The 55,053-nt window shown below is 38.2% G+C and carries 51 protein-coding genes and 1 pseudogene (1 of these 52 only partly in view); 18 read left to right on the forward strand and 34 right to left on the reverse strand.

The annotated features are described in order from the left end of the window. On the forward strand, positions 1-502 hold the 3' portion of the coding sequence (locus MHB64_RS33440) for a helix-turn-helix domain-containing protein (RefSeq protein ID WP_341136480.1). Its footprint begins 380 nt before the window's first position; only the last 502 of its 882 coding nucleotides appear in the window; its start codon lies off the left edge, out of view; the stop codon is at positions 500-502. 113 nt (positions 503-615) lie between these two features. On the opposite strand, the gene MHB64_RS33445 is transcribed toward MHB64_RS33440, so the two are convergent. Next, positions 616-1,596 carry a site-specific integrase gene (locus MHB64_RS33445; RefSeq protein WP_341136481.1) on the reverse strand — a complete coding sequence of 327 codons (981 nt, stop codon included), beginning with the start codon at positions 1,594-1,596 and terminating at the stop codon, positions 616-618. A 41-nt stretch (positions 1,597-1,637) separates the two neighbouring features. Next, positions 1,638-2,966 carry a replication initiation protein gene (locus tag MHB64_RS33450; RefSeq protein WP_094877646.1) on the reverse strand — a complete coding sequence of 443 codons (1,329 nt, stop codon included), beginning with the start codon at positions 2,964-2,966 and terminating at the stop codon, positions 1,638-1,640. Between the two features lie 1,237 nt (positions 2,967-4,203). On the opposite strand from MHB64_RS33450, the gene MHB64_RS33455 reads away from it, so the two are divergent. Further along, positions 4,204-5,079, forward strand: coding sequence for a hypothetical protein (locus MHB64_RS33455; RefSeq protein ID WP_341136482.1), 876 nt, complete (start codon positions 4,204-4,206; stop codon positions 5,077-5,079). Between the two features lie 420 nt (positions 5,080-5,499). Here MHB64_RS33455 and MHB64_RS33460 read toward each other — a convergent pair whose 3' ends face one another. The 3 genes from MHB64_RS33460 to MHB64_RS33470 form a co-directional block, all read right to left on the reverse strand. Beyond that, on the reverse strand, positions 5,500-6,363 hold the full coding sequence (locus tag MHB64_RS33460; RefSeq protein ID WP_341136483.1) for an ATP-dependent DNA ligase: 864 nt from the start codon (positions 6,361-6,363) through the stop codon (positions 5,500-5,502). Between the two features lie 132 nt (positions 6,364-6,495). Continuing rightward, entirely contained in the window at positions 6,496-7,317 is an 822-nt protein-coding gene (locus MHB64_RS33465) for an SDR family oxidoreductase (protein WP_341136484.1), read from the reverse strand. Positions 7,318-7,330: 13 nt separating this feature from the next. Further along, complete coding sequence (locus tag MHB64_RS33470) at positions 7,331-7,744, reverse strand: MarR family winged helix-turn-helix transcriptional regulator (protein ID WP_341136485.1); 414 nt, start codon at positions 7,742-7,744, stop codon at positions 7,331-7,333. Positions 7,745-8,134: 390 nt separating this feature from the next. On the opposite strand from MHB64_RS33470, the gene MHB64_RS33475 reads away from it, so the two are divergent. Both MHB64_RS33475 and MHB64_RS33480 read left to right on the forward strand, forming a co-directional pair. Further along, positions 8,135-8,434 (forward strand): hypothetical protein, encoded by a 300-nt coding sequence (locus MHB64_RS33475; RefSeq protein WP_341136486.1) that lies wholly within the window; start codon positions 8,135-8,137, stop codon positions 8,432-8,434. Positions 8,435-8,445: 11 nt separating this feature from the next. Continuing rightward, positions 8,446-8,919 (forward strand): hypothetical protein, encoded by a 474-nt coding sequence (locus tag MHB64_RS33480; RefSeq protein ID WP_341136487.1) that lies wholly within the window; start codon positions 8,446-8,448, stop codon positions 8,917-8,919. Positions 8,920-9,192: 273 nt separating this feature from the next. Here the strand turns inward: MHB64_RS33480 and MHB64_RS33485 are convergent, their stop codons facing one another. From MHB64_RS33485 to MHB64_RS33495, 3 genes are all read right to left on the reverse strand, one after another. Further along, entirely contained in the window at positions 9,193-9,426 is a 234-nt protein-coding gene (locus MHB64_RS33485) for a hypothetical protein (RefSeq protein ID WP_094877654.1), read from the reverse strand. Between the two features lie 134 nt (positions 9,427-9,560). Beyond that, positions 9,561-10,409, reverse strand: coding sequence for a tyrosine-type recombinase/integrase (locus MHB64_RS33490; protein ID WP_341136488.1), 849 nt, complete (start codon positions 10,407-10,409; stop codon positions 9,561-9,563). Between the two features lie 268 nt (positions 10,410-10,677). Further along, positions 10,678-11,331 carry a hypothetical protein gene (locus MHB64_RS33495; protein WP_341136489.1) on the reverse strand — a complete coding sequence of 218 codons (654 nt, stop codon included), beginning with the start codon at positions 11,329-11,331 and terminating at the stop codon, positions 10,678-10,680. 148 nt (positions 11,332-11,479) lie between these two features. Here MHB64_RS33495 and MHB64_RS33500 point away from each other — a divergent pair, with 148 nt between their 5' ends. After that, on the forward strand, positions 11,480-13,615 hold the full coding sequence (locus tag MHB64_RS33500) for a type IA DNA topoisomerase (protein WP_341136490.1): 2,136 nt from the start codon (positions 11,480-11,482) through the stop codon (positions 13,613-13,615). Between the two features lie 415 nt (positions 13,616-14,030). Here the strand turns inward: MHB64_RS33500 and MHB64_RS33505 are convergent, their stop codons facing one another. Continuing rightward, positions 14,031-14,441 (reverse strand): hypothetical protein, encoded by a 411-nt coding sequence (locus MHB64_RS33505; protein ID WP_341136491.1) that lies wholly within the window; start codon positions 14,439-14,441, stop codon positions 14,031-14,033. A 927-nt stretch (positions 14,442-15,368) separates the two neighbouring features. On the opposite strand from MHB64_RS33505, the gene MHB64_RS33510 reads away from it, so the two are divergent. Then, entirely contained in the window at positions 15,369-16,154 is a 786-nt protein-coding gene (locus tag MHB64_RS33510) for a ParA family protein (protein ID WP_094877659.1), read from the forward strand. Continuing rightward, on the forward strand, positions 16,144-16,845 hold the full coding sequence (locus MHB64_RS33515; RefSeq protein ID WP_341136492.1) for a hypothetical protein: 702 nt from the start codon (positions 16,144-16,146) through the stop codon (positions 16,843-16,845). Before MHB64_RS33510 ends, MHB64_RS33515 begins: the two co-directional genes overlap by 11 nt. An 81-nt stretch (positions 16,846-16,926) precedes the next feature. Here MHB64_RS33515 and lepB read toward each other — a convergent pair whose 3' ends face one another. Together lepB and MHB64_RS33525 are read right to left on the reverse strand one after the other, a co-directional pair. Then, positions 16,927-17,514, reverse strand: coding sequence for a signal peptidase I (lepB, locus tag MHB64_RS33520; RefSeq protein ID WP_341136493.1), 588 nt, complete (start codon positions 17,512-17,514; stop codon positions 16,927-16,929). A 251-nt stretch (positions 17,515-17,765) separates the two neighbouring features. Continuing rightward, the gene (locus MHB64_RS33525) at positions 17,766-17,969 is read right to left on the reverse strand and encodes a hypothetical protein (protein ID WP_094877662.1); all 204 of its coding nucleotides are present in this window, start codon (positions 17,967-17,969) and stop codon (positions 17,766-17,768) included. A gap of 621 nt (positions 17,970-18,590) precedes the next feature. Here MHB64_RS33525 and MHB64_RS33530 point away from each other — a divergent pair. The 4 genes from MHB64_RS33530 to MHB64_RS33545 all read left to right on the forward strand — a co-directional run bounded on the left by MHB64_RS33530 (position 18,591) and on the right by MHB64_RS33545 (position 23,624). Beyond that, positions 18,591-19,814 carry a hypothetical protein gene (locus MHB64_RS33530; RefSeq protein WP_341136494.1) on the forward strand — a complete coding sequence of 408 codons (1,224 nt, stop codon included), beginning with the start codon at positions 18,591-18,593 and terminating at the stop codon, positions 19,812-19,814. A gap of 761 nt (positions 19,815-20,575) precedes the next feature. Next, complete coding sequence (locus MHB64_RS33535) at positions 20,576-21,007, forward strand: hypothetical protein (protein ID WP_341136495.1); 432 nt, start codon at positions 20,576-20,578, stop codon at positions 21,005-21,007. A 12-nt stretch (positions 21,008-21,019) separates the two neighbouring features. Then, positions 21,020-22,363: a cell division GTPase gene (locus tag MHB64_RS33540; RefSeq protein WP_341136496.1), complete on the forward strand. Its 1,344-nt coding sequence runs from the start codon at positions 21,020-21,022 to the stop codon at positions 22,361-22,363. A 421-nt stretch (positions 22,364-22,784) separates the two neighbouring features. Then, positions 22,785-23,624, forward strand: a complete 840-nt coding sequence (locus tag MHB64_RS33545; RefSeq protein WP_341136497.1) for a hypothetical protein — start codon at positions 22,785-22,787, stop codon at positions 23,622-23,624. Positions 23,625-23,941: 317 nt separating this feature from the next. Here the strand turns inward: MHB64_RS33545 and MHB64_RS33550 are convergent, their stop codons facing one another. Then, positions 23,942-24,202: a hypothetical protein gene (locus tag MHB64_RS33550; RefSeq protein WP_341136498.1), complete on the reverse strand. Its 261-nt coding sequence runs from the start codon at positions 24,200-24,202 to the stop codon at positions 23,942-23,944. A gap of 434 nt (positions 24,203-24,636) precedes the next feature. Between MHB64_RS33550 and MHB64_RS33555 the strand changes: the two genes are divergently transcribed. Next, entirely contained in the window at positions 24,637-25,335 is a 699-nt protein-coding gene (locus MHB64_RS33555; RefSeq protein ID WP_094879046.1) for a hypothetical protein, read from the forward strand. A 477-nt stretch (positions 25,336-25,812) separates the two neighbouring features. Here the strand turns inward: MHB64_RS33555 and MHB64_RS33560 are convergent, their stop codons facing one another. Continuing rightward, entirely contained in the window at positions 25,813-26,190 is a 378-nt protein-coding gene (locus MHB64_RS33560; protein WP_341136499.1) for a hypothetical protein, read from the reverse strand. 176 nt (positions 26,191-26,366) lie between these two features. Here MHB64_RS33560 and MHB64_RS33565 point away from each other — a divergent pair. Next, positions 26,367-26,645 (forward strand): annotated as a pseudogene (locus tag MHB64_RS33565) (group II intron reverse transcriptase/maturase); the annotation flags it as partial. A gap of 820 nt (positions 26,646-27,465) precedes the next feature. On the opposite strand, the gene MHB64_RS33570 reads toward MHB64_RS33565, so the two are convergent. Together MHB64_RS33570 and MHB64_RS33575 are read right to left on the reverse strand one after the other, a co-directional pair. Next, a complete protein-coding gene (locus MHB64_RS33570) occupies positions 27,466-29,187 on the reverse strand; it encodes a hypothetical protein (RefSeq protein ID WP_341136500.1) in 1,722 nt (573 codons plus the stop codon). Between the two features lie 808 nt (positions 29,188-29,995). Then, positions 29,996-30,595: a hypothetical protein gene (locus MHB64_RS33575; RefSeq protein ID WP_341136501.1), complete on the reverse strand. Its 600-nt coding sequence runs from the start codon at positions 30,593-30,595 to the stop codon at positions 29,996-29,998. A 1,072-nt stretch (positions 30,596-31,667) separates the two neighbouring features. Between MHB64_RS33575 and MHB64_RS33580 the strand changes: the two genes are divergently transcribed. Beyond that, entirely contained in the window at positions 31,668-32,165 is a 498-nt protein-coding gene (locus MHB64_RS33580; protein ID WP_341136502.1) for a hypothetical protein, read from the forward strand. 420 nt (positions 32,166-32,585) lie between these two features. Here MHB64_RS33580 and MHB64_RS33585 read toward each other — a convergent pair whose 3' ends face one another. The 19 genes from MHB64_RS33585 to MHB64_RS33675 all read right to left on the reverse strand — a co-directional run bounded on the left by MHB64_RS33585 (position 32,586) and on the right by MHB64_RS33675 (position 51,421). Further along, positions 32,586-33,179, reverse strand: coding sequence for a hypothetical protein (locus MHB64_RS33585; RefSeq protein WP_341136503.1), 594 nt, complete (start codon positions 33,177-33,179; stop codon positions 32,586-32,588). A gap of 61 nt (positions 33,180-33,240) precedes the next feature. Then, on the reverse strand, positions 33,241-35,523 hold the full coding sequence (locus MHB64_RS33590) for a hypothetical protein (protein WP_341136504.1): 2,283 nt from the start codon (positions 35,521-35,523) through the stop codon (positions 33,241-33,243). Positions 35,524-35,603: 80 nt separating this feature from the next. Continuing rightward, positions 35,604-36,467, reverse strand: a complete 864-nt coding sequence (locus MHB64_RS33595) for a DNA adenine methylase (RefSeq protein ID WP_341136505.1) — start codon at positions 36,465-36,467, stop codon at positions 35,604-35,606. Between the two features lie 298 nt (positions 36,468-36,765). After that, complete coding sequence (locus MHB64_RS33600; RefSeq protein WP_341136506.1) at positions 36,766-37,653, reverse strand: hypothetical protein; 888 nt, start codon at positions 37,651-37,653, stop codon at positions 36,766-36,768. Further along, positions 37,650-38,303 carry a hypothetical protein gene (locus MHB64_RS33605; RefSeq protein WP_341136507.1) on the reverse strand — a complete coding sequence of 218 codons (654 nt, stop codon included), beginning with the start codon at positions 38,301-38,303 and terminating at the stop codon, positions 37,650-37,652. The genes MHB64_RS33600 and MHB64_RS33605 overlap by 4 nt, the downstream gene beginning before the upstream one ends. An 899-nt stretch (positions 38,304-39,202) precedes the next feature. Next, the gene (locus tag MHB64_RS33610) at positions 39,203-39,535 is read right to left on the reverse strand and encodes a hypothetical protein (protein ID WP_341136508.1); all 333 of its coding nucleotides are present in this window, start codon (positions 39,533-39,535) and stop codon (positions 39,203-39,205) included. A gap of 62 nt (positions 39,536-39,597) precedes the next feature. After that, positions 39,598-39,978 carry a hypothetical protein gene (locus MHB64_RS33615; protein WP_341109620.1) on the reverse strand — a complete coding sequence of 127 codons (381 nt, stop codon included), beginning with the start codon at positions 39,976-39,978 and terminating at the stop codon, positions 39,598-39,600. Between the two features lie 174 nt (positions 39,979-40,152). Beyond that, the gene (locus MHB64_RS33620) at positions 40,153-40,776 is read right to left on the reverse strand and encodes a zinc metallopeptidase (RefSeq protein WP_341109619.1); all 624 of its coding nucleotides are present in this window, start codon (positions 40,774-40,776) and stop codon (positions 40,153-40,155) included. A gap of 58 nt (positions 40,777-40,834) precedes the next feature. Further along, positions 40,835-41,614 (reverse strand): hypothetical protein, encoded by a 780-nt coding sequence (locus MHB64_RS33625; protein WP_341136509.1) that lies wholly within the window; start codon positions 41,612-41,614, stop codon positions 40,835-40,837. 67 nt (positions 41,615-41,681) lie between these two features. Beyond that, on the reverse strand, positions 41,682-42,173 hold the full coding sequence (locus MHB64_RS33630; protein ID WP_094875983.1) for a hypothetical protein: 492 nt from the start codon (positions 42,171-42,173) through the stop codon (positions 41,682-41,684). Between the two features lie 60 nt (positions 42,174-42,233). After that, positions 42,234-42,767: a hypothetical protein gene (locus tag MHB64_RS33635; protein WP_341136510.1), complete on the reverse strand. Its 534-nt coding sequence runs from the start codon at positions 42,765-42,767 to the stop codon at positions 42,234-42,236. 232 nt (positions 42,768-42,999) lie between these two features. Next, complete coding sequence (locus MHB64_RS33640; RefSeq protein ID WP_280788154.1) at positions 43,000-43,365, reverse strand: hypothetical protein; 366 nt, start codon at positions 43,363-43,365, stop codon at positions 43,000-43,002. 621 nt (positions 43,366-43,986) lie between these two features. Next, positions 43,987-44,463 (reverse strand): DUF1292 domain-containing protein, encoded by a 477-nt coding sequence (locus MHB64_RS33645; RefSeq protein ID WP_341109615.1) that lies wholly within the window; start codon positions 44,461-44,463, stop codon positions 43,987-43,989. Positions 44,464-44,637: 174 nt separating this feature from the next. Further along, on the reverse strand, positions 44,638-44,946 hold the full coding sequence (locus tag MHB64_RS33650; protein ID WP_341136511.1) for a hypothetical protein: 309 nt from the start codon (positions 44,944-44,946) through the stop codon (positions 44,638-44,640). 62 nt (positions 44,947-45,008) lie between these two features. Continuing rightward, positions 45,009-46,448 carry a DNA cytosine methyltransferase gene (locus tag MHB64_RS33655; protein ID WP_341136512.1) on the reverse strand — a complete coding sequence of 480 codons (1,440 nt, stop codon included), beginning with the start codon at positions 46,446-46,448 and terminating at the stop codon, positions 45,009-45,011. Positions 46,449-46,902: 454 nt separating this feature from the next. After that, complete coding sequence (locus MHB64_RS33660) at positions 46,903-47,274, reverse strand: hypothetical protein (protein ID WP_341136513.1); 372 nt, start codon at positions 47,272-47,274, stop codon at positions 46,903-46,905. A 79-nt stretch (positions 47,275-47,353) separates the two neighbouring features. Next, positions 47,354-47,725 (reverse strand): DNA adenine methylase, encoded by a 372-nt coding sequence (locus MHB64_RS33665; protein WP_341136522.1) that lies wholly within the window; start codon positions 47,723-47,725, stop codon positions 47,354-47,356. Positions 47,726-47,745: 20 nt separating this feature from the next. Further along, positions 47,746-48,453: a tyrosine-type recombinase/integrase gene (locus MHB64_RS33670; protein WP_341136514.1), complete on the reverse strand. Its 708-nt coding sequence runs from the start codon at positions 48,451-48,453 to the stop codon at positions 47,746-47,748. Next, a complete protein-coding gene (locus MHB64_RS33675) occupies positions 48,446-51,421 on the reverse strand; it encodes a Tn3 family transposase (protein ID WP_341136515.1) in 2,976 nt (991 codons plus the stop codon). Before MHB64_RS33675 ends, MHB64_RS33670 begins: the two co-directional genes overlap by 8 nt. A 336-nt stretch (positions 51,422-51,757) precedes the next feature. Here MHB64_RS33675 and MHB64_RS33680 point away from each other — a divergent pair, with 336 nt between their 5' ends. The 4 genes from MHB64_RS33680 to MHB64_RS33695 all read left to right on the forward strand — a co-directional run. Then, entirely contained in the window at positions 51,758-52,414 is a 657-nt protein-coding gene (locus tag MHB64_RS33680; protein ID WP_341136516.1) for a class I SAM-dependent methyltransferase, read from the forward strand. A gap of 144 nt (positions 52,415-52,558) precedes the next feature. Further along, positions 52,559-53,197, forward strand: a complete 639-nt coding sequence (locus MHB64_RS33685) for a CadD family cadmium resistance transporter (RefSeq protein WP_341136517.1) — start codon at positions 52,559-52,561, stop codon at positions 53,195-53,197. Positions 53,198-53,237: 40 nt separating this feature from the next. Next, positions 53,238-54,647, forward strand: a complete 1,410-nt coding sequence (gene lpdA / locus MHB64_RS33690; protein ID WP_341136523.1) for a dihydrolipoyl dehydrogenase — start codon at positions 53,238-53,240, stop codon at positions 54,645-54,647. Positions 54,648-54,724: 77 nt separating this feature from the next. Further along, positions 54,725-55,053: ArsR/SmtB family transcription factor (locus MHB64_RS33695; RefSeq protein ID WP_341136518.1), on the forward strand; the 329-nt coding region annotated here is incomplete at its 3' end.

A 55,053-nucleotide genomic window follows, 5' to 3' on the forward strand; every position in this document is an offset into this window, starting at 1 on the left:
AAGAAAACTTGCTCATGCATACCAAGTTCCTGAAGAAGAAATGTTCATTATGGCTGGTTATACTGTCGGCGACAGCGTCGTGAAATCTGAGGAGCCTCAAATTTTCAATGAACGTATTAAAAAATTCGGAGAACGATTAACTGAATTGGTTAATCAATCAGTCTTACCTTTAGAGTTTATTTCCCTTAAGACCAACATTACCGACATAAAACTCAATGAGTTAATGAACGGGAAAGCAAGACCGCGGCTGGAGGATGTTTATAGCTTAGCTCCAATATTCGAAGTCACCCCCGATTATTTATATGGATATGTCGATGAAACAAATGGTTATCATACTGAAATGCCAAAATTGCCTGATCTTATTGATTTCATTACTTCAAACAGCTTTCAAGCATTTGGTAAGCCAATGTCTGCAAGCGATAAAGAAAAAATCGTTTCATTATTAATGAATGTCTTAGAAGATTCACATCAAAGAGCAACTGATGAAGAATCAGATGAATAGGTGATTTTCAAAAAAAGCGTCTACACAGATTGCTAAAACCAACCTGTGTAGACGCTTTTTTCAATTTAAATCAACAACTCCAGTCAAACTCCTTGATTTCCTCGAAAAAAATACTATAAACCGATATCTTTAGCAGCATTCTCATGGAAAAGTGTACCCATCCTAATGTACTTACGCACCATTTTTTCTGACGTATGTCTGGTTTGCCCCATGATTTCTCTTTCATTTTTTCCAGCCATCGCAGCTGATGTCGCTAGACCAGAACGGAGGCTGTGACCTGAAAAATCATCAGCGTCAAACCCGCATTTTCTTATATATAATTTTATTACATCAGCAACTGCTCTATCAGATAAACGATTCATTCCTATCTGACCGTGACGGTTTACCTTTCGGAATATTGGTCCATTCTGAATCCCTGAGATCTTCAACCAGTTCAAATAGGCCTGAACCGGACAAGTTAAAGGTTGGCTACCATACGGTATACCAATCAGTTCTCCCTCACCCTCCTGGTCAGTCTTCGATTTCTTAATTTGAACAATCAAACCTCCAGAGGATTCTTGAATATCTTCAACGTCCAAAGCTGTGAGTTCACTTCTCCGAAAAGCACCGGCAAAACCAAGTAGCAGAAGTGACTTATCCCTTATCCCTTTATTATTTTCTGGGACCTGATTAATCATTTGCTTTATCATTTCCACTAAAATTGGCTTTTTACCTGTCTCCTTACTACCATGTTCTCTACGAATACCAGCCACTGTATCTCGAACAGTAATATCGACCGGATTTTCGTACTTTGCGTATTCATGAGCTTTTACCAACGCACTTACACGCCTTTGAATTGTAGCTACTTTTATCCCACTTAACGCTAACGATGATAAATAGAGATTAATCGTATGTGCTGTTGCAGGCAAAGATATAAGATTGAATTTCAAACACCAATTCTGAAAGTCACGCCAGTCACTTTCATAAGCTTTCTTCGTGTTTTCTGCTTTTGAGTTACCTAAGTATCCAAAAGCGCTCAAATTTAATGCCTCAAGATCCTCCGCGGTATTGCTCAGATCAGTTTCATTATCTAAAAGAATTAATTCTTTACTCACCGCGGACCACCTCCGATTTCAATAACTCATATATCAATGTATTACTCCGCACTGCTCTGCCATAGTTGGAATGCCTTTCTTAGCTGTGAGTCGTTGCTTACATCATCAAATATAAGAGGTGGCATTTTACTTTTGGCTCGTTCTATTTGAATATTGGTTATAGCATTGATTAGAAGCTCGTCCCGCTCCCTACCAAGAGAAATAATCTTATCTCCTGATTTTTCTGCAGCAGCGCGCATTACTATATCCTGATAAGTCATTACAATTTCCTTTAATGAATCAATGTTCTTTGCCGTAACCATCTCTAATGCCCCTGCTGCATTAGACAATCCAACACCAAAGAAAGGATCAGCTACTTTCTCTTTTACATAAGGTGAATCGGCATAATTCTCCTCAAGAGACTTAACAATATAGCCGGCAAGGTTACTAATATTTTGACCTGCATTTATTCTTTGTACGTGACGAACGTTCTCCTCTATGTAATATGGGTGATAATTCTGCAGGAGCACGGTTGCCTTTTTACGATGGATACCATTTTTCACAAGTAAATGAAGGATACGTTCTACGTCATAAGTAGTTTGATCCAGGCTTTGCCTTGTTTCCACGTTATGATTATTCTTCCGAATATGAAAGATAAATGACTCAATTGTTCTTCCTATTTTTTTATAGACATCATAACTAAAAGAAATGTCTGTTTTTTCCTCAATTTCTTTTTGAGCTGACTCGATGACCGTTCTCAGATGTTTTATCATTGTGTACTTATCATCCGCTATAGCTAACTTATGTCGAAGCTCTTTGACTTTAATAATCCGACTACTTTGCAATTCTCTTTCTTTTAGTAATTCATATATTCTCCAAGAATAAGTTGATTTTAATTGAATAGTATTAATTAAACGGTACTTTGTGAATGCTTTTAATTCACGCAGGTATGGTGCCAAATCTTCAGAGAGTTTAATAATAATTCGACCCTCACCCTTGTAATAAGTAGCACTCTGAACCCATGTTATACGTTTAATTTCTTTATCATTCTCAAAAGTAATTTGTTTAGATTGTAGCTGCGTTATTGTTTGCTCGACACGTTCATATAATGATGCCCCTGTCTGTCCAAATAATTTAGCTAAATCTCTGACATACAATGTATAAGTTTTAAATTCTCTATCTGAAGGTTGAACAAGGCTTATGATCGAAGTTATTACTTTCATTTCTGTAATGTTTAGATCATGTCGAGCATTTATCATTTCCCTAGATTGATTGACCCAATAGTGAGGTTTTATTTCAGCCACTTCTGTAGTAAATTTCATAGCTAATTGGCCTTCCCCATCGTACTCTAGTGTATCTTCATCGTTATCATGTATTTCTATAAACCCCATCACCGTTCCACCTCCTCTTATTAATATTAAAAGAAGTATATTGATTGAGCGAATCCCCTATATTTCATAATCCTCCTTCTCTGTCATAAAACTTCCACTTAGCTATTCCGTTATGCAAAAAGCTAAGTTTTTTATGTATATGTCCAGAGATAGGGAGTCTAGCGATCTTATGCAAATGTAAATGTCCAGAAATAAGGAGCGACTTTAGAGGTTTTACTATTATATGTCCTGATTTACGGAGCGTACGAGTAATATGTCCAGAAATAAGGAGCTATTGCAACTCTTTATTCCATATATATCCTGTGTTTTAAATAAATTATCTCTCATACGTTTGAATGGCTCCGTTTATATGGACATATCAATACATTTTTTTAATCAATTATCTTTGAGACTCCCTTTTTCAGGACATATCACTCCTTTTATATGGACATATCACTCCGTTTGATTGGTCTTATGACTCCCTTTTTCAGGACATATCACTCCTTTTATATGGACATTTCATTCCTTATTTATGGACATATAGCCTCTCAAACCCATATGGCTCTAGCACTCTACTAACTCCTAACAATACAAAACATAATAAAACAAATATAAACAAAATTAATAATAGAAACATACAGAGTTTTTAAAATATATGTCGCCTAATAGAAAATCAATATCAGAATGAGACCTAATGCAGTTATATGTCTATAAAAAAGGAGCCAAATCTATAATATTCTTAATTATTTCAAAAACTAGACTGTTCGAGTTTTAAATATTTAGTCCAAAATACTATTTTTCAAAGATAAACTCTTAAAAAAAATTATGATTTTTTAACTTCCTATTCAAATTAATAGAAAAGAAGAAAACTACATACTTGTTATACTCCGTTTTTATGGACATATTTAAACCTTAAATACGGTTGTTTAATAAAACCTAGGTTAAACAATTCTCTCAATCACATTGCAGTGCTAATAACTTTTCTTCTCCAAAAGCAACACTACACTATCTCACATCTCCTCCCTCTTTTAACTCCATATAAAGACAGCGTTCTAACTTCCGATACACTTCCATTATCGGAAGTTAGAACGCTGTCTCATTATAGCACCGTACATCAGTCCGAATCTACTATTTTATGGGTGAAATTTATGCTATACTAGACAAAATGTTAACCTATTTTGCGCGGTTAACCAGTTAACTCCCTTATAAAATAAGGATTTTTTGGTTAACCAATTTCTTAAATAAGGGGATAATAAAGATGGCGACAAAAGGGATTAAAATGAGCGAAGAAGCACTAGAAGTAGTAAATAGTAGGATTGAAGCATCCGGAATGGATGCTGGTGAGTGGCTAGAGTCCCTCATGGCGCTAGAAGTGATAAAAGAGATCCAGAAACACGATCCAGCTGTTGAATACGACCTGAAGGATCTTGAGAAGCACATGAACCGTGTCTATCATATCTTGATTCGGATCTATCAACGTGGAGCGGATTCGGTTGAGGAGATAAAATTAAACTCTCTAGAAGAAGCATCTAATTTATCCCAAGAGTTGGAGTCTCTTCGTGTTGAGTTTTCTCATATCCAGAAGCGCCTTTCACAAAAAGAGGAGGAGCTAATCGAGGCTTCAGCTACGCAAATAGATCTTCGAACAAAAATGGATCTTTTAGAGAAAACAGCAACTACGCTTGAGGAGTTAAATCGTTTGAATAACGATAAATTAAAAGAATTGAAAGCGAAGATTGATGAACAGCTACATATCGAACAAGAAGCAATTAAGGTTAAAAATGAATTAGTAGAACAAAGAAAATCATATGAACAAGAATTACAAATGCAAAAAGAGGAAGTAATCAGAATACGTAAGGAAAACGAAGAATTAGAAAAAGACAATGATATGAAAAAAATAGAGTATGATTCAAAAATCGACCAATTAATGAAGGCTAATGAACGTGAGCTAGAAATCCTAAAAAAAGAAATGGAGATGACCGCAAAAGAAATCTTATTAAAAGAAAAGTCTTTGTGGCAAGAAAATAGCAACCTAAAAATAGACCAATTAACTAAAGAACACATGCATTCTATGACTGAGTTAATTAAGAAGTTTCAATCTAATTCTAAAGACATTAAAATTGAAGGAAATTAATCAATAAAACAGCAACCTTAGACCCAAGAATCTAAGGTTGCTGTTTTATTGTATTTGAATCTTAATTGTTATTGTTAGCCAACAAGATATGATTCTATTTGGGTGATTTGTGTAGTAGACATGACAGTGGCCAGTCCCCCAACCTTCCCAGTTTGTTTCACAGCCTCAGGCTTACACGCTGATTCAGATACGTTGCTCTTCCCGGATAGTACACTTCATCAACCTTAATGAATGGGGTATAATACTTTCCCACGAGGCTGACTGTTCATATCCCTATCGACACATGTTATAACTAGTATGAACAGTGGATTACTTTGTTCCCTTTATTTTTACATACTGCATCATTAAGCGACATTAACACAATTAAAAAGCACTTATGATACATAAATATTTAGTAAATCAATCCTGGGTGACTCTTTTTTATATTATAAACTCTGTAAATACTGGACTTCGTAGCATTCCAGATTTGGTCCAGTTCCTCATACGCACCTTTGCCTGTAATCTTGGCTCAAGATATACAAACTCCTTATCTTCGCCTTTTACAAGCTGCTGAGCAACGCCTCTGAATGCCTGCTTATGAATCGTTGACGCGCCGAGTTCAATGATCCCAGCTGGACGTAATTTTCCAGATGAACCGGACGGTACAGCAGCTAACCAACCAAATTCCTGTTTGCGATAACCAGTTATGAAAACATCCGCATAGGTCCAATTGATGACCTTTTGCCATGCGTGAGAACGGCGGCCAGTCTCGTATACACTGTTCTTACGCTTACCTACTACACCTTCCATACCCACTTTTTCAATCTGTTTGAACAATGCCTCTCCATCACCTTCCACGTACGGTACTACTCCAAAGCTATTAGACGGTAAAGTTAATTCCGCCAGTATCTCCTTACGGCTCATCAGCGGCAACCCACGCAAGTCCTGGCCTTTGTACATCAAGATGTCGAAGATGGCATAATAGGCTGGCAGGGTGGCAGTGAGCTGTTTTATCTTGTCTTCCCGGCGCGCCTGAAACCGACTCATAACAGATTCAAAATCAGATACGCCCGTTGCTGGATCAACGCAGGCGACCTCTCCGTCCAGAATAATATCATCATCAAATGGCAACTGTAGTTCGGGGTATTGTCGGGTGCAATCATTATTGTGACGAGTGTACAGACGGACCTTGCCAGCCTGTTGGGAATAGGGTAACCTATGCCCGTCTATCTTTGGTTCAAATATATAATCGTTGTGCGAAAATGGCCCGGAGGCTGTTTGCAACAACATTGGGGATATAAACATAGTTTCACCTCTACCTAATTATATATGCCGAAGGAAGAGGAAAGGGCAGGGAAGTATTGGGCATAAAAATTCCCCGTCAACCTTAATTGGTTGGCGGGATCTTCTTTAAGAACACTATCGGTTAATTGATGATCAAGTTAATTCGCACTTATAGTCATGTGCAAATTCTTTTAATGTAATAGGTTTTTTTCCAAGCAATGATTGCAAGTCAGGTGTGATTCTTTTAGCTAATCCAATCTTTGCTGTGAAGTAAATTCCAATCATAACAGTAACAAATTCTTTTTGAATTCCTTTTGTTATCATTTTATCTCTAAACTGACGAACTGATGGATTAACATAAATGACTGTCTCTCCTAGTTCTTTGGATATAATTACAGCTACTTCATAGTAATCTAACGCTTCACTCCCCGTTAATGAGTAACCTTTATTTTCATGACCATCCTCAGTTAGAATTTTAGCTGCCACAGTACCGATATCACGAACATCGATAAAGCTAGTTTTGCCTTTTCCTGCGGGTACATAGATCTTCTTTTCTTTACGCAGCTCTTCCCCATGTTGAGAAATTAAGTTTTGCATGAAGAAACTTGGACGTAAAAAAGTATATGGAATTCCTGATTTCTTAATGATTTTTTCTATTTTGTGGTGTGGAACAATTGGGTTTTTCTCTACGCCCAATAGGGATAGAAACACAATATGTTTGACTCCGACTTCCTTTGCGATATCTATGAAAGGTTGGAAATATTTTTTTGCGTCTGCTATATGCGGAGGACGTAGTAAAAATAATTTTTTCACTCCTGTTAACGCTGGACGAAAAGAATCAGCATTTTCAAAATCAAAATAAACATACTCGCTGTCTTTTCGATGGGAGGCAATTTTAAAAGGTGTTTCACTTTTCTTTAGTTCGTTAACCACTTCACGACCTACATTACCGGTTGCCCCTGTGATTAAAATCATAAGTCTCACTTCCCTAACTAATATTTAAATAGATCGTTTTAAGCACGTTCATAAACGTGGACATTTCTTGTTCAGAAATATTTTTAAGCGTGTTATCCATGATTTCGTCACTAAGATCTTCTATTTGACTCTTAATTATCATTCCCGAATCTGTAATGAATACAAGATTTGATCGTTTATCATTTGGATTATCTTTAATGACCAGAAGTCCTTTTGCTTTAAGTCGCTCGAGTATACCCGTTATTGTAGGACGATCCGAGTAAGTTCGCTCTGCAATCATAGCTGGAGTTGTTCCTTCTAAATGAATAGATATATCTTTTAGTACTGCCCATTGAGGAGCTGTTACATTATAAAATAAAAGTTTTTTTGTTAAGCTTTTTTTCATTTCAAGACTTACTCTCATTAATAACTGTCCTGGATTGTCCATAGGTTAGTTCCCTCTTTATATAGTTTGTGTACTAACTACATGATTAGTATACGAACTAAATTTGTTTTTATCAATATTAATTATTTTATTCGTTGGAATTGTGGGATTTTATAGGTGGATGTCTGTAATATTAACATTGATTTACGAACTCATGTTTGGTTATAATACAAACAAACGTTCTCATAAATGGAGGCGATCACATGAAAATGAGTGCCGGCGAAATAGTTGAAATTATATATCAAGACAAGTCGGAGAAGATAACGCAACGTAAAATCGAGATCCTCGGCATTCGTGCCGGCCGTATTAGGGCTACTTGCCTGACCACTGGGGCGCCGCGAGTGTTCTTGGTAGCGAGTATCCTCTCGTGGCAGCCTGTAGCGGAGAAGCATCATGCTTGATGATACTCCGCGCAAGCTGCTGCGAATTATATCGCAGTTTAGATATCAATTCAGACGGATGCCAAACATCAAAGAGTTGGGACGATTGAGCGGACGCCAACCGGCGGAGATAATCAAGGGTTTTAAGGTGCTATCTGCGGAGCATTATATAGATTGGGATGTGTCTAAGCCTATAGAGACAACAATTATTATCGAGGGCTGGGAACGGAACGTGCCGTACGAAAAAACGCCACAACAAGGCGCAGAGAGCGGCAGTGGTGGTACTAATATTGATTACTGGCTTTATCATTAGGAGGGGTCACTATGACCAAATTAGACGGTAATGAACGCTGGAAAACGAAAATGATCATGACTGAGCATGTTGAGAAGTACGAGGAACAGCAGCGTGAGAACCCAGATAAAATGATAACTACCGAGGAACGCACGATGGTTCGAGACCTCATTTTGCTTCCCTACATAGATACGATGGTCGGCAAGAGCCTGAAGGAACTCGAACACTCCAGCAGCATTCTTAAACGTACCTTCTTGATGGCTGGCGAATCCATACAGCGCCGGATCATGCAGGATACATATCGACTGCAGAAAGAACTGAAGCTGCGGAATATCAAAATGCTGGCGGATGAGCAAGATGAATTTATCACGTATTACAAAATCTTTTGTCGAGGATATCAGGAACGCTTTGGATTAACTCGAGATGTTATGCGTACAGAGATAAGTTTAAGGCTGACTAAATATACAGCTGAACTCGGAGTAATATTAAAAGACCACCTGAAATAACGAAATCCCGTCAACCATAATTGGTCGGCGGGATTTTTTGCATATTGTTACTAGGGTCTTGAAGAAGTTGTAATATTGATAGCATGATCTTCACTTGAAAATCCAGCGTTGTCAATGACGCGTACGATACAAAAAACGATTAGTACTTGTTCATAGACTACGCAAAACATATTTTGCGATCATCAAGAAACCAGGAGCGGCCACCGACAAATAAGCGTACAAAATGAGTTATTCTGTGTGTATCTTGTGGTAATTAAGTTGATCAAATTATTTCTACTCACGCATTCTCGGCATAAGATAAAAATAAGCTTCATAAACTTTCTCAATCTCCAAGAGCAGAATAACCTCAGGTACATGAATTACTTTTGCTTGGCTTATAAGCATCCATACCTCAACCGATACTCTTGCTGACAAGTCAATTGTATTTTTAGGTTTACCATACTCCGGACCTTCTTTAACCAGCAATACATCTTTCCACTCTTCAACAGTCCTTATACTCAGTTCCATATACCTACGCTCCCTTCACCATAGCGATAGTCTTTGTTTAGCTGTTTGCTAATTTCAACAATTGAAACCCCACTATCAAAAAGTGGTCGGATCTCAAATGAGTCGTAACCATTCTGGTGCTCCCCTACTTCACTTTATTGACTTATATTTAAAGCTAATATTTCTTGTGGCAGCTGTAACTGATTAACCCCCATATTTGCCGCTATTCTCTCGATAGATACCCCACTCTTATATTGCATTACAGCGTAGGTATTTCTTAATTTGCGGGGCAGGATAGAGATCCCTCCCATTTTGTTGGATAAATCCTGAAATATTAAATGTATAGACTTTGGTTGAAGATGCCCTCCACCACGACCAGGGAAGACGTACTTTTCGTTTTGATTCAACAATGTCAAATACTCATCTAACGGTTCAGCATAAACACCTGTGATTTCAACTATTCGCTGAGATCCAGCCCTGATGATGATTTGAAATCCATTTTCAATGGGAAGAATATCTGTTCTTAGTAAACATCCCCCTTCTTTCATCTGTAATCCTGTATACATGTATAAATAGGTAAGTGCTCGCATTCTTTTCGTAATGATGTCATCATCCCGTGTAGCTATCATCTCTAACAATGAAATCAACTGATTTATTTCAGGTTCAGTTAAGTATTCTCGATCACTTCTCTTTCCCTTTCTTTTTATCTTAACGCTAGGATCATAACCAGCCAAATAATTGTTCATCCATAAAAAATCAAAATATTTTTTTATGATAGAGATTTTTTTATCTATTGTTGTTACTGCTTTTTGGTCAATTTCTTGATTTTTTAAATACCCTTTAATAATTTCTTGATTTATATTAAAATACTCAGTTTTAGGATAAACTTGCTGAAACCAACTCATAAATTTCCTGATTTCAACAAGGTACGTATACACTGTTGCCTCTGTCAAATCGGATTTAATAAGATATTTCTCAAACTCTTCCTGCTTGTATATACTCATAGTTCAGCCTCCCCTCACATGCTTATTGTACCTCACAAAAGTTTAAGAATATATTCCATATAAAATATTCCACTTGCTATATTTGCAGCATAACCAACGGTTCGAAAGGTTTAATTTCCAGTTTCAATTGAACTGAGTTATGTAAAATAAAGGGCAAAGATAATTCGGAGAAATTGTCCTTAACAGTAAAATACACAAAAAGCAGAAAGGCTATATTCATAACTTGGCCTCATCTGCTTGAGTTTTTCCCTATTTCTTCTAGATAATATCAAACTAATATGTTTTTGAAAATACTAGCAGCATTCCATTTCACTTTATCTCTTGTAATGTTATTTTCCATGGCACTCTTAAAAAAAACATGAATTACAAAATCCTGAATTGCTTTTGTTCCCACATTTCCCGTAAGCACATGGATTATATCATTTTCCTCGACTTGGTTCAGCTTGCATTTAGCTGCATACTGTTGCCACTCAATATCACTCAGTGAGAATACAGCTTGTATCTCTGATGCTCCCAAGCGCAAATGGTTATTCTGGAGCAATAGAGCCACTCTAATCATGGCTTCTCCAGCATAATATCCGTTTTCATTCATGTGATCCAGCTGTCTGCCTAAGGATTCATACTCTTTTGTGAGATATGTTGGAGCATCTAGTATTAATCGTTCACGCTCTATCCATCTTAAACACAATGTTAATTCATCAATCAATTCTGCAAGGGTAGAACAATACATTTTTATAATTATCAAAGCTTGTATCCACATTTTCTTTTGCCTTCTTCTATTCTCTAACTCATTTTGTTGACAAGTATCTTTTTGTGATGTTTGTCTAACACAAAATGAAAGCATTATTTTTCGAAGATTTTCTATTTTTACCAGTCGGCTATCAGTTGTACTCAGAACTATATTAGTATTCTTCGTGATCATTTTTATCGACACCCTATTCATTAGTATTGTTGCCTGTATGTAAATCATACTATAAACATTTTATTGTAAACGTTTATGTACAGTAAATTATATGTTTGTTACTATATTCGTAGGAAATGACTCCCTAAAGAATATAGGAGGCTTTAAAATGACTATCCTAATAATTGCCGAGAAACCAGATATGGGAAGAAAGATTGCTGAAGCATTAGGTGGCTTAACAAAAAAATCGGGTTATTTCGAAAGCAACCAATATATCGTAACTTATGCTGTTGGGCACCTTTTAGGCTTAGCTGAGCCTGACCATTATGATGATCGTTATAAACGATGGAACCTTGAAGATCTGCCGATTGTGCCTGATAAATTTCAGTTAATTCCTTCCACAAAAACAAAAGATCAACTTAAACTTATACATACATTGTCCAAGCAATGCTCTTCTATTGTTAATGCTTGTGATGCTGGTCGCGAAGGCGAATTGATTGCTGGATATATCCTCCAGTACCTTAATATTAAGAAACCGGTTCAAAGATTATGGATTTCTTCGCTTACTCCAGAAGCTATTCGTGAGGGTTTTAAAAATTTGAAGAATGGAGAAGAATACTATCCTTTGTTGACTGCCGCACGCTGCCGAAGCGAGGCAGACTGGTTAATTGGAATGAACGCAACACGTGCCTTTACAACTAAATTTGGCGGTCCAGGAAATGTATTATCTGTTGGTCGGGTTCAAACGCCAGTTCTGGCAATGATCTGTGATAGACAAGATGAATTGGAACGCTTTAAACCTCAAACATCATACACAGTTGAGGCCAACTTTCAACAAGAAAATACTTCTTATACTGGATTATGGCATACAGAGGAAGACGTAGTCGATCGTACAATAGCAGATAGAGTTTCTAATAAGGTTAAGGGTATAGTTGGCAGAATAGAGTCTTACGAAGTAAAAGACGGAGCAGAGAAACCTCCTCTACTATATGATTTAGGAGATCTCCAATCAGACGCAAACAGGGTGTTTGGTTTTTCGGCTAAAAAGACTCTACAAATCGCTCAATCCCTATATGAGGTTCACGAAATAATTCATTATCCTAGAACATCATCAAACTTTGTTGCAGCTGACAACATACCAGTTATGCACAAGGTTTTTAATCTACTTAGATCTTTAGATAAATACCAGACTCTTATATTTGCTGGAGATACAAATTTAGTTTCTTCCAGTAATAAAAACATTTGTAGACCAGAGAAAGTTGAAGACCACCATGCTATTTTTCCGACACAAAAATTACCAGGCAATTTAAACATAGATGAAGAAAAACTTTATGACTTGATCGTACGTCGTTTTATAGTACATTTTTATCCTAGCGCGAACTACAGGCATCATCGAATCAACACTGTAATTGAGAACGAACAATTTAAGACTTCCATTCGAGAAACCATGGATGAAGGTTGGAAAGTGGTCTATAAGACATTAAAAAATGAAAATATAAATAAAGATACTGAGAATACAGAAAACAGTGAGGAAATGAATGAAATATCGAACTTCAATTTCGACCCTGAACAAATGTCTTTCTGCATTAGTTCTAATACTAAAGAACGTGTAACCAAGGCTCCACCAGCGTACACTGAAGGCACACTCATCAAAGCAATGAAGCATGTTGGACGTAAAATATCAGACACTCAGTTAAAAGAGGGAATGACTGATCTACAGCTAGGTACTCCAGCTACTAGAGATTCTGTAATTGAAAAATTAAAGGATCAGAGTTATATCGAGCTGAAGGGAAGAAAAATATCTCCCACCTCAAAAGGTAGAGAATTAGTATCAAAATTACGAGAATTAGAATTAGCAGTTTTAACAAGTGCTGAAATGACAGCAATGTGGGAAAAGAGGCTGAACGAGATTGCAAAAGGTCAAGCAGCCCATGATAAGTTCATGCATAATGTTATACAGTTCACTAATAAGATTGTACAGAAAATTAAGGATCAACAAACAGATGTTGCGAATCGAATTCAGAATGATTTTGGTGATTGCCCCATTTGTAAAGCTGGTAAAATTATAGAGGGTACAAAAGGGTTTGGTTGCTCTCGTTACAATGAAGGTTGTAAATTTACGATATGGAAAGTTCAGTATGGAAAAACCATTTCACATAAACATGTTAATGATTTGATTAGTAAAGGAAAAACGGAAACTATAAAATTCAAAAATAAATCTAAGGTTGAATATAAAGCAAAACTTATACTAATGAATGCTGAAATTAAACTCGAATTTGTAAACAGCAGGAAATTAAAGAAGTAAATCTATCTCTGAAAGTAGAAAATAAAGTAGTAGACTGATGCTGGAACTGCGCTTAAAGCCGTAACTCATCCTAAAGCACCGGCACAAGATCTACCCAGCTCCAGCTAAGCACGTATACTGACGATCCTACCTACTACTTTATTTTCAGACTAAAAATTCTGACGCCAATCCATTTTATAAATCCTCGCCAGACTTTCACATTTCAAACAAAAGGTATGCCAAGATCGTGCGATCTTTCGATCTATCAAACTTTCGTAACCTTATTATCCAAACGATCCTCTTCCATGAATTCGCTCCTGCAGTTGTGTTTTAAACTTCATTCTTCAATATTAGAGTTTACCATTCCAAAGTATTTATCAATTCCAGATATCATCCAATAAAAAATACCTAGAGCTCAAGAAAACTTAACTGCCATTTAAGATTCAGTTTTCTTTCTAGTGAATGATTTTAAGAATTTCTGAAAATTGTTATCAGGCCTACTTACTTTTGAAATTTGTCCATTTTGAAGTTCCTTTTCGTAATGTTCACAACGCTCCTTAAAGAAACTATCCATGGATTTAAGTTCATCCAAGGAAATAGAACGAATTATTCTCATTTCACTTTCAAAAATATAAGTCGGTTCATAAGGGACTTTGTAGAAATCATGTTGCCCTTCTGGTTCAACTTCAAGAAAAATTAATTCTAGTGGATTTTCAAATTTCGGAAAACCGCAAATGGTATTTGGAGAATCCATTACGCAGTGTCCATTGACAGTTCCTCCGATACTTACAGAAGTATTAGTGTTGTTAATTATTCTCATATCCTTACCTACTGCTTTTATAAACAAAATAATCACTCTCCATATAGATTTTCATAATTAATTATGATTCTATATGGATGATAAAGTGAATGATAATATGGTTCTATTAAGTCTGACGGTTCAGGAGCATCAGATGCATATTTAAGACCAACTGGACTTTTCAACATCGTGAACCGATCGCAACGAATTGACCGCTTCCATAGTTACAACCAGGAGACGAGCTGCCCTCATGCGGGTTGGCATCACGTCTACATTTTCATTCCACAGTTTAATAAAGTATTTCTTTTGACAATCTAAGTCGGTCATAAAATGAGACTGGTACTTTTAGTTAACTATTATTCAGGTTTACATGTTTTAAGTTATGTTAACCATCAAAATAAAGAAATATAGATACCTCATAAATATCACCTTCTTTAATAAAGCAAACAAAATTCAGATATAGATTAAATATTATTTTATAATCACAATATAAAACTTCTTACATTAATAAATACAATTTCAGATCCTAACTTAAATATAATATTGTATATAACTACGTTTTTTAATCTATATATACTTTTACTAATAGATTGTAATGCAATCTCTAATTAAATTCATAATTCATTTACATTTATAAAATTATATTTATATATAAATATAATTTTACTTTTTATATAACTATCCGTTACAGATTATAATTATATATGTGTTGATCTTTTTATTTTAGTTGTAGTTGTGAATTTACTTTTATAAATACATTTATGTATAGATTTATTTATGCATGCATGTTTAAATGCATACATAAATGTATGATTAGTATCAATCGTATATCTTAATTTAATTGTTTAATTAGTGTTAGAACGAAAGGTATAATTAAAACGTAAGTTGTCTTCAGATTGACATACTATTTTAAAATCAATTAAACTTATAAATGAGGCATCATAACCACTATTTAATATAGGAGGTATTACGAATATGGCGGACTCTTCCGCGAAGACTATTTCTGTCGGCATCACAAAAGGTGGTTCCGGAAAATCAACTGTTTCTAGCATCCTTTGCCATCTGTTAAGTAAAAAATACAAGGTTCTTGCAGTGGATGCAGATGGCCAAGGAAATCTCACACAATTATTAACAGGTGTAGAGGATATATTCGAATTTACTGACAATTCGGTCTATAATGCCATCCTAGATGAAGATGCTAGTAATTACATATATCAAATTAACAAGAAGCTTCACATCCTACCAGGTGATGAAAACATCAATACACTAGGACCCTACTTTCACATAGAACTTCGTGATAGAAAGGTGCTCTATCAGCACACATTACAAAAGGCACTTGAAAAAGTTAAACATCTCTATGATTTTATAATTATAGACTGTCCTCCTGCGCGGGGAGAAATTTGTATCGTATCACTTACAGCTTCAGATTATGTACTCATACCTTTTGAGACAAGCGCGTTCTGCTTTTCTTCCTTAAAAAGCTACTTGGAAACTGTTGAAAAAGTTCAGGACCATCTTAATTCAGATTTAAAAGTCATAGGGATTTTACGCTCTATGATAGATAGCAGACGAAAAGACAATGAATTTTATTCAAATCTTGTGGCTGAGACTTACCCGGATTACACATTTGATACTATTATTAAACGCACAGCAGCTGTCGGAAGACTTCCTTCATTTGGCTTTGATGATAATCCAGATTTGAAAGCAATTATAAAACAATATCAACCATTCTATAAGGAGTTGTTAGATAATGTCCGCTAAAGTAAAATCTATCGAGGAAAGGATGAAAAGTAGAGTTCTTACCGGAGATAGTGCCTTGTTTCCAAAAAAAGTGAGTGAATTAGGTCAAAGCCTAGATAAAGACAATCCTAAGCCTCTTGTAGTCGATTCTGAACCCCTAAAAGGGCAAGGAGAATCACAAGGACAAAGCCTAGATAAAGACGGCCCAAACCCTCTTGTAGTCGATCCTGATTCCCTAAAAGGGCAAGAAGAAGGACAGGGAAAAGATAAAGACGGTCCTAAGCCTCCTGAAGTCCATTCTGACCCCCTAAAAGGGCAAGAAGAGGCAAAGGGTCGACAAGCAAGTGGTGAACATTTAAAACACTCTACAGATACCCATCCAGAATTAACAATACAAGATGAAATAGAAGCGTTAAACAACAAAATGGGCGGGGGAAACGCCCTTCAAGGAGCTGTAGATACACAAAATATGAATACTTCTAACGCAGAAATGACACAATCTGTACCTTATAAAGTTAAACACTTTAAAAAGGAAAGACTTATAGATACCCATACACAAAGGTCCTATTACATCGAAAACGAAATTGCGCTCATAATTGAAGAACTAGCTGGTGACGATACAGGGTTCAAATATAGATTTGTGAATGAAGCCATTAGATTGTTAATCCATCAAGAATATCCACATTTAGTTAATCGACTAAGACCTCAATAATAAATATCCATATATTCAAAAAGCTACTGCAGAAAATCTGCAGTAGCTTTTTTTCGAAGTAATCAAAGGAAAACTCCAAGTTCAAAGAAATCTTATTTTATCAAGTGGCCAAAAAGAAATAACCGCCTTTCCGATGATCTTACTTTTTTTGATAGCTCCAAAATCACGCGAATCGAAACTATTTGGTCTGTTATCTCCCATTACAAAGTAACTATCTGAAGGAACAGAATAAGGACCAAAATCTTTCATTATGACACTTGTTCCATTCTGAGCATAGTACTCTCTAATTGGAAGTAGATATTTTTCTGGCAAAGGGGATCCGTCTATATAAACAACATTGCTCTTTATCTCCACCACCTGTCCAGGGAGAGCGATCACCCTTTTAACATAATCGTTAACTTTACTAGCATGAAAGGTGATAATATCACCTTGTTGTGGATCTGAAAAATAATAAATCGCTTTTAGGGATAAAAATCTTTCATTGTTTATCATTGTCGATTTCATTGAATCACCGGATACAATAGTAGGTAATACAACAAAATGTTGAATTAAAACAACAATAACTATTGCATAAATAACACTTTTTATTAGCTCCCAGCTGGAAGTGAATAATGTCATAGTGAATGAATTTTCTTTAGATGTAGAGTCTACGATAGTATTATTTTTCATGTAACCATCCCTTATTTAATCAGATAATTGAACGAAGAAAGTAAAGCCTATAATGTATTTGTTGGCGAGTCATTATTTTTGAGATGAAATATCCCCAGTTTTCTAATAGATATAAGTTTTTCACAGCTGCGCTACCCACCGCAGCCGGAGCTGACGTACAGTCTAAATCATTATTTTTCGTAAACATTAACTGCTTTTTATCCAACTTAATTGCAGAGGTTAAGGTTATGGAATCTACTGTATTTTCGTTATTATTTCGAATATTTAGACTCTAACCACAGGTATAATTTTTCTCTAACTTCTGTATCAAACCATCCCCATTGTTGAGCTAATCCTTTAATGAAAGATGGGATTTCTTCGGCAACAATTATGATTTGTTCTTCGCTCGGTTTAACACCTCTTATATCTAAAAAACAATCGTGCAATTGATCTCTCATTCCTTGAGTTTCATTCATTTTCAGTACCTCCAGAGTAGGTATAATTAATTATAAATGTATCAGTGTACACTCAACTATGATTGATCCATGCACCAAAGGTCTAACACATAATCGACTTAGCATTAGACTTCCACAAAACGCGCCTGGCAGGGTGACCGGTCGTTGTTACTCCGCGTTTGAAATCAGCAAAGCATCCGGGAGTCCACGAACGACTCAGAGGGGCCGTTCGCCATTTCTACTTCCATACTACCTCCGGTTGATTACTGGTTCTCGCCATCGACATCAGACTAATAATTTATTTTGCTAGTCTAGCGCTTTATTTGTCACAGACGAAAATACAATCCACTTTATTGTAATTAGTTGTGTACACAAACGCAAGCCATAGTACATAAATAAATTGATTATAGTAACTTCTAAAAGTGCTTCCATTTAAACCAATTCGAATAGAGCACAAATCAAAATTTACAGTGATGTGTTAAAAACGATCCAATCTCATTACCATCATTAGCTCAAAAACAGGTATAAAAAAATTACTAAAGTTCTATAATAATTCTGAATCTAGCTTTCTTGCCATTACGTAAGTATTGCTGTATTAAAAAGTGTGTTTGTAAGTTAATGAGATAATTAGGAGGTTTCATAATGACATTGATTGCAGCAATAAAAAATGAAAATCAAGGTTGCATTATTAGTGACTTTCGGATGACTAATGAAGTAACTTACGTTCAACAAGATGTAGGGCTCAAATATATTGGATTTGATAACCGATTGATGATTTACATGGCAGGGAAGCCATCGTTCCTCTTGCCGAAGCTTGAAGAGATTCTCCCTTCTATAAAGGATCAATTAAATTTTGAGAATGTGGACCAAGCTGACAGCCCACTCAAATTTGTTTTAGAAACTATCATGGCTGACCTGGAAAGTGATTGTGAGTCTTCTATTATTGGAGTGTTTTTAAACAAATCCACTAATGAATTTAAAATGTTTCGTATGGATTTGCAATATAGAGGGAATGGTTGGGAAATCGGAATTCTCCCAGATCAAGACTTCACTTGGGAAGTCATTGGCACAGGAGGAATACTCATGGATCGTGATTTCTTCCCATCATGGCGTCCATTTTCTCTGCATGAAGTATTTTGCAAGGGGATTAGACCTAAAGTTAATGCGAATGAAACTTACAGTATAAGTATAGAAACGGTGGCTGACTCTATTGAACAGTCGATTAGAATGAGACTTTTGAGTTTAGGCCCCAGTGTTTTTAAGAAGCTAGGTATCAGCCCAGTAATGAATATTAGCATTATTGAAGGAAGTCATCTAAGAGTAAGAGGAGCAGAGTATGAAGTTACAACCTTCTCTCCTGATAGGGAAGTGGAAGTAACGAAGTATGCTATACAAAAAGCTCCGGGTGATAGTGTAAAATTAGTCGATCAAAACAACAAAGAAATAAGAGCTTACCAAACAAATAGCGATTTCCCAGGTACTACAACGGTACCTATTAATTTTGATCCGCTTGGTGTAGAAGGTGAGGATAAAACTCACCCAGATTATACAGTGAGGCAGGAAATAAATCCTCTACAGGGAGGAGCCATGGAGGTTGTAAGGTATATAAGAAAGAAAATACTCCGAGAGTGGTCAGGTGAGTCTTTCGAGATAAGACATGATATAAAAAGTCAAACGGAATTGATTGATAATTTGGTGAACTCTATCCCTGAAAAGTTTCTATTTGTTAATCCGTTCGATTTTAATGAGGACGAAGATTTATACTGGGAGCGGGTAGATTTATTTGATCAGCAGTGGATTGAGCAAAGATATGGAAAACAAAGTCCTTTTAAACTTCAAAGCGAGGAACAGGACCTTGTAGAATAAATGTACTGGATATATAGGAAAGAGGATAAAGATAAAGATAGACTGCTCAGAAATGCTCACGCAGCCGCCGCAGTTTGGTACATTAAGGAATCTAATCAGTCTAGCCACTTGCAGATAGTTGCAAATTGAGGAAACGCTGAAAGTGGAAATTCAACAAACTAAGGACAAACTCACTGAAACTCTTGTCCTCCAATTGGGTGTCTCTCACAAAACAAAGCAACTTCATCTGACTAATATCTTTATTCCCATCTCCCAGGCATAATAAGGGTTATGGTTTTGGATTACTTCATGAAATCCGAACTGTAGCTAACGCTAATGGATACAAGCTATTTATTTTTGATATGGTTCCTTCTTTCTACAAGCGTATGCTTTCTAAAGGAGCAAAAGCAGCCATAGAAGCCAATGATGTCGTATTAATCGATGATGAGACTGAGCTGCTTTCGCATCGATCTTAAAATTTTAGAGTCGTCCATTCTTGGGACGGCTCTTTTTGTTTTTTCACTATTAGCACTGGTAGAAGTAAGCAAAGTCAAACTACATGTAAAATTTGATCTATATAATGCATTTCTAAAAAAACATTAGTGCATCATTAATTCAACTATGATCAACATAATACATCGAAACAATAAAAACCCTTTATGTATAAGGGTTTTTATTGTGCATCATTTATTCAATTTAGTATTATTTAATTGAATTAAATCGCCTTTTATTGTATAATAAAGATAGCGGATTTTTGAATCCTAAGAAGCGAGGGGATAAGTTTGTTAAGTATTTCAGACCTGGAAAATAAATATGCAGGAGAAAATATCCCTATTTTCGAACTTGTAAAAAATCATCTTCATGGTACGGTTTTAGATATTTTCACTCTCATAATGAATGCCGACCAAGGAATTTCGAAGACACAAATACAGGAAGAGTTCAAAAGATATACTAGTTCAATTGAACAGACGACTAAATTCCGTTATCCGGTAAGTATGGGAGTGGCAAAACTGGAGGGAGCGATGATGGTTGAAATACGTAAGGAGGGAACAGCAGATTTGCTGTACTTAACTCCATTTGGGGAGACTGCAAAGGAAATATTGGGAGACTTGTTTGAAGTTGATCAAAGAATATTACGAGGAAGTAAAATTGCAACTGCAATCTACCAAGAAGGAATATTAAAGAGAAACAATATATCAGGCACTAGAGAATAGGGAGGAAAAACATTGGAAAACCTAATTACTCGGATTTCTTTATCTCTTGACGGAAAATGGCCCCTTGAGCAATTCGTGACTACTAAGAATGCTGTTGCTGGAATAAAGTATGGTTTTATTGGTTTAGGACAAGGCGGCTCCAAAATTGTAGATGCCTTTGCTGCAATTAAACATCCAGTAACACAAAAATCCATATACCCCTGCATGATAGTAAACTCGAACTTAGGTGATATGGGCCAATTGAAAAACATTCCTCAATCAATGCAGCTTTCGCTTGAAGGCTACGAACGTGGGGTCGGAAAAGATCCTGAAATAGGCAAGCAAGCGTTTATAGAAAATGGAGCCAGAATATTCGAAGTTATTGCTAAAGTAATGAAGGATTGTGACATGATTTATGTTGGAGGTTCCATGGGTGGAGGAACCGCAACTGGTTCAATTAATGTTCTTGTAGATGCTATCTCTGATGGTTTACGAATAAAAACTGGTGCTATCATTTCTTTACCTCGGCCGGATGCTGTTGAGAGCCTTAATGCGTACAACGCAACTTCGGAACTAGTGAGTAAATTGACTGATTTTAGAGAAGATCTATCTGGGGAGATTTATCGTGGACTCGAAAATATAGTAATCCTTGATAATGAAAAAATATTTACAGACCACATGAATGACCCAGAAGCACCTAAATTAACATGGGATTTTTATAGTAACTACAAAGTTGCGTCAATTATGCATGAGTGGAATGTCCTGACTAGCATGGAAGGCGATATCACACTGGATGCTACAGACTTGATGAACCAGATTCTCTGCAAAGGGGGTATTCTAACATTTGCAAAGAAAAAAATTAACATGCTTGAAATAAACACACGAGAAGACCTAATAAATGAGATAGTAGATACGTACAAGGGACGTAACGTATTGGCTAATGATTTTAGTTACAGTAAAGATCTTCAAAGTTTAGGTTTAGTTATCGTGATACCGAAAGATCGGAAAGATTTACTTAATCAAGATGCCCTCGGCATAATTAGAAACAGATTTAATGAAGAAATACCAGATGTAAGTGTTTATACTGGATTAGTTACCTCGAGCACAACTCGACAAATCCTTGTTTATACGATCGCAAATATGAGCGGCCTGCCTGCCAGAGCAAAAAACCTTAGAGTTGAAGCAGAGGAACTACTCCGTAAAAAAGTGGAGAGAGAGCAGCAAGCGAGTGGATTTACTATGGGAGAGCCGCTACTTCAGGGCACATCAGCAGTAAGCGCTCGAAAAATCACTGGTGCAAATCCATTCGATAAGAAAGATACAAAGGTAGCTAAGAAAAGTGTTGCCTATAATCCATTTAAAGATTCAACTAAATAGTAATAAGCACTTATTAATAAAAAAGTGGGAAACGTCATCACAGTGATACGTTTCCCACTTTTTTAACTAACACAACAAGAGATTTTGCAACTTCTAAAGGAAAGCCATAAAAAGAATCGGATTATATGTGTAACATAATTCGTATAACGGGCTTATTTCATTCAAGAAGGAGATATTTATGGATAGAGCTATAGAATTCTTACTTATACTACTAAAGGGGCTTGGAGTGTCAGTTTTAGTTTCCTTAATGCTTTTATATTTCTTCGTTAAAACCATAAACCGATTCCCTATAATTCGTACAGCGTTCCGTATACTTCACCGATTATCTATAATAAGTTTGTACATTTGCATATATGTTTTTATTCCTTTGTTAGTTATTACTTTAACAAACCTGTTTTTATCTGCGTTTGGAGTAGTATCGATGCCTTTTGATTTTGCAGAAGAGATTTTACTTCAATCGTGTAAAATTATGGTTATTACTTTAATTTTTATCTTGAGTGTTAATCTCATTATATGTGCAAAAACAATTCAATTATTAAAGCTTACTCACCGGATTGAATATGAAAAATATGGTCCGCTTGCTGGATGGGGAAACCAGACTCGTAGGTTCAAAAAGGAAATTAACTGGATGCCAGTTGTCATAGAACAACTGGAGCCTTTATTGAAAATTTGGCCCGTTCAATCCCCAATACTGAGAATAGTAGCTCCTGCTGCAAATAATGGCCAAGAAGAATTGGTGCTAGCTGAAGAATTGGCTGCACGCTTGAACTGTAAAATCAGAATGTGGACCAGTGATGGATCTCCAATGGATCATCAGGCACCAGTAACAACATCGCAGGTAGAGTTTACATATGAGCAATTAGATGCCTATGCGCTGCCACAAGTAATCACTGACCCTCAAGATATAATTTACGATCCTAAAGGTATCCTCTGGTTTTCCTTTGGTAAACTTGAGAATCTTATGCCAGCTCTTAGACTCTTTTACGATTTGCTTTCTCCAAGCGGGTTTATATTGATTGATGCTCATGACTACCCTAAAGGTGGTTTTCACTTAAATCGGCTTCGTCTATTATTTGGTCGAAAGATAAGAAACTATTGCGAACCTTCGACTTACCATTACATACACCAATGTTTTACGGATGGATCGGCGGCGAGTGAGCTATTCAAACTTGAAATGATAGATGGACTTGAAGGGCCCTACAAAATGGCTATTCTTCGGAAGCGACCAGAAGATCAGTCGCAAATGGAGCAAGTAGGATAAATCAAAAATAAAGACAGCTACTAAAAAGAGGTACCTGATAAGGTATCTCTTCAGGCTGTCGAGAAACCCCCTGTTTTTTTGCAGGGGGTTTAAAATTGTCTTATTAGTCTAAAAACTAGGGTCTCCAGATCGTTTTAAATCGATTTTTGTTTTAAAAGATGAGTCTCCCCATATAAGAATTGAAGTGTCGAAAAGTCCTCTGGACTTTCTCGACATTCTGAAGAGGTACCTGATAAGGTATCTCTTTTTTTATGTGCGCCCAGCATGGGCGCTATCTATGGGGTCGAAGTCCCGAATGGCGAAGGCAGTAGTAGCCATTAGCTTAAGGCAAGGGTGTCCACCGCGAGGTGGAATCTGAAGGAAGCCAGCGGCAAATCTCTGGTCTGAGGAACACGAACTTCATACAAGGCTAACGTAGGCTGGATGAGGTTGCATAACAAACCAAAGTCCATACTGTCAAAGGCATACGAGAGTAAATGAAGCAGATAGATGGAGAGGAAGGCTCGCCGCCCCCTCCTACTCGATTTAAGAAGAAAACGAACAAGGCTATTCATCATATCGTATTCAGTGATTTTCAATTACAAGTATATATCGCCCTAAGACTTTCGCCCCTATATATTTAATATCTAACAATATTTATGAAACTTCGACACTATGTATGCAAAAACACGAACCATAATTAACATATTAACCCAATACTTTTATACCAATGGAAATTTTTACGTTTGTTGTAAGATAGATATATACCATAAGAAGGGAGAGTTGTAAAAAATATAAAACCGCATGCAAGTTGGCTAGTAAAATTGTGTACCCACCCACTGTTAGGATCTATCGCTGAAGAAATCCTAGACAACGAACAAAGGTACGTCAAAGAAAGTACAATTCTTCCATCCAAATGAAAAGAGTACTTAATCTCATACATTGAGTGCTCTGAGATTCAGTCTTCTGATTATTTTAATTAAAGAATAAAGGTTATGAAAACATTCCAAATAAAAGAAAGAGAGTGATAAAAATGAGTTTTAAGAAACTATTACTAACTTCTTTATCTGTGTGTCTCTTGGCGGTAGGATCACCTGCATTTGCATCGAGTAGTGTTGAAGAAAGTCCGGCTACGTCAATTGCACAAACTATCGATTTAGAAAATGATTTGGATCAATTGTCCAAAGATGTAATCGTAAGTGATGTTTTAACTTACGATGAATTGGTTTCACTCATGTCTGAAGAACAAGGAATCACTGAGGAAGAAGCCTCTGCAATCATTTTAAATAATTCTGGTGCCAATAATAGAATTTCGTTAGAAAGTAGAGAATCGGCAGCACGCTTAAACACATATAGAACGGTAACCAAATACCTCGAAGGTATTAATAACTCCTACTATCGACCATCAATGGAGTTCTACTGTCAAACAAGTGAGGGTGACGGTTTTCGTGGTATTATAAAAATTATGACTTCAAGTATGAATACATTGTATAATAATGGTTCTACGACGGTTGCAAAGACTTATGTTGGTACTCTTTACGTGAATCTTCAAGATGCAAATACCATTTACTACATTGCAGACGGGAAGTTTTATAATAACGGTGGTATTCAATCAGTTACTGGTAATATACAAATAGGCGTTGGTGGTTCAACAACTCTTGGAATTTCTGCTACCGCTGCTACTAATTTGTATATGACGATTTTCCAATCCGATCCTTTTACTTGGTACTAAAATAAAAAAGATCAAACCATGAAGGATCTAATTACTTTAGCGATCCTTCATGGTTTTATTTTTTAAAAGAGTACATATATCGAGTAGAAAAGATTAGTATGAATTGATATGTTTCCCTTTAATTAAAAATAATGGTATTATTGTCTTGCAAATACCCAATGATTAGGGGGTGTATAATTGAGTGGATAAAAACAGCAAATTGCTCTTATCAAGTATCATCATTGGTTTATTAATTATGTTCTCACCAATAATCCTTACAGGGTATACCTATTCTTCAGACAACATTTTGGGCCCTCTATTGTATGTTGAATTCATTATTAGATCATTAGCAATAATTATTGGATTACTTGTTATTTATGATGGTGTAAAGAATTTTCTAAAAAAATAATACAAAAAATTTATATCTTCTTATGATGGACAATACAGATATTTTCTTTGACCTAAGGAGACCTCTTAATTTCGAAGAGGTCTCCTTTTCTATGTGCGCCCAGCATGGGCGCTATCTATAGGGTTGAAGTCCCGAATGGCGAAGGCAGTTAAGGCAAGGGTGTCCACCGTGAGGTGGAATCTGAAGGAAGCCGGCGGCAAATCTCCGGTCTGAGGAACACGAACTTCATACAAGGCTAACGTAGGCTGGATGAGGTTGCATAACAAACCAAAGTCCATACTGTCAAAGGCATACGAGAGTAAATGAAGCAGATAGATGGAGAGGAAGATAGCGTCCTTACCTGGGGAGATCTGTGCGGTAGGCGAAGCCACTTCGTAACCCTGCTTGTGAGAGCAGGCTGAACGCACAGAAGTCAGCAGACGCCATAGTACGCAAGCTGTTGCAACAGCTGCGGAAGGGCTGAACATGAAGTAGGTATTTGTACATCCAGGCGTTCAAGATGAGTAATGAAAGCAGAAAAAAAAATCCGAAAGGACCTGACTGAAGAAGGAAGCGGTGAATCCCGTGAGGAGCTTCGGCAGGGCAGAATTCATCTCTGGCACAAGAGGAAGATACAAATCACGTAAAGAGAGGTAAAAAAAAAATGTTGGAGCAACTGTTGTCACGGGAAAATCTTCTGCAAGCCTTAAAGCGTGTTGAAGCGAATAAAGGAAGTCATGGCGTAGATGGGATGTCCGTAAAATCCTTACGAGAACACATCGTACAAAACTGGCAAACCTTGCGGCAAGCGATAGAAGAAGGAACCTATGAACCGAGCCCCGTGCGCCGAGTCGAAATCCCGAAACCCGGTGGCGGAGGCGTTAGGTTATTAGGAATACCTACCGTGACAGACAGAATGATTCAACAAGCAATCGCTCAGGTACGGATTGACACCAAACTTACCTCCTTAGAGGAAAATGACGCAATGTTACTCCTTCAGGGGTAACTGACAAAAAGATTAGCTCTATATAGGAAGGCTCTCATATAAAATAGAACCGCCAAAAAAAAGATGGCAGTTCAAATTACCTGTTTTATTATTATTAACGGGAAACTTTGTGTCACTGTACAGGTTCGAGGATCAATTAATAATTAGTATTATTCTAAGTCTAATTTTAGACTATTGGTTAAAATACGAATTTTGTGCACATGTCTAAGACAAACATATTAGTATGACCCTCTCATACAAATTTTATACTTGTACGTTGAAGCAAATCCGGTTGCATTAGTGAAGCATATCCAGTTGCATTAGTGAAGCATATCCAGTTGCATATCCCCCAATTGGAGAAAGATTCGTATATATTTAATTCTTTTCAGCATCATAGAGTGTCTTTGTGAAGCAAATCGATTGCATTGTTACAGCTGTGTGATGCAAATGTGGTTGCATTAAAAAAAAGCCCTTATATATCAAGGACTCTAAGCAATCACGCTCCTGGTACTCCCGGTTAAATCAGGCTTTGCTTCGGACACGCTGGCGCCGGCAGTCGGATCGAGCAGCTGTAGATCACACTTCCGGGCTCCAAATAAAGCCAGGCTTTGCCCGACGCGTAAGTGCCGCCGCTCAAATCGAGCAGTTTTAGATCAAGTTTGTGCTTCCAGATGACGCCAGGCTTTGCTGCCGACGCGCCTGTGACGGTGGGTGTATACCCAGGATCGATGAGCCAGGCGGCGGACAGTTACAGCGCCAGCATCAGTCTAGATAAACATCAATTCGTTCCAAAAAAACCTGACCAGGAATCAATATAACGCCCAGTTTTATTATTCTTTATCTCCATTAAAATACTTTGCAGGTTGTGTTTCCTCGTGTCTACACATTTGCTTGCTGCTTTTAAGAGTCTCTCCTCAACAGTACCAGTAGTTGTCGAAATATAGTAATCACATACACGATTAATCACCCGAGCTGTTAATAACGGATAAATTAGATTTTGCTCCTCCAACGGAATTTCAGTATCTTTAACTCTAACCCCATCGCTTTGGAAGGTAACAGCTGCATTTTTAAATATAATCCCCCCTTCTGCCCGGCCAAGCCCTTCCCATCTTCGTTTTGGATCGTTATCAATCGCATGTTCATCAAGCGTAACGAGAGTTGCGACAATGGATGCAAACAAGAGGCGTTCTTTCTTAATTTCCTCTCGCACCGACATTGTGACCTGGAATTCAGATTGGCGGTTATAGTTAGAATCCAGCCGTATTTTTTGGGGGCAAGATAAATCAATCTCCCTTAAGGTTGGTGATGAAATCCACTCTTTATCCGCTGGAGACATGTTTTCGTAATCATGAATGAAATTAACCTCAAACCATCTTTTATAGCTGGTTGGATCTTGCGTTAGAATTTCTATTCCATCTGTATTGTCTAAATAATCGAGCGTTAAATGTGGTTGTAATGCTTCCAAACACCCTAATGCGTGTCCGACATCCCCCTTCAAATAATACAAATAGCTCAAAAAACTAAGAGAGTACTGATAATAGTCTTGGTTTCCATCGAATATTTTACCTGTGAAGTTTTTCGGAATAACCGGTCTGCAGTACTCAACCACTTTTTTGAACGCATCAAAAGCTTCACTATATTTGCCTTCTTTAAATAACTGATGAGCGTATGAAGAGTATACCTCAGGCAAGATTGCTATTTTCTTAGAAATGTGAATAATTATTTTGCTGTATTCTTCACTAGAAAAATCACAGAATCTTATATCCTTAAAAATTTCAATTGCATTGTTAGTGAAGTCATAAACACGTTCGTGAGGTTCAAGGCTATCATCATCATCTGTTTCTAATGTGAAGATTTGTTCTCTTCTGTCGATAGGGATAAGCAACTTCCATTTGCGTGTATGTGTATATTCCAAATTCTTTTTATACCGCTCCGCTTGTCCGATTGTCCATAGCATTGTTCCATCATTTAGTACTTTTATAGGTAAAGGTATGGTATTTTCTTGAGTAAATCGGTCGTACAAATTTGAAGTGTTCAACTCAAGAATCTCTGCGAATTTGTCCGCTTCTATCAAGTTATAAATCCGTTCAAATTCAATGTTGTAGAGAAAGTTTAGATCCTGTTGAACATTTCGTTTTATGTATTGTGGAGGTAATTGTGAAAGGCCATCAAGAAGTCTTACTATATAAGCTGTCCACAGTCTCATAAGTTTCGATCTAATGTTGTAAGAATAGGTTTCAAAGATGCTTATTTGCCTCCTAAGATTAGAATCATTAGCATTTAATTCATATATTGTTATTGCTTGATCCAAATCGGTGACAAATCCTAATAGACCATAGGTGCTGGTATATAATGAGCTGCCGATCTGGATAGAATGCAAATCCCTTCCCGACGTTTCCCACGAATGACGGATTGTTTGAATATCATGTTTGAGCCATGCAAAATAACGGGCCAACTCGTTACCTTCCCGTATATCAAGTCGTTCATCAGTAAATTCCATGATAATCCTCCTCCAAAAAGTTTATCTTGATGATCCTTTTCGACATCCACTTGAGATACTACCTTTTCTCGCTCTGCTCCACGAGATGAGGTTCTAGAAGTATCTCTTCGGTCCGTTCAATTATTTTTTCGTCAACTTCCCATTTAGCACTGTCTACGCTGTCTTGATCTTCAATTTGTGGGTGACCCCAGTAAAATGAATAACCTGAGTTCACCAAAATCATTACTTTTAATTTTTCGCGGCTGGAGCTTATACGAAAAAGAAATGATGGGGTCTTTCTATTTCTCTCTTTTCTCTCTTTGTTTAAGACCTCTTTGTTAAAGCGAAGACGAAAACGTTATTCTCGTTAGAGGATACATAATCACCATCAACAATCGTACATTCCATAAACTCATTTCAACAATTTGGATTACAATACTATAACTGAAATGGCTCCGAAAAAATATCACCATAATTGTACATTATTATCTGCACATAAACACTATTAAGGAACTAAGGAAACATCTTTTTTCTTCAGGCTGTTGTCCGTTGATTCTAATTCAGTCGAATTATAGAAACCATTGTATTTTTTGCAATTGGTTTTGCTTCAATCGTGCGGTTTGCAACTAGATTTGCTTCAGGTTTTATTGAAGCAGATCTGGTTGCATTAAAAAAAAGCCCTTATATATCAAGGACTTTAATGCAATGCCTAATCCTTCTTCGCACAATACTCCCTCAGAGCTGATTCGTACGGATCTCCCCTTAATGTGACCTACAAACATATATAAAAAGTCCTCACTTATGTGAGAACTTTTAGCTAAAAATATATTTATTCAGGTAACGGAACTCTAGTGATAAGCTCTTCTAATATATCCCTATAGTAGAAAATGGCTTCGTGAAATTCTTTAAAGGCAGCTAGATTTCGATTATTGAACGCATGGATTCCATTACGGCGTTGCTGTATTGTCTGGATGGCATTATTCCGTTCTTTTTTGTTATTGTCATCCCATATCTTCTTATAATAGAAAATCCGAAGAGCTTCGAAACTTGCGTCTCCCGGCTTTAAAATCTTTTGACGCAGCTTAATAGCATCTTGATCTGTCATATAATCATCAAAATAAACGCTCAAGAAAAATTTCAGTGTGTTTTCCGTTAGTGCTCCAAGGTTTGCCCAGGCTAAGATGAGGGCACCATCGTATTCAGGATCATCCGCATCAGGCACCTCTAGCCATCTTTTTAATGTGTATGATAAGGATACCTGCCAGTCTAAACGAGCTTCATTTAACACGTCTGCTGCAGCCGTAGAAGCCCATTCATGTGAACTTGACCAGAAGGCTTGTATACCTTTATTCCGATGAATAATTATATCAATTACTTCTGGTAAAGTCAGCTCACGTTTCGCACTACCTATGAGAGGTTCAAATATCATATTTAATTCCACCTTCCATTTTATTCGTAATTCAAGCTATGAGAAGTTCTGTAGTGCTTACTAATACTGTCTGTAAGAAAATAAGACGTTTTTCTTAACTACAATAGTTCTATTGTGCCGCCGAACCATCCTCAATGTAAAGCAGAATAGTATATATAAAGATACAAAAGTCATTTATCATGTTTTTAGACAAAAAGAAGCCGAGATTTCTCTCGGCTTTTTTGAAGCAGCAGCTTTTATCTAAAACTATAATAGTAGTATAAGCATGTATTTTTAATAATATTCCTATTTTATCCAACAAGTTAGAGCACAGCACTATATTTTAGGAGCTCGACTATATTAACTGGCTACCCAATCACAAGTCTGCTAAATGTGTAAACACCAATAACGGTGGTGCGCTTGCTCTACGACTTCGTCACTCTACTATCACGCACCTTTTGATTTCGGCGCTCTAATACACCTGCAATCACTAAGCATCAGGATTAACCGTTATTGCATAAAAAAACCTTATATATCACCGGATTTCTTTCTTATCCCTCATTAGTGAAGAGAAAGAAATGAAATGATATAATATAATTCGTATATAGATTTTTATGATTTACACGTTATCGTATATAAATTCATTTGAAATGTTTCTTACACTACAGCTTTCTTAACTAAGCGGAGACAAGTCGCCTCTATTTACTACAAAATACAGTATTCCACTCAATATTTCGAGTGGATTTTCCTTTTCATCGCCTAAAAGTATCTTTTTGATTGTGTATTAAGTAGAAATTCATCGGTTATTTTGAAGAAATTTATTACCATGAATAATTTACAACATAATGTTATCTTACTGGAGAAAATTGTGCTTAATTCTTCAAAACCCCTTATATATCAAGCTATTTCTTTCTTCCTCTCAATGAGTAATGAAAGAGAAACGAATAAAGATATTTTAATTCGTGTATGATTATTTCTAATTTACACGAATTGGAGTATAATTATTCTAGTGAAAAATACGGTTTACGCATATTTGTGTTTTCATGGATAATAGAAACACGATTTCGAGTTTCGAAAGGAGATAATCATCATAATGGATCTCATTGGTGACTATAAAACTAAAATCGAAGAATATAAAAGGCTAAGAGAAATTGCAGAAACAATTCCAACAGAAATGCCCTACCGGTTAGAAATCATTATTGACTTGAATTCAAAAATTAAAGATACTGAAGCTCGCCTTTACAAGATGCAATCCTTTCGAACAACTATACGGTGTAATCAATGTAAAAAATATCTAGACGGAAATCAAACTTACCGTCAGGTCGGTCCATCTTATATCATATGTGAAGCCTGCATTCAAACCATTTATCAGAATCAGTTATCCAGTGAATGGGAACGTATCTACCAGTTACCTAAAGGGTGTATCAAACAGGATATTTTGGACCATAAGTTGGATGAGTACAAAGCTGCCGGCCTCATATATAGATCTGGACGTTATCATATGGTTTCCCAATATGTCGTAATAGATTATTACGGGAAAAAACGTAAGTTGCCTGATGTTCCTTACCCTTTTATCGAGACTATATCATAAAAAAAGCTCCATTAGGAACGGCCTTTCAAATTAAGCAGGTCAACGCTTGAAGCAGCTACTCAATCTTAACAAGCTTGATGTGCCTATCCGGCTTTAAATGTTGTGTCATCCGATGTAGATTGGGAGTAAAAAAATATACATGATCTGCAGGATAACCTTGAATACCCAAGATAATATGGCCAAGCTGGTCGAATATGATGCTTTTTAAGTTTAGCCCCATACTTGCTCCAGGAGGTCTACCTCTTCCCCTCGTCCTTTTGTGTCTCTATTCCTATCGACAAGTCAGCTAAGAAAGATAGCTTTTCACAGGTCATTATTCGTCCTCCAATACGAAAAAAGAGAAGAACCCATTGGAATAGGTTCTTCTCTTCATTACAGATGTGTATTTCATTCTATCGAATTTTTAAAAACTCTGAATGCCTATAAACTAAAGGTCATTTGATTATCTTCGCAATAAACTTCATCCGGATTATCACTTGTAGTCAAACATTTCTTCAGTTCCAGGGAACTACAGCAGTTAGGCAATATCAAGCCGGTAAAACGTTCAAATAATAGCTTGAAATATGGAAATTCTTCTGCTTGCTTCATCCAAGCAAAACGATTATCGTTCAATAAGCGTTCAACTTGACCATTAAGAAAAAAGTACAAAGGATTGAAGTGATAATCAGACCAGTTGTTAAACCACTCTATTTGGCTTTTTGCTTCCGGGAATGGGTATAGCATTAAATAGATTCCTAGGTCTTTATGTGAGACTTCTTTTGGCTCCGGAATATCTGCTGATACGAGTTCTAAATCTGTAGATTTATGATCTGTTATAGAGAGGTCATCCTCGTTTCGAACGAATACATTATCAAGATAAATATTAATAACTCTGGCATGCATTATGACGTTACTCAATTTACAAAGATAGCTTACGCGTTTTCCAATAGTTATTAATCGTTTTACCTCACTCGAACCAAGAAGATCAGGATAAGTTTCGGTCAATTCTACTTTATAGGTCATTTGCTCATTCATTATTATCATCCTTTCAAATTTAAAGTCATCCTAGGCTTATAGCTACATTGAGGACTTGATTTTAGAATTCAAATGTCAGTTGATTTATTTCGTTACTGATTAATTGATATTGATATTGTTGCCGTTCGATCGTTCTTTCAGTGATAATGAGTAACTCGTGAATATAAGCCAGCGGTATTTCATGGCTGTCTTCATTAACTTTCCACTCACTGAGGTTGATATCTTTCCGATAGGCAAACCTCCGGATCGATAAGCAATGGAGACGTTGATGAACATCTCTCAATAAGCCATCAAACTCTCCCTCAATTGTATATCCATTTAAATGAATAAATACCAATTGACCTTTTACTAGTGATCTTACCTCATCGCATACTCGGTTATGCCTGGCAATCCAGTCCCGATCTTCTTGTGTACAACGGTCGATACCTACTGTATCCTGAAAGACCTTGCCCCCCTTTGCATCAAGCAAAGATGCAGGTTCCCAGAGAGGATCAAACATCGCACCGGAAAACGGACCAGGGTGAACCGGAAGGAGCGCGTAGAGAGCTTTCCAGAAGCGTTCTGATATGGGATTACCTTCAGAGACTTCTCTCTCTTTAACCATTCTGGAGATTGCCAAAATTTCGTCTTCCAGCATAGGCAGATCAAGCCTTTTCCAATGTTCTAATAGGAGTGCACGGTGATCCACCGTAAGATCTCCAAATCCAGGTTCAAAAGTTGCAAAACGTCGCTTGCGTTGGTAACCTGTAAATCCGCCATAGCGAAGATCTTGAGTCGCTTTTAAGTATCCTCTCATTTGATAAAATCCTCCCAACTCATCCGGGTAGACATTTACCAAGTTTTTAAGAGAAGTATCCTCTTTTACCACAGAGCAAAATACACAACCGAACCTTGCAGAGCTACCTCCACAGCCTTTGATAGCATCATTTTCGTTCGTTATCATTGCGCCGATAGGACATTCCATAGCACCTGAAGCGAAACCATAAATATCAATTAATCGGCGGTTAGAATATTCCTCACTCCAGGGAGATGAATAACGCACCAGATAGGTAGCAATATCAGTAGCTGACCATGCTCTGATCGGAGCGGCAGTCCGTATATTATGAACTACATGCTCACCGTAAAAATCTACTCCAAAATGAGATTGTACTGATCGCGATCGAGCAGAGGATTCCATACTCCGTACACCAAGTAACTGGCATATAATTTTTTCTTTCGAAAAACGAAGTAAGTCCTTCCTAGCCGGCATGATCTTTAACCGGGAAATGCACCATTTATAAAAAACGGAAGGGGGTTGATATGATTTCCCAAAGATGCAGACTAGAAAACGCTCATCAATATCTGGTTCCACTATCACAAAGCGATCTTCTGAAAATCCATTTACAAAACGCTTATTAAGAGTCTTGATTATTGCATTGCGAACGCTACGCAAATGGGTCTCAATGATGGGATTTTCAATACCTGTCGATGCACTTACAATAAACAGTTTATCCTGGTATTCCGGATTTTTAAGTACGAATTCAACACTCAACTGTAGCAGCACTGATGAGTCTTTCCCACCGCTAAATGCAATGACAACGATAGGATTGTCTTCAAATGCTTGTTTAATTGAGGATATAGTATCCTGCAGAAGATTTTCGGGTACATCTTCTTCTATCCCCATGAATTCACCTTTACTGTCGCTTTTAAGTGCACTCTCATTGATAAATGGTTCGATCTCAAACAAGTTAAGCTTCTCGTATTTAGTAACCGGGTTAAGATTAGGCCACTCCATCGGTTTATAGATGCCATAAGGCGGATATGGTTGCTTTCCAAAATAGATTTCAACAAGAAGGCTGAAATCATCATTTTGAAACCACAGTTTTAATTTGTGCTTCGGAGATATTAGTCGTTCACTGATCCTGCCAATGCATGCTTCCTGCTTATATGCATCAGTGAATGATTGGACTGGAATCATACAATTCATCCCAAAGACTTCTTCAAGTCCGTATGCTAAAGCTGCCACTGGTAGTTGTTCCTCATAGAGAAGTAAATCTTGCCACCTAAGTGATAACTCTGGACTCCCCATTAGGTCATTAATCGGCTTATCTGTTATAAAATGATGAATTACAAGGTAATGGGTTTGGCAACCAAATACTGCTGTCCAATCACGTACACTACCAAAATAATCCCAGCCCTTATTTTTTAAATAGCTCCATATTTTTCTGGTCTGATTGTTATGCCTAGAGATGTTACCTTCTGGGGTGATTTTGTTTTTTGCTATACGAAAGGCGTATTTTTGAGCATGTGAGCCTTTAATTACGTGAGCTGTTTCTTCTTGAACCATCGACTCTCCATTGGGCATTTGAACTTCTCCTTTCGATGGAACAAATAAAAGAGAACCGCACATGAGCGATTCTCTTTATTTGTTGATGTCGTAATCTATTAAAATAGGGCGATTTGTTCTTTTTGGGGAGGGGAATAATTCATAAATACGTACTCTACATCGTCCCTTCGCGTCTGACCATATTCTGCTTTGGCCACTCTCCCAACTTTGGATTCAAAGGTTATGCAATTCCAATCTTTGTATAATTCTAAAATTGTCGGGTCTCCATAATATGAAACCATGCATTTTCCCTGGATATTATTCAACATTTCAGCTAGTACAACATGCTGACTTTTCTGAGTTTCTTTATTTTCGAGGTCTTGCTCCATTTTTCCTTTATAAAAGTGTTCCTTTCCGAAATATGGAGGATCGATATAATAAAAAGTTTCTTTTCCATCATAGCGTCTGATTATATCTTTATAGTCTAGGCATTCAATCATAACAGTACGAAACCGCTCTTCGAAAGATTCTAACTTAGATACTGCACTTTGATAATCCAGTGCTGTGTTTTTAACCTTACCTGAGCGCCAACCACTTTTAATCCCACTTGCTGGAATAATTGAATTTCTCAAGATGTAAAACCACCTGATTGCTCTTTCAATGGGATCCTGTGGGAGCTCATCGTGCTGCCATTGCTCAAAAATGAAACGGCTCGTTGGTAGAGATCGCAGTGCTTCTATCATTGCGCCTCTGTTCTCTCGCAGCGTTAATAAAAAATGAATCAAGTCCTGATCAATGTCATTAAAGACTTCTACACGGCTCCGTTTTTTAGAGAGTGTCATATGTCCTCCACCACCGAAAACTTCTACCCAGCAATGATGCTCTGGAACAAGCGGTTGAAGGTGTGGAGCTAGTATACTCTTGCCGCCAAACCAACGTAGGCAATTCTTTGGATGATTCACTTCATAATAGTTAATAGCCATATCAATCTCTCCCGTTTTCCATATGAATTAATATCCGATATGGAAAAGGCAGGACTCTGTTTGTCCTCTTATACAGCCTCGACTTCGCTGTAATAAGTGCTACTTATCCCCAGTAGGGGGCTTCGCCTGAAGGGGGCTACAATGAACCTCTAAACAGACGCCTCATAAAGACGAGCTGTTCCTTCTTGCACCTTATGTTAGAGAGTGTGATGATAGGCTTTTAGGGAACCTTCTTTCATACAATTCCTCCAGATTTTCTCTATCAGCTACGACAGTTTTTATGAAAATTGCTTCCTTCTCATTTCAATAAGGCTATCTGGGTTCTTAACATGGACGCGCTGATTTTACTTTCCGCGGTCATCACATAGGATTTTTTGAGTAAGAATACAGTGAATTTTGCAATTGTTCGACCAAATGCATTTTTGAAATGTTCAAGTTTCTCATCTCTATAAAGGTCGGCAAGAGATTGCTTTGATTGCAGAAACGCACGCAATGTTCCTTCGAGATCTTCTTGCTGCAGCGTGCTTTCGAAGTCCATCTCAGCCTTTTTCTCATCTTTCTGTTTTTGACGATAAGCACTCAACAACAGTTTTAATTCCTCTATGTTACTTTCAATCCCGAGCTGCTGTGCCTGCTTTCCATATGCAGAAACCAGGAAGCTGGCTTCCTGGGGATTCAAGTAATCAATACAAGAGATTAAGTTCCGTTTATCACGCTGAATGTCCTTTTGTTTCTGCATTCTTCTTTCCTGTTCAATTAAATCAAGATAAGCGTTAGGCTTACTTCCTAAAGGTACTCCATCTGCATAAATGCGATAGGAAATACCGTTTTCTTCAAATAGTTTTTTTAGCGGATCAGCCAATGTCCTGCCTGTATGAATTTCTACCAAAGGTAGGTCACTCATTGAGAGAACAAGATCTAGGACTTTTCTGGCTAGACATTCTGCTTCGCTTTTCCTTGCATGATAACGCTGCAACGGATAAGGATCTACAATTTCTTCAAAACCAATGATCCGTTGCCCATAAAAGCTCACAAAGAAAATATTTTCTCTTGGAAAACTACGTTCGAACATATACTGAATAACCGTGTTGACCCATCGACTTTGTTTTCCTTGGAAAAATTGAAAGGCCTGCATTGGTTCTTCTGGGCGAGCAGTGGACTCGGTTATAATTGCAATTCTATTCACAACTCCACCACATTAGATTGAAGTACAGGAATTTTGCTCACCGTGTCCCCATTACGAACCCACCGTACAGCGGTCTTATTATATACGATTTTTCCAGCCTCTTTTCGAAGCCATTCCTCAGCAGCATCGATTGCCTGATCTTTCAAAAAAAGCTTATTGTTGAATAGTCCTTTTTCAGTTGAGAAATCATTTATCATATAGAGCCGATATAAAGGACCTTCGTCGTAACCAAGAGCGTAAATATCTGTTCCTTCAGGATATAACTCTGGCTCCTCTGCAAATTCAGCGAAAATTGATAGTTTATATAGATCTAAACCACGCCAGCTGATTTTCATATCGATGGAAGCCATAGGTCCAAAATAAAGCTGAGCTACGATACCATCTCCACCCTCTAAAAGCCTCTTACTGATTTCGTATGGTGAATTTGTCCAAGAATTCATAGTAAGACGGGTAGAATGTTCTTCGGTAGTTATCTTGTAATTTCTTTTCCAATGACCCATACAACGGTTACAGTACTGGCCTAAACCATTCAATACTATATCAGCTGGCTCGCGGCAAAAATCACAAATCATCTGAACGGAATCTTGAACCCCTATTCCAAGTATTTCTGAACTACTTTCCGTTTTAATGCAGTTTGACATTGTGGTCACTAGTCTTCCTCCTTGTTTGATCGCTGAACGCAAAAAAGCCCTATCCAATTGGATAAGGGTGTTGTAATCGTTAGCGATATTTTTGTTTTTAAATTAGTGATAAGACCTTACTTCCGGCGAATCTTATCAAATTGAGGTCAATTATTACGAATGACTACAATTCGGCGTCGCCTGTGTCATCATCATGAAATCTAATAGGTTTAGCTCATGTCCATGACTGTACTTCATTCTCCTTCCGATTTGAAACAAGGAAGTCCTTTGTTTGGCTTGTTATTCTATCGTCGCAAAGGCGTACATAGATTAACCAGACTAAAAGAAGTACAAAAGTGTGTATCTGTCTATATTGTATCTTTTTTCTTAGCAAAAGGAAATAGTCTTATTGTGCGCTTCGACAAACATCATCGATTTGTCACCTTGTTCTTCAAGGAGATCTAGTACGCTAAGTGAATCTGGTAAGGCTCCGTGATCTGTGAGGGTGCCTGCAGCTTCTGAGAGCTTTAGGCACCGATCCCGGCCAACTATCAGACTATACTTACCTACCTTCTCACCACATTTACTGCAACTGTGCTGCTGTAAAAAAAGCCACTTACAGACATTGTGTGTCTGCAAGTGGCTTTAATGTGGATTTTAGATAATTCTTCATCTGCCGTTGCTCTAAAATCCATTTATAAATTGCAACTGAAGATTAATTCTGGTTTACTAGGGCTATTAATTTTCTAAAGCAATTCTAATCGTCTCTAGTCTAATGGCTTTTCGTAAACTAATTTGTTCCTCAACCCTTTCAGCTGCTTTTACTACTTCGCTGTAAAAGGCAGGCCGTTGCTTAACTTGCTCGTGATTAACGGGGATTGTCAGCAATAGTTCGATTATTTCTATATTCTCGATATCTTCTTGCTGGTTTAAGATAAACTCCTGAACCCATCATAATCCAATGTATCAAGCATATTTTGTAAGTACTCGGTTATCGATAAGTTCACTGTAGATGCTCCCTTCACTACGTCCTTAAGTATACTCCATAGTTTTTCACGCGGGTGAGTTTCAAGACCGTAAAACCAGTTGACTGCTCCCCTAACAACTACTGAGCGTATTTCATGAAAGTCATCCATATTTAGTATATTCTGATTGACAAGAATGCCAACTTTTTCAGCAATTATTAGTTTACCGTTCGGAGTTAAACTTTTCAGTAGAGATTGCACTTCATGCCGCTGATGCTTACACACCATCTCATTCATATTAGATCGCTCCTTTAATCTTAATTAAAGACTGTGGCTACAGCTGTAGACAAAAAAGAAGTTTACGCAACATAAACTGTTTCAGCTGTATTTTCTATCCAGTTGATGACTTTTGACAATAGGGTTTCATCAAATGTTTTTACCTCTATTACCTGACCAGAGTCCATGATTAGCGTAAGGTAATATCCTTCGATGCTTCCTTCAATAAATTTAATTTCTCCAAGGGTACCCTGAATTTCAGTCGATAACTGTAAAATATCCTTTTTAGAATAACTAAGATTTCCATACTGAATGAGTTCGACTGTAGTTGATTTGAATTGCTGCATCATACACGAGAAATTAATGTTTTCTTTTAAAAAGGGCATATTTACCCATTCGATATTATTTTGTTGTAAAAAGGAGCAAGCATCTTGATAAACAATGGTTTGTGAAAAAAGCGTCATTATAAAACCATCCTTCTAATTATTTTTTTGTATTAAGTACACATTTTTAGGAATTTAAATGTATTTGAACATAGCAGAGAACACTTCCTTATTATTAGGAATGTTCTCTTTTCTTACGTTTTAAATGTGGTTTCTTTTATTTTCTCCCTCATTTGTCATAAAACATATGTCTAATTACCACCTAAAAATGGCAGCAGCATAAGTTAGTGCCATTGCTTGAAGCGTTTGTTTTACGCCCATATGTTCTTCGGGACTAATACAATTGTGTTTAGTCAATAAAGTGAAAGCACGCCTACTAGCATCCAACTCAACCATAAGGGTTAAGATTCGAAATCCAACGACAAACAGCGAGAGTGCCATTGAAAGGGTTAGTAGTTCATGGCTGAATAAAAGACCGAAGAACAGACTTATTGGAATTATCGTGATTGAGAAAGCTACGCATGGTAATAGCTTAGTCTGGATTCGCATTAGCATGTTCCTATCCCGATGACACTCGGCATGTCCGATTTCATGGGCAGCAACGGCTATACTTCCAATGGAATTTCCATAATAAACTCTCTCAGATAAAAAAACGGACCTTTGAATGGAGTTATAATGATCGTTTATTTTTCTTTCGCCACTTAGCAACTGAAGCTCAACATGCTTTAGCCCATTATTGTTAATGAGCTGTCTAGCAACTTCGAATCCTGTTTTTCCGGATCGATTGGTGATATGAAGCCATTTCCCTATACATGTTTTCATATTGTAGTCCGTCCAGATGATAAAAAGCAGCACACCGATGAAAAGCCACATTAGCATTATTCATTTCTCCTTAAGTAAGAGCCCTTTACAGCATCTCAGTATATTAAGATTGTGCTCAGCCAAGGACAATTATTTCAATTACATCAAAATCATCAAGAATTTCTTGTGAAGAGTTATTGAAGTGAATATCTTCTTCAGGAGAAAAAATCCTGCGGTGATTTTCCAATCGATGTAATGCTCTTTCCCGCGTAGCGCCATACCCAGAATAATAATTCTGGGAGTTTTGAATATCATCAGCTTTAAACAAACCGTTTGCTAATTGAATAAGTCGGACACCCTTTTTCGCTAAAATATCCTTGCGAGTTGAGTAGGGCAGACTATTTTTGAGTTTCATCAAACGGTCAATGATGTTTTTCTTCTTTCTCTGTTTATCTTTCTTTTTTTGTCTCCATTCTTTGTTCATAACTTTATAATGTTTTGTAAGCGTTTGTTTTAACCGATAATCTTCGAAGGTTGGTTTCGAATTGTAACGATCAATAGTATCGAACAATATATCTTGAGTAACTTGGTATGGAAATTCCGGCTCCTCAAGATAAGCTGTTTTTATCTGTTCTATGGCATTTGCCAAGTGATCGGTAAACTGCTGGGACGGAGTTTCGCTAAAAAGGTGACTACCCTCTCCATTAACGCCACTGATCATGATACTGCACGAGTAAAATGGCCACCGTGTGCTTAACGGAAAAGCCCCTGCGCAATGAACACGATCAAGAGATATATCCCGGCTTAATATCAGTTTGACATTTGAATATGAAATGAAGCCCTCCGATTCAATTTCCTCGAAAGGAGTACCCATTTCAATCATCAATCCAATGAGCTTTTCAATGATTGCTTTCATAATAATTCTCTCCTTTTTAGAGAAGCAAAACGGACAGCCTATGGCTGCCCGTTGCAACTTTATTTAGTTACACGCTTTTTGCATGTTCATCCAATGTTGTGCCGTATACATGTTGAATGCATACCGGATTACGAGTAGCTAAAAAAGGTCTCATTAGATTTTTTCTGACCCGCTTTCTCTCCTCTTCCAGGCGTTTCTCTCTAGCTTCATTCTCCAATTTTTCTTTTGTTCTTTTATCTGCTCGCTCAGCACTTCGTCTCAAAATTTCTTTTAAAAAGATTCGAGTTATACCGCTTGCCTGCTGCTTCTCATTTCTTTTGAATTGATCAATGGGATGAATGGAGGAACGATCAATTTCTCCCACTACTTGAACCCATGCACGATCTATATCCTCTAAAGTCCAGTTCAATTTACTGTACCAAATTGAATCACTTTCATATTTAAAGACATATATATTCTCGTTACTGTCCGGGTGAACTGGATAGCCAAGATTATGCAGACCATGGAGTTCAATAACAGATTGGTCACAGAAATACAAATCGAATTGTAGGTTAGACATACTAAGCCTCGCTTTCTATCAGATGGTTGAACCATATGACCGTGTATTTGATTACAGCAGCTACACAATTAAATTGGAATGAGCTGCCTGATTAGTAGAAGAAATAAAATCACCAAACTCTTTCTCCTTCAACCATTGAAATTTCCGAAAAAATGCATGGTTCGTCACTTTGTATACTTCTACTCTTTGAATATACTCAGAATTCAGCACTAGATCCTTTACCAATTCCATAACTCGGTTACCTAGCCCAATCCCTTTTTCTTTCACCTTAATTTGAGAAATGTATAAACACTTATTTTCAACTTCAGCGTCCATGTACACACGATTCCCATCTGGAAGGAGCAAGTCAAAACCGCGTCCTCCAAATAAAGAGTTGTCCTCATTAAACCAAGTTGATTCAGTAAATTTATTGATACGGCGATAGCCTATAGATCCAATTCGAATAGCTAGATCAGATTCAAATTCGCGCATTCCAATTGCATGATTATCTTGTATAGAGTGGTAGTAAGCAAATGGACCTAATTCCTTGTATTGAGAGCAAGCTTCATTCCAAAGAGCCAGATTCCTATTAGTGGAACCCAATTTCGATAACATTCTGCTCTCTTTGAACTGCTGCTTATTCCGTCTCAACTCTTCGAGGTTACCCTCAACTGATTTGCAAAATCATGAGCTGTAGCATTCAAGATAAGACGTTCCTTTGTGCTCATACAGCATTCACCAGGATTCATACTGTAGTTGCTGTTTCTCTAATTCTAATTTTGCTATCAATTTTTTTTTAGCATCTGTCCAATTCATTTTAAATCTCCATGTACTGATGAAATGAGTGTTAGCTTTTTACGTACTGTAATACATCTTTTTTAAATTCATCAGCTAAACCTTTATGGAAAAAGTCTACACCGTCAATAAAATAATTGATCTGATTTTTAAATTCTCTTTCTTTATCTAAATCCTTTTTTTCAATTGACCACTTCAAAAACTTTAAATATTGCTCATATTCTTTTCTTATTTTATCATCAGTTAATATAAGTTCTCTGTCATAGTCTATAACAGGCTTGTTTGTTTCATCATTTTTAACGCCAAAGGCTTTACGTATAATAGCAATCTGCACCATAACCCGCGCGCTTTGTTCTCTACTAAATAAAGTTTGTGTATCTAGTTTTATCACTTTCTCCATAATTTCCTTATTTCTCAATGTGATTTCCCCCTATAATGAGTATTTCGAGTCAAAGCTTTATTCAGCTTCTAAACCATTTGATTGGTTTGTTGAAATCTCGGCCAATTTATCACAAAGGCAATTAGCGTTAATACAGGTACAGTTTTTCGTCATTTTTATCCCATCTTTCTCGACTTTTTTGTATATAAAAAAAGAAACGCTCATTTGCTGGAGTCAGCAAAATAAGCGTTTCTTGTATTCTAAAGTAGAATCTTTTTATTTTTCTTGAATAATCCCAGTAGTAACAGTTTGAACAGAACATAGTAAAGTGAAGTAATAAAAAATACTGGCACCTGACTGCATTCATTTTCCGTGTCTTCTTGAAACCTAATCAAGGTCAAGTTCACACGTGCTCTTTCCCTTCCATCAATCGTCCGCCAAATAAGTCCTTATGGTCCACATCATGAGTTCATGTACTAGACACTGACTTATTCCAAGGAAAGAAGCAAATAAAGAATATACTTATATTTTAGCCTATATTATTGAAACGCTCAACATATAAAAAAAGCCCGGAAGGTCCGGGCTCTTATCTGAGGATTTTCTAGGATGATGATGTATATGAACAGAAGCATAGCAGCCTTTTTATCATGCTAATGCCAATTACTCTCCGCTTTCAGTATCTATACCGTATTCTAATTCTGTTTCCTTATGCTGCTCTCGTTGTAGCTGGTAGCTCTTTTCAACCTTAATCCACTCATCTTCCTTTAGTGCGAATAATTGCAGATCACCAGGAACCCAGCGATAAAAATACACATCATATTCACTGTTTTTTTCCTGATCAGTACGTACTAAAGAAACATACGAATTCTCCTCGACTTGAAAACGATCAAGCAGGCGATAAGGATTTTGGTTCCCATCTTCGTCTTGCAGAATGATTATGTCTTCCAATTCCAACTTTTCTTTGAGTTCTTCACCACTGATCCCAGCTGGCTGAGGAAGGGTGATTGCTTCCAATGTCAGATACTCATTAATAGCCAGGATGAGTTCCATTGGTTTCTTCTCTAAAATATCTACATTATACTTTTCAGCATATATCAGTGCCTCTTCATAGCTATCCACTAAACCTACCATTTTCATTATTTATTCCTCCAATTGGTTATTTTATTTTATTCAACATTTATCGTTGTAATTATTAAAGAATCGTCGTTACTCCACAGATCGTCTTCAATGTTATAGCATCAGAATACTGCTGATAGTAGATCGGGAACGTCAATTATTTTCTTGGCTCCGAAATCCTCTATATTGTGTATTTCATTCGTTTAATCTCTCTCCTATTTGGGTCTCGTTGATTTCTGGTAAGGGAAGGGTCGACTCTACAAACTCCGCTACTGTTAATTCCCCATCGAATGAATACGACCAGAATTTTTCTATACGATTATCTTTTATAATCCAAGCTACTACATAGCCGTCTTCAGTAAACCGTTCTTTAACTCCGTCATTCCAGAGGCCATTTTCGGCAAGATAACTATCGATGATTGAAGCAACCGAGTTACGGAAGAATTGATAGTTCTCGAAGTACGAAGCTTCATCGCAAAGCATACCGTCATTTACGAATTGCAAAAGAAATTATTCATTGTCATGTTCTTTGGTAGTCATAGTTTTACTCCCCTTTATGGATTTAGTTAGAAGACAAGTTCGAGTTGTCCATGCTGATTTAAAGAAATGGGAATAGAGTATCTCATCTTTTGATTATCTTTTTCTTTATAAGATGAATTTTCAATCTTATTTCTTCGCACCTTGTAGAACATTGCGGCTAATCGGTTAGCTATCGAAGCTATGACTCTACAATCAACGGATTGGCCTAACATCTCATACTGGCGTATCTTCCCGATATAGTCAGGAATCTCAAACCATGCTGGTACGGATAGGATGCGTAGAATCTCATTTATAGAGAAAAATCGAAAGTAATTTCTATCTTCTGATAGCAGGTAGCTAGAGGAAGCAGATTGAGCTGTATACCGTTTTGGAATACACTGAATTTCCGTTGCCATTTCATCTACAAACGTCTTAGCTAAACCTCTATCACTCCAACTGTTTCCTTTTTCTGCTTTGCTGGTGAAGCTCTGCATCCACTTTTCAAGAGGCTTCCATTCATGTGGGGTTCCTTTACGATCGAGGTATTCACGTACTTTTTTTCTAATAGTACGTTTTGGGGGACTAGGGAATTGAAAATGAAGAAAATCTTCTTCACTCTTTACAGCTAAAGCATAAACTCGTTTACGCCGAGCAAGGGAACCAAAATCAGCTGCTTCAATTCGCTGCTCCTGCCAGAATGGATAATCGTTCATAAGAAGATTTTTAATATCTTGATATTCCTCCGATTCATAAAACTGAGGAACATTTTCGAAGAAAACTGCCCTACATTCTGTTGCTCTTATAAGCTCCGATGTCGCAAAGGCCAAATTTCTAAAAACTGCACCTTCACCATCACCTATAAGACTATGCTTGTCACATGGCAGTGTTACAATTGCTACATCTGCCTTTGCGACTGTCGAACAGTCCCTTAAGTCACCGTTAAAAACAAAACTGGACTTAAAGTTATGCCTATATACAGATGAGCTGTCTTCTTCAAGCTCAATTGCCCCAACGGATGTGAAATAGCCCGTCTCCTGAAAGGCAGCTGTTACAACTCCCATTCCGCTACAGATCGTAAAAGTGGTAATCCGTTCATCATCCGGTTTTACTAATACTTCTTTATCAAAAGAGTTATATCTTAGAGGTCGAATAATGACTTTGCTTATCTCACCTTCACGGTAAACACAAATTTCTGCTTTTTGGCTTACGTCAATAATCGAACGATAACTATCTTTAGCAGTGTCTACGATCGGACGTAACTTACCTGACGTTTCGTTCTTTTTTCCGGTCACATGAACTACATGATCGTCGTCAGAAATAGGAGCATTCTGAACAATGATTTGTTGTTGTTCGACGTCCAAACTGATGTAAAGTGGTTGGCCAATCTGAAAGCCGGCTGCCTCCGATACGGTTTCATATAGCCATATTCGCGGCCGGTTCCTTCCCTTTTTTGAAACAGTGTATACTTTTTTGAATGTTAGTGACATATTGTCCCAACTCCTTTCGACAAATAAAAAGCCCATAAGCACTCCGTAGAGTTACTTATGGGCTCTATATAAAAAAAGGCAAACCATTGATTTGCGTTTTTTCTATAACGTATTTAAATTTGATGTTCTCTCTTGAAAATAGACTGTAGTTCAGATCAATAGTCTGGGGCCAGATAGATTACTTCCTTGCCATTGACTTACTGAAATACACTAGCAATTTCGACTACTGTAAATAATATCTTTACGGTCGTATAAGCTCTTCCTTAACCATACCCGTTTTCACGGTCCGCTGTCTGATTAATTGCCTGCCATCATCATATTTAAATGTACATGGCTTTTTATCTGACTAGGTTAGGATAAATAATGGATATAGTATTATTGTACTCGATTATATACAAAACTTCAAAAGTTTTTCAGAATATTGAAGTACCTTACCAAGCTTAAAGTCGTCTTGTTATTCTGACTGAGAGTGTTTATTTATAGCTTTTAAACGGAGTGAATTTTCTCTCGCTCTATTCGTTTTACTGCTCTGTCCTACACCGATATAACTTACTTCATTTTCAGAAAGTGTAAATTGGTCTGCATCACCTAACCGGATCTCTTTTTCGGTTTCGACAATCAAATTCTTTTTTTCTGCATCCAATTCAACATCAGCTATTAAATTTGTAGTACTCATAATCCTTCTCAGATTAGAAAATGTGATTTCTTTCTTCTCCACAATAATGATCTTGTTTTCGTGAGGATGAAGATAAACATCAACTAGGGCATTATTTGACCCCACCTCCTTCAAAAGATCTGCAGCTGGGATAGTTACTTTTTTTCTCACTATTTAACCTCCAATTTGTTTGCCAATAAAAACCTACTTTATGTATCGACATAGCCTGTTCTAATCTTTAGATAGATGTTTATATAGAATATCGCCGGGCGAGCTTAAAGATTTCCGGATACTGGTAAATTTCCGTGATGAGAGGATCATCATCATATGTCAGTACAATATCAGCTCCAGGCATTCCGTGATAAAGAGATTCCAATAACACATTTAACCGGATATGGTCTCTTTTATCATAGTAATGCAAATACAGATCTTTACCTGCCTTTACATAGGGCGGATCAATATAAAGTGTCGTGCGATTTTCCCAATAGGCTTCTTCAATGACTTCACAGGCATCGTCATTAGTAATCGTGATGTTTTTGCTCATTTGGTGAATAAACTTAATTCTTTCGATTAAGTTAAGTGGATTCCAGCGAGATAGGGGTAGTACCAGCGAAGCTGACACAACCCGCAAAGTAGATGTTATTAAATGGGAAATCTATTGATAACCTCGTTGTATTCCTCCTGTGCATCAGTGATTGCAAGCTTGGAATAGACTTCTAATGACTTACGGCTTTCATGACCCGAATACGGTTGTATGAGCGCATCATCAATGCCTTGTTTTTTCAGCCACGTTAAGAGAAAATGCCGTAGCTTGTGTGGAGACAGATTTTGAGTCATGCCGGCAGCTTCCGAATATTTGGCCAGGATTTTGCGGATTCCCCGATCCGTATATTTCTTTTTCCATGATGATTCGAAAAGGTAAACTGCTTGCTTCTTCTTCATGGAATCAGCATGCATGGCCAACATTTCCTTAAACGAATGAGGAAATGGTACAATACGGTCTTTCTTCCCCTTGCCACTATTAATGCGGATCTGGCAGTATCGGAAATCGACATCGACCAACTTGATATTAATCAGTTCACTGACTCGAACGGCCGTATACAGAAGTGTCTTAACGATCATCATGTCTTGAAAATTCTTCGCCTGCCAGATAACATCATAATATCGCTTTAGCTCCTCTTCTGTGGGTACATAGGGGAGCTTCTTCGCTGCTTTGGGCACCTCGACTTCCAACTCTGCCCGAAGGTGCTGGAAAAGGCTCTTAAGGTAAGCATAGTCTGGCCGTTCCGCACGGATATACTTAGCCAGCTCTTTCGCTTTGCGTTTTGGAGATGTACGCCTTTCACTCACGCAAGTACACTCCTTCCAGGGGAAGACGTTCACTCATATTCAGTTTGAACGTTCCGTACGGGTTCACATGCGTATACACCAGGGGCGTAAGTGCCCGTAAGTCTTCCGGCGTCATCATATCGTACCATCTTCGGTCAGATAAGATGTTTTGTAACATGATGGTATTGATGTAGACCAAGCAGTTCTGTAGGAGGTGAAGTGACAGTACGGCCATCTCCTGATCCTCTAACCGGTTGGTAGCTATTTCTCCGCCTTTTCCGTAAAAAATGAAACTGTTTGCCGAGTTCCAGTTCTCCACGACATTCAAGCCTGAATTGATCTCTCTGCGCAGCTCCTCCGAGTGAAGATAATCGCATAGGAATATCGTCTTGACTGCTTTACCAAGTTCGCCCAATGCTTGATAGGTGGGATGTTTTAAATTATTGCGTGTAAAACGCTTCAGAATCGCTTCCGTTTCGGCGGTACCCAGGCGTAAAGCTGTCGCGTACTTCATCATTTGATCATACTGCTGTCGAATCAGCTCCCAATTGATCGGCCGAGTCAGTACCGGCTGTAAATTCGGATAAGCATCGGTCATGCCTGGTTCCGGCCGATACAGCTTTTGTGAATGTATAGCTTTAAGGCGCGGCATGAGCTGGTATCCTAGCAGGTGGCAAAATGCAAATGCAACCTCGCTCTGGCCATGTGAGTCCACGTAATTCTTCTCGACTTCCATCTCTGTGCAATGCCGGAGCAATCCTTCCATCATAGCAGCGACTTCGGAAGAGGAACATGACTTGAGCTGCGAGTAGATGCAGGTCGAATGCTTCTCCACATGCCAATAAATCATCACGCCGCGGCCACGGTACCGAATATGCCATTCTGTCATCAAGTTCTGATCCCACGCACCGAATTTTTTGGAATCCGATGCACAGGATGTTGTGGCGTCACCCCAAATTTCTTGCATCCGCACGCGAAATATCGCATTAACAACTTCAGAAATGGCGTTGCGAAGGTTATCTTTATGGATGAATTTTCTCCGGACGTAGAGCAAGTCTTTGTAGCTTTCTCCATGCTCACCGGCACTCACACGTTTTAATCCTGTATTAGTCCCAAACCCGTATAGTGCCAGGATAAGTCTCTTTTGAAGTGTATCTCGATCTAACGTTTCGCGCACAGCGACCGTCTTGAAATGTTCGGTTAACCCGATGCGGAGATCCGCCTCCTTCAGGATATCCAGAAGACTCGTCATGGGCCAACGCCGTAGTAACTCCGACTTGACTCGAGATAAATTAACGGGTTCTGTTTGTGGTTCTAAAGGTGACAAGCTGATCCAACCATTCCCTTTCTCAGTAATCCGGACTTTTTCGTTTTTTGAAAGCCCACGATCCAGCTTCTCCAATCCATCCTTCATCGCTTGCTTCAGCGACTCAATAAAGTCATGGGCGTCCAACGGTTGCTTTAAGGCTTTGTAGTTTTCCTCACGTCGTTCTTCTAAATCGGTGGGGAGGTCATCATCCGGGTTCCGGTATCGGTTCGCACCGACCGCCCATATTTCCTTACAGCGGAGTTTGTCTCTCAACGCTTGCAGAACACTGATTTCATAATTCATACGATTTATACGCTCTTGTCCTTTCTCGTCTTTCTCTACAATGATTTCTCTGTTAACGGTACGTATGACTCCATCAACCGGGACATCTTCCAATAGGGGTAAATAGTGTTGGCCTGTATTTGAATACTTTTTGACCAGCTCCAGCGCAAGAATCACTGGCCGATGAACCTCATTATTGGAACGAAAGTCCAGGATACCTAAAATCTCAGGAACCATGCGGCGATAATGGCTCCCATAGGAAGCGCGGATAATCGTGTGAACTTTCTCGCGATAAGCCGGGCCTGTATGCTTGAACTCTTTTACCAGATCCCTCAATGTCTGCTCGTTGACGATCGGAAAGATCACATCCCTCACAATACCATTCGGATTATTAACAGCGGACTGAGCCAGGTTAAATAAGATGCCGAATTTATTTCCTACTTTCCGCAAATCGTTCAGAATTTCCTTCTCTACCTTGCGTTCAGCCCGAACGCCAATACGATGAACAATCTGTATGAGCAGTTCAATTAAATTATCCGTAATCTCCATGCACCGGAGCCAAAAGAAGGCCGATAATAACGTGTAGCGAATCGGATCGGGATGGCGACGTAATTCCCGAAGATCCTCTGTTGCGGTCCGCTGCCGGTACTTGATTAAGGCTTTAAGCGGGATATCCCGAAATAGTTCATCCGGAAGCTCCAAATTACGAATCGTTCGTAGCTTGCTAACCTCTCTTAATACACTTTCCACGCCGGGCTTTCCCGGATCGGCTTTCAATTCCTGGAACGAAAGGATTCCATCGGAGCCCTCTACTCCGTCATAATCTTCATCATCAAGAAATGCAATGCGGTCCACGAGTGCATCCAGCTTGGCCAAGGAAGCAACGGGGAGTTTTTCAAGGGTGGCCTGGAAAAACTGCCCTTCGTAAGTGTGAATGGCCGTTTTTATCAGTCGCTCGATGCGATCTGGCGTAGGCGGGACAATCTTCATCTCTCGGAACCGTCTGTACACCATATCCACCAGGTATTCAAAATCATGACCATGGAACAGCTCATGAGTACAGAGCCAATCGATTACATCTTCAGCATCTTGTACCGTATCCTCACGAAAACCGAAGAAGTCCCTGATCTGGGTTCGGTGGTACGTGATAGATCTCCCGGACCAATCATACTCTGTGTATCGTTCCGGCCGCATCTCAATCTGCTTAGCAATATATTGGATAACCGCTTTGGGAACTTCAAATTTATGAAAGGGAAAACGCGCTTCGTATTGAAAAAATTTGAAGAGGACCGCAAATCCCAATCGTGTTTCGCCCGATTTGTTCCCGATTTGCTGCATCTCGTTCGGCAGAAAGGTAAAGTGTTCAATCAGCTCATCCAGCTCCCAGTTACGCTTCATGTAATCCCCTCCAAACAAAGTTCCTAAAATGGTCAGTATCGGAACAATGTTCCTTAATGTTAGTCTATCTCTCCTTTTGAAAGGAGGCAATTATTATTAGATTGTGTCGAAGTTCCGAAGCCAAAAACATTTTCGGAACTTGAATATTTCTCTCAAGTCAAGTGATAATCAAATGAATATTTGATTATACGAAGGGTTTGGTGTATGATAACAATCAAATTAACATTTGATTGTTAGGGTGAAAAAAGGACTCATGTGATTTTTATGACCATCCTAAAGTCCGAAAGGTACAAAATGCACTTACTACTGGCAAGATGGCCGGATTGAGGGTGAAAGATGCGTAAAGGAGACAATAGAGATTTTATACCAGCCCTGCGATTTCACTGGCTCACCTCATTTTATGACCCGATATTACGCTGGACAATGAGGGAGTCTACCTTCAAGAACAAATTAATTAGACAACTTCAAGTTGATCCGGGGAAGCGAGTGCTTGATCTAGGATGCGGGACTGGTACATTAACTCTTCTTTTAAAACAAGCTTACCCGAGAGCAAAAGTAACCGGACTCGATATTGATCCGAATGTTCTCCGAATTGCAGAGAAAAAAGCTGTGGATAAGGAAATGGACATCGTATTTAATCAAGGAATTTCGTTTGAACTCCCCTACCCTGATCATTCATTTGATCGTGTTGTCACAAGTCTAATGTTTCATCATTTGACTTTAGAAAATAAACTCCGAACACTAAAAGAAATTTTCCGTGTACTTAAACCACGAGGTGAACTTCACATAGCGGATTGGGGAAAGGCGCAAAATCGGCTCATGCGCATTGCGTTCCTTTCAATCCAAATCCTCGATGGTTTTAAAACGACAGCAGATAATGTAAATGGCCTGATACCGCAAATTATCGATAAGGCCGGGTTTGTTGAAATAAAAGAGTCTGATCGGTTTATGACAGTATACGGAACCCTTTCTTTATACAAAGCGAAGAAATAAAACAGCATTGCGGTGAAGTTAGCTTCGCTGCTACTGCCCCAAATAGCTGGTCGGAGTAAACCTTTGTTAAATTGTAATGTTTAATCAAATAATTATTTGGATATAAGAACATATAGAATCTACAATTGGATGGGGTAAATCACAATGTCACTCACATTAATTCTTTCCGCTATCGGCACGTTCATCGTGACAAACATTGACGACATTTTTGTACTGATGATCTTTTTCGCACAGATTGAGAAAGCGCGGCACACACAAGTTGTTCTAGGGCAATATCTTGGGTTCGGATTGCTCGTTGGATTGAGCCTATTAGGGGCTTTCGGTTTTACATTTTTGCCACCCGAATGGGCCGGTTTTCTCGGGCTGATACCGATTTATCTCGGTTTCCGAATGTTCCACAAAAAGGAGGAAGAAGATGAGGCAGAGGAAGCGCTTGAGAAATTGGGCGATCTAAAGTCACAACCTTCAAACAACCGTTTGTTTGGACCACTAACTAGTAAGGTCGCTGCGATTACCTTTGCCAACGGGGGGGATAACCTGGGCATATACATCCCGTATTTTACGACCCAGGGGAATGCGTCACTTTTATCCATCGCGATTGTGTTCCTTTTGATGGTCGCGGTATGGTGTTTTCTGGCATATCGGCTGGCAAGCTTCCCGGCCATTCTAAAGATTCTGGAAAAGTACGGAAGTGTCATTGTTCCACTGGTGTTTATCGCATTAGGTATTTCGATCATGCTGCATGGTGATTCATTTGCATATCTCATAAGGCTGTTTGGATAACGTTCACGAAAATCGAAATGATGAATTGGAGGGAAACACAATGGTAGTAGGTGACGCAAGCATGCACACTCAATTGTTGATAATCGGCGGTGGTTCTGGGGGTTATGTTGCAGCTATACGAGCCGCGCAGCTCGGCAAGAAAGTGTTGCTGGTGGAAAAATCGGAACTCGGAGGTGTATGTCTCAATTGTGGCTGCGTGCCGTCCAAAGCGCTGATATCAGCGGCGCATCGTTATGAACAAATGCTGGAAAGCGGCATATCCGGGTTAAAAGCGAAAGGCGTTGAGATTGATTTTTCACAGATTCAGCAGTGGAAACAGTCGAAAGTGGTGAATCGCCTCAAATCGGGTATTCAATCCTTACTGAAAAAACATGAAATCTCGGTCTTCAAAGGGGAGGCGCTTTTTATTAATGATCGGGAAGCCCGTCTCTATAATGAGCAAGAATCGCTCCGATACCAATTTGACGATTGTATCGTTGCTGTTGGATCGCGCCCAATTGAATTAAAAGCATTCCCGTATGGGAATCGAATTTTGTCCTCCACGGAAGCACTCACCCTTACCGAAATCCCTGAGCGGATGGTCGTCATCGGCGGTGGCTATATCGGTATTGAGCTAGGCCAAATGTACGCGAAGTTCGGCACGAACGTAACCATTTTGGAAGGTTCACCGTCGATTCTGCCTGGATTCGAGAGTGAAATTACCCGGATTGTCAAAAAAAATCTTGATTCCCTTGGCGTTACGGTATATACGAACGCCATGGCTCAATCCGCCCAACAGTCGGCTGACGAAATCACGGTTACCTTTACGGTAGATCAGACCGAACAACAAGTGACAGCCGATTATGTTCTTGTGACAGTAGGACGCCGACCCAATACTGATGGCGAACTCGGTCTTGACCGGATTGGGGTAAAAATTGGAGACCGGGGACTGGTCGAAGTCGATCAACAAGGGCGAACGTCTATTCCTCATATTTATGCGATTGGCGATATTATCCCTGGCCCTGCACTGGCGCATAAAGCTTCATACGAAGGAAAAGTGGTTGCTGAAGCCATAGCTGGCCAGCCAAGTGCCTTCGACTATAAAGGGATACCTGCGGTCGTGTTTTCCGATCCGGAAATTGCTTCCGTAGGACTTAGCGAACCTGAAGCCAAAGAGAAAGGATATGACATCATGGTGGGTAAGTTTCCGTTTGCGGCAAATGCGCGTGCTCTCTCTTTGAGTGCGTCCGAGGGATTCGTCAAGCTGGTAGGCGATAAGAAAACAGGTTTGATCCTTGGCGGGCAAATCGTCGGCACAAACGCATCTGATTTGATTCCGGAAATTGCCCTGGCGATTGAAATGGGGACGACCATGGAAGATCTAGCCCTCACGATTCATGCGCATCCGACACTTGGGGAGTTGTCGGCTGAAGCGGCAGAAGTTGCCCTTGGCCATCCCATTCATATTTAGTTTTGTTTGCCTTTGACAAGCCAATGGCAAAAGCATAATATAATAATCAAACGAACATTAGATTGAGGTGATTGGAATTGAAGAACCAAGATACATGCGAGATCTTTTGTTATGACGAGGATAAGGTCAATCGAGTCCGGGAAAAAATAAACAAAAATGATTTTCAGGATATGGCGCAAGTATTTAAAGTGCTTGCCGACCATACGCGGCTGAAGGTTGCATATACACTATGTGATGAGGACGAGTTATGCGTCTGCGATGTGGCCAATATTATCGGCTCCACGATGGCGACGGCTTCCCATCATTTACGGTTGCTGCGGAACATGGGGATTGCACAGTATCGCAAAGAAGGTAAACTTGTTTTTTATTCACTGGAAGATGAGCAGCTTAAACAAATGATAAGGCT

Source organism: Paenibacillus sp. FSL K6-2859 (assembly GCF_038008265.1).
GTDB lineage: Bacteria > Bacillota > Bacilli > Paenibacillales > Paenibacillaceae > Paenibacillus_AQ > Paenibacillus_AQ nitricinens.

Bases quoted from the DNA above. Each gene is read 5' to 3' on its own strand.
- MHB64_RS33630 (WP_094875983.1), bottom strand. From the start codon at position 42,173: ATGTCTAACCTACAATTCGATTTGTATTTCTGTGACCAATCTGTTATT.
- MHB64_RS33530 (WP_341136494.1), top strand. From the start codon at position 18,591: ATGACATTGATTGCAGCAATAAAAAATGAAAATCAAGGTTGCATTATT.
- MHB64_RS33610 (WP_341136508.1), bottom strand. From the start codon at position 39,535: ATGAATGAGATGGTGTGTAAGCATCAGCGGCATGAAGTGCAATCTCTA.
- MHB64_RS33585 (WP_341136503.1), bottom strand. From the start codon at position 33,179: ATGAATGAGCAAATGACCTATAAAGTAGAATTGACCGAAACTTATCCT.
- MHB64_RS33500 (WP_341136490.1), top strand. From the start codon at position 11,480: ATGACTATCCTAATAATTGCCGAGAAACCAGATATGGGAAGAAAGATT.
- MHB64_RS33485 (WP_094877654.1), bottom strand. From the start codon at position 9,426: ATGGAACTGAGTATAAGGACTGTTGAAGAGTGGAAAGATGTATTGCTG.
- MHB64_RS33620 (WP_341109619.1), bottom strand. From the start codon at position 40,776: ATGCTAATGTGGCTTTTCATCGGTGTGCTGCTTTTTATCATCTGGACG.
- MHB64_RS33680 (WP_341136516.1), top strand. From the start codon at position 51,758: ATGCGTAAAGGAGACAATAGAGATTTTATACCAGCCCTGCGATTTCAC.
- MHB64_RS33545 (WP_341136497.1), top strand. From the start codon at position 22,785: ATGCCTTTTGATTTTGCAGAAGAGATTTTACTTCAATCGTGTAAAATT.
- lpdA (WP_341136523.1), top strand. From the start codon at position 53,238: ATGGTAGTAGGTGACGCAAGCATGCACACTCAATTGTTGATAATCGGC.
- MHB64_RS33470 (WP_341136485.1), bottom strand. From the start codon at position 7,744: ATGGACAATCCAGGACAGTTATTAATGAGAGTAAGTCTTGAAATGAAA.
- MHB64_RS33490 (WP_341136488.1), bottom strand. From the start codon at position 10,409: ATGAGTATATACAAGCAGGAAGAGTTTGAGAAATATCTTATTAAATCC.
- MHB64_RS33645 (WP_341109615.1), bottom strand. From the start codon at position 44,463: ATGAAAATGGTAGGTTTAGTGGATAGCTATGAAGAGGCACTGATATAT.
- lepB (WP_341136493.1), bottom strand. From the start codon at position 17,514: ATGAAAAATAATACTATCGTAGACTCTACATCTAAAGAAAATTCATTC.
- MHB64_RS33590 (WP_341136504.1), bottom strand. From the start codon at position 35,523: ATGCCCAATGGAGAGTCGATGGTTCAAGAAGAAACAGCTCACGTAATT.
- MHB64_RS33455 (WP_341136482.1), top strand. From the start codon at position 4,204: ATGGCGACAAAAGGGATTAAAATGAGCGAAGAAGCACTAGAAGTAGTA.
- MHB64_RS33655 (WP_341136512.1), bottom strand. From the start codon at position 46,448: ATGTCACTAACATTCAAAAAAGTATACACTGTTTCAAAAAAGGGAAGG.
- MHB64_RS33685 (WP_341136517.1), top strand. From the start codon at position 52,559: ATGTCACTCACATTAATTCTTTCCGCTATCGGCACGTTCATCGTGACA.
- MHB64_RS33480 (WP_341136487.1), top strand. From the start codon at position 8,446: ATGACCAAATTAGACGGTAATGAACGCTGGAAAACGAAAATGATCATG.
- MHB64_RS33635 (WP_341136510.1), bottom strand. From the start codon at position 42,767: ATGTTATCGAAATTGGGTTCCACTAATAGGAATCTGGCTCTTTGGAAT.
- MHB64_RS33475 (WP_341136486.1), top strand. From the start codon at position 8,135: ATGCTTGATGATACTCCGCGCAAGCTGCTGCGAATTATATCGCAGTTT.
- MHB64_RS33595 (WP_341136505.1), bottom strand. From the start codon at position 36,467: ATGGCTATTAACTATTATGAAGTGAATCATCCAAAGAATTGCCTACGT.
- MHB64_RS33460 (WP_341136483.1), bottom strand. From the start codon at position 6,363: ATGTTTATATCCCCAATGTTGTTGCAAACAGCCTCCGGGCCATTTTCG.
- MHB64_RS33560 (WP_341136499.1), bottom strand. From the start codon at position 26,190: ATGTTCAGCCCTTCCGCAGCTGTTGCAACAGCTTGCGTACTATGGCGT.
- MHB64_RS33465 (WP_341136484.1), bottom strand. From the start codon at position 7,317: ATGATTTTAATCACAGGGGCAACCGGTAATGTAGGTCGTGAAGTGGTT.
- MHB64_RS33580 (WP_341136502.1), top strand. From the start codon at position 31,668: ATGGATCTCATTGGTGACTATAAAACTAAAATCGAAGAATATAAAAGG.
- MHB64_RS33450 (WP_094877646.1), bottom strand. From the start codon at position 2,966: ATGGGGTTTATAGAAATACATGATAACGATGAAGATACACTAGAGTAC.
- MHB64_RS33625 (WP_341136509.1), bottom strand. From the start codon at position 41,614: ATGAAAGCAATCATTGAAAAGCTCATTGGATTGATGATTGAAATGGGT.
- MHB64_RS33495 (WP_341136489.1), bottom strand. From the start codon at position 11,331: ATGATCACGAAGAATACTAATATAGTTCTGAGTACAACTGATAGCCGA.
- MHB64_RS33555 (WP_094879046.1), top strand. From the start codon at position 24,637: ATGAGTTTTAAGAAACTATTACTAACTTCTTTATCTGTGTGTCTCTTG.
- MHB64_RS33525 (WP_094877662.1), bottom strand. From the start codon at position 17,969: ATGAATGAAACTCAAGGAATGAGAGATCAATTGCACGATTGTTTTTTA.
- MHB64_RS33675 (WP_341136515.1), bottom strand. From the start codon at position 51,421: ATGAAGCGTAACTGGGAGCTGGATGAGCTGATTGAACACTTTACCTTT.
- MHB64_RS33515 (WP_341136492.1), top strand. From the start codon at position 16,144: ATGTCCGCTAAAGTAAAATCTATCGAGGAAAGGATGAAAAGTAGAGTT.
- MHB64_RS33510 (WP_094877659.1), top strand. From the start codon at position 15,369: ATGGCGGACTCTTCCGCGAAGACTATTTCTGTCGGCATCACAAAAGGT.
- MHB64_RS33575 (WP_341136501.1), bottom strand. From the start codon at position 30,595: ATGATATTTGAACCTCTCATAGGTAGTGCGAAACGTGAGCTGACTTTA.
- MHB64_RS33570 (WP_341136500.1), bottom strand. From the start codon at position 29,187: ATGGAATTTACTGATGAACGACTTGATATACGGGAAGGTAACGAGTTG.
- MHB64_RS33615 (WP_341109620.1), bottom strand. From the start codon at position 39,978: ATGACGCTTTTTTCACAAACCATTGTTTATCAAGATGCTTGCTCCTTT.